The sequence below is a fragment of the Geodermatophilus sp. SMS 5-13 genome (genome assembly GCF_059428245.1).
This window is the reverse complement of sequence record NZ_CP165729.1, coordinates 5,039,234-5,093,169: the sequence shown is the minus strand read 5'-3', so window position 1 is coordinate 5,093,169 and position 53,936 is coordinate 5,039,234. Positions and strand designations below refer to the sequence as shown.

Genomic DNA, 53,936 nt, shown 5'->3' with positions numbered 1-53,936 from the left:
CGTACCTGCCGCGCACCGCGGGGACGCCCGACGCCGTCGGGCGGGAGCGCTACGCCGTCGCCGCGCGCCGCTGGACCGGCTCGGACCTCGGCCGCGGCGGCGGCCTGGAGGAGGCCTACGCCTGGGGCTGGTCCGAGCACCAGCGGATCCTGGCCGAGCAGCGGATCGAGGCCGACAAGGTCGTCTCCGGTGCGACGCCGATGGAGGCCATGCGCTGGCTCGACATCAACGGCGAGGCGGTCGAGGGCGTCGAGGCGGTCCGGGATCGGCTGCAGGCGATGATGGACGAGGCGATGGACGCCCTCGACGGCACGCACTTCGACCTGGCCGGGCCGGTCCGCCGGGTCGAGGCGATGATCGCGCCGCCCGGCAGCGCCGCCGCGCCGTACTACACCCGCCCGGCGCTGGACTTCTCCCGCCCGGGCCGGACCTGGCTGCCCACCCTGGGCCGCGAGCGCTTCCCCCTGTGGGACCTGATCTCGACCTGGTACCACGAGGGCGTTCCCGGCCACCACCTGCAGCTGGCGCAGTGGGTCTACGTCGCCAAGGACCTCACGAACTACCAGACCTCGATCGGCTCGGTGGGGGCCAACGTCGAGGGCTGGGCGCTCTACGCCGAGCGGCTCATGGACGAGCTCGGCTTCCTGACCGACTCCGGCGCCCGGCTCGGCTACCTCGACGCCCAGCAGATGCGCGCCGTCCGCGTCGTCGTCGACATCGGCATGCACCTGGAGCTGCCGATCCCGGACGACGCCGAGGGCGCGATCGCCGACGTCCGCGGCAAGCCCTGGACGCCCGAGCGGGCCCGTGCCTTCTTCGGTGAGAACAGCGGCCGGGACCCGCAGTTCCTCGACAGCGAGCTGGTGCGCTACCTGGGCATCCCCGGGCAGGCCATCAGCTACAAGCTCGGCGAGCGGGCGTGGCTGGCCGGCCGCGAGGCGGCGCGGCGCAACCGCGGCGCCGGCTTCGACCTCAAGGCCTGGCACATGGCGGCGCTGTCGCAGGGCTCGCTGGGCCTCGACGACCTCGAGTCGGAGCTCGCCCGCCTGTAGTCAGTCGGGCGGCGGGTTGACCGGGTCGCTGTCCGGCGTCACCGGGTCGCCCGGCTCGGCCGGCCAGGCGTCGACCCCGTCGGCGTCGAGCAGGGCGGTGACGGCGGCGACGCTCGCGCCGACGTAGCTGCTCATCAGGTCGATGTCGGTGACGACGCACCAGCTGCGGTCGGCCGGGAACCACAGGCTCGGCCCCTGCTCGGCGGGCTCGGGCGCGAAGTTGGCGGCGGCGAGCGCGACCGGGCCGCGGACCAGCCGGTGGCCGCGATCCCCGAGGACGAGGGTGCCGGCGTCCGGGGCGGCGTCGGACCAGGCGCCGAACCAGCAGTCGTCCGGGGTGGCGGTGTGCCGCGCCAGGACGGCGGCGACGCGGGCGGCGACCGCGGCCGCCAGGTGACCCTCGGCGGGTGAGTCGTTCCACAGCTCGGGCTGGTCGTCGTCGGCCATGTAGTCCCAGGCGCCGGTGATCGCCGGCCACTGCATCAGCCGGTGCGCCGTCCGGTCGTTGAGCGCGGCGACCGCGGCCCACGGGACCTCGACGTCGTCGTCCCCCTCGTAGCGGACCGCGGGGTGCAGGACGCGGGCGTAGGCCGCGAAGACCGGGGGGACGAGCGAGGCGACGGTGGGCGGGTCGGCCGGGGCGAGCGCGGCGGCGAGCCAGGCGCCGGCGGAGACGTCGGTCTCGACGGGGCGGCCGGCGAGCTGCACGCGTCCTCCCCCGGGAACGGACAACCCCCGGGCTGCTCCGCGGCGCCGGCCCCTGCGGGAGCAGGACGGCTGCGCGCGGGCCGACTGGACAAGTGTCGGCGGCCCGGGGGTCGGGTGACTGTCCGGTTCTCGCTCGCCGCCGTACGACGGACGGGCGATCATGCCGTCGTTCGAAGGTCTCTCCGAACGGGCGGCCCATCTGGACGGCGGCTAGCGGACAGCCACCTCACGAGTCCGATAAGCATGCAAAGTTCGGACCACCTCCTCTCTCGTGTACCTCGACGGTACGACGCCGTCGGAGCACCCGGCAACGTCATTGTTCAGCCGTCGGAGGAATCCGGTTCGAAGACGTCCGGAACGCCGTCGGCGTTCGCGTCCACCTGCTCGAGCGCCCACATCCGGCGGTACCGGCGGTTGCGCAGCCGGAGCAGCCCGGCGGCCAGCAGCGCGGCCGTCAGCGTGCCGACCAGCACGCCCACCTTGACGTGCTCGTCGCGGACCGATCCGGTGCCGAACGCCAGCTCGCCGATCAGCAGCGACACGGTGAACCCGATGCCGCCGAGCAGGGCGAGCCCGACGACGTCGGGCCAGCCGAGGTCCTCGTCCAGCCGCGCCCGGGTGAAGCGGGACACCAGCCACGTGCTGCCGCTGATCCCGATCGCCTTGCCCACCACGAGCGCGACGACGACGCCGAGCGCCACCCGGTCCTGCAGGGAGGCGACCAGGCCGGAGAACCCGCCGACCGTCACCCCGGCCGCGAAGAAGGCGAACACCGGGACGGCCACCCCCGCCGAGATCGGCCGGAAGCGGTGCTCCAGGTGCTCGGCGAGCCCCGGCCCCGCGTCCGGCCCGCCCGCCTGCTCGCTGCGCCGCACGGGCACGGTGAAGGCGAGCAGCACCCCGGCGACGGTCGCGTGCACCCCCGAGGCGTGCACCAGGCCCCAGGTGAGCACCGCGAGCGGCAGTAGCAGCCACCAGCTGCGCACCCGCTTCTGCACCAGGAAGCCGAAGACCGCCAGCGGCAGCAGCGCCAGCAACAGCCACGGCAGCTCCAGCTCCGAGGTGTAGAAGAGCGCGATGACCGTGATCGCCAGCAGGTCGTCGACGACGGCGAGGGTCAGCAGGAAGGTGCGCAGCCCGCTCGGCAGGTGCGTGCTGATCACCGCGAGGACGGCGAGGGCGAAGGCGATGTCCGTCGCGGTCGGGATCGCCCAGCCGCGCAGGCCGCCGCTCCCGAGGTTGAGCAGCACGTAGAGGACGGCGGGCACCGCCATGCCGCCCACCGCCGCGGCCACCGGCAGCGCCGCCCGGCGCGGGTCGCGCAGGTCGCCGGCCACGAACTCCCGCTTGAGCTCCAGCCCCGCGACGAAGAAGAAGACCGCCAGCAGCCCGTCGGCCGCCCAGGCGCCCAGCGTCAGGTCCAGGTGCAGCGCGGCCGGCCCGACGGTGGTGTCCCGCAGCGCCGCGTAGCCGGCGGCCCAGGGCGAGTTCGCCCAGGCCAGCGCGAGCGCGGCGCCGATCAGCAGCAGCACCCCGCCGACGGTCTCCTTGCGCAGGATCGCCGCGATCCGGCCGGCCTCGGGCCAGGTGCCGCGGCCGAACAGGCGGAGGGGGCGGGTCATCGGGCGGCTCCTGGGCTCGGCGGCGGCACGTGCCGACCAGACTTCCCGGCTCACCCGGCGGCGACCCTACCGGCCGAGCAGCTCCCGCACCCGGGCCGTGAGACCCGCGTCGTCCCGCCGGACGCCGTCGAGGGTGTGCACGGTCGCGACCCCGCGGACGCCGGAGACCAGCCAGACCGCGTCGGCGGCGTGCAGGTCCGCGACCGTGCCGTGGACCGACGCCGTCGGCCACCCGGCCTCGGCGGCGCGGGCGAACAGCCGGGCCATCGTCGTCCCGGCGAGGATCCCGGTCTCCAGCGGCGGCGTGCGCAGCCCGCCGTCGGTGGCCCAGACGACCGTCGAGGTCGGGCCCTCCAGCAGCCGCCCCTCCAGCGAGGTGAAGACGACGTCGTCCGCGCCCTGCGCGTGGGCGTGCCGCAGCGCGGCCATGTTCACCGCGTACGACAGCGTCTTCGCCCCGCCCAGCAGCCACGGCGCCTGCCGGCGGAAGTCGGCCGGCACGCCCAGGCCGAGGGTGAGGACGGCGATGCCCTCGGCGCGCTGCCGCAGCACCTCGGCGGTCACCGGCGACAGCACCGCGAGCACCGTCGGCGCGCAGCCCTCGCCGAGGCCGCGGGTCAGGTAGAGCCGGCAGGCGCCCTCGACGTCGGCCGGCCACCTCTCCACGACCGCGGCGACCAGCGCCCGCCAGGCCGCCTCCCCCGGGTCGGTCAGCTCGAGCAGTGCCGCCGAGCGGGCCAGCCGGGCGAGGTGCGCGTCGAGCCACGGGGTGGCGCCGGCGACGACGTCCACGGACTCGAAGACGCCGTCCCCGCGGGCCAGCCCCTGGTCGAAGGCGGTCACCACCGGCTCGTCGGCGGCGACCGTGCGCGCCTCGCCGTCCTGCCACATCGCCACGCGTCGACCGTCCGCCACGCCCCCAGCCTGCCGTACGCCTCGGCATAGGCTCGCCGGGTGGCGCACGACTCCCCGGCCGCCGGGCCCGACGCGCCGCTGGCGGAGCGGCTGCACGCCCGCGGCCTGCGGCTGACCTCGCCGCGCCGGCAGGTGCTGGCCGCGGTGGAGGCGCTGCAGCACGCCACGCCGGAGACGATCGCCACCCGGCTGCGCGAGCAGGCCGGCCCCGGCGGCACCGCGCCGGACACGTCGACCGTCTACCGCAACCTCGAGGTCCTCGAGCGGCTCGGGCTGGTGTGGCACACCCATCTCGGCAAGGGCGCGCCGGTGTACCACGCGGCCGCCGAGCACGCGCACCTGCACGTGGTGTGCCAGTCGTGCGGCACCGTCGCCTCGGCCGCTCCCGACCTGCTCGACGGCGCCGCGGAACGTCTCGCGGACGAACTGGGTTTCACGGTGGACGTGGGGCACGTCGCGCTGTCGGGCACCTGCCGCGACTGCCGCGAACGAGCCGGAACGGAGCACGCATGAACCCCCTGCTGGAACGCCCGGGCGCGGTCGCCGTCGAGGGCGGCACGATCGCCGCGCACTACGGGGACCCCCTGCGCGAGCAGCGGCTGATGGCCGAGGGCGCCGGCCTGGTCGACCGCAGCGACCGCGACGTGCTCGTCGTCCCGGGTGCCGACCGCCTGACCTGGCTGCACAGCCTGACCAGCCAGCACCTCGAGCGGCTCGCCGACGGCGCCGGCACCGAGGCGCTGGTGCTCTCGCCGAACGGGCACGTCGAGCACCACCTGGTGCTCGCCGAGCTGGGCGGGACGACGTGGGCCGACGTCGAGCCCGGCACCGGCGCCGCGCTGCTGGGCTTCCTGCAGCGGATGGTGTTCATGCTCCGCGTCGAGCCCGCGCTGGTCACCGACCGGTGGGCGGTGCTCTCGCTGGTCGGCCCGCGGTCGGCCGCCGTCCTGACCGCCGCCGGGCTGCCCGTGCCCGAGGGCGTCACGGCCCTGGACGGCGGCGGCCTCGTGCGCCGGATGCCCCCGATCGGGGACGGCGCGGCCGTGTACGACCTGCTGGTGCCGCGGGCCTCGGTCGGTGCGCTCGCCGACGCGCTGCTGGCCGCGGGCGCGGGCCTCGCGGGCGCCGACGCGTACGAGGCGCTGCGGGTCGAGGCCCGGCGTCCGCGGTTCGGCGTCGACACCGACCACCGCACCATCCCGAACGAGCTGCAGTGGCTCACCACGGCCGTGCACCTGGACAAGGGCTGCTACCGCGGCCAGGAGACCGTCGCCCGCGTGCACAACCTGGGCCGGCCGCCGCGGCGGCTGGTGCTGCTGCACCTCGACGGCGTGAGCGAGGAGCTGCCGCCGCCCGGCACGCCCGTGCAGGCGGGGCCGCGCGAGGTCGGCCGGGTGGGCACCGTCGTCCGGCACCACGAGCTCGGGGTCGTCGCGCTGGCGCTGGTGAAGCAGTCGGTGCAGCCGGACACCGCGCTCACCGTGGGCGCGGCGACCGCCGCGATCGATCCGGACGACGTCCCGGCGCAGGTCGACGACGAGCGCGCCGCGGCCCGCGAGCGCGTGCGGGCCGTCCGGTCTGCGAACATCGGCCGGTGACCTCGGGCACCCTCATCACCCTGGCGCCGACCGGCGCGGAGTCGGCGAAGGCCGACGTCCCGGCCCTGCCGGTGACCGTCGAGGAGGTCGTGGCCACCGCGCGCGACTGCCAGGCGGTCGGCGCCGCCGTGATCCACCTGCACGTCCGCGGCGAGGACACCCGCCCGACCCTCGACCTGGGCCGCTGCCGCGAGGTCGTGCAGGCGGTGCGCGAGGCCACCGACCTCGTCGTCCAGATCTCCACCGGCGGCGCGGTCACCGATCCGTTCGACGCGCGGCTGGCCGTGCTCGACGTCGAGCCGGACGCCGCGTCGCTGTCGCTGGGCACGGTGAACTTCGGCCGCGACGTGTTCAGCAACCCGTGGGACCTCATCGTCGAGCTGCACACGCAGATGCAGCAGCGCGGCGTCGTCCCGGAGTACGAGGTCTTCGACCTCGGCCACCTGGCCACGCTGCAGCGGCTGCTCGACCGCTACGGCCCGCCCGCCGGCGGGCACGTGCACGTCGACCTGGTCATGGGCGTCCCCGGCGGCATGCCCGGGACGACGCAGGCGCTCGCCGCGTGCCTGCCGCTGCTCCCTGCGGGATCGACCTTCGCGGCCACCGGCGTCGGGCGGACCTCGCTGCCGGTGATGCTCGCCGCCCTGTCGGCGGGAGGGCACCTGCGGGTCGGCATGGAGGACACGCTGACCTACGCTCCCGGCGAACCGGTGCGCGACAACGCACAGTTGGTGGCGCGCGCGGCCGGGCTCGCCCGCATCGCCCAGCGGCCGCCGCTGACGACCGACCAAGCCCGGACGCTGCTCGGCATCCCCACCGACAGAGACCTCGCAGTGGAGGCAACCCAGTGAGCCCCTCGAAGCCGAAGCCGTCCCCCGCCGGGGGCGCCGCCGTCGACGCGCTGCTCGACCCCGCCTTCGTCGACAACGCGGTGCGTCAGCCGATGGGCGAGGTCCGCCGGCTGCGCCGGCAGGCCGAGCAGGAGGAGGTCAACCTCTCCTACACCCGCCGCCTGCTGCAGGGCCGGCTGGACATCGTGCGCCGCGAGCTGCAGCGCCGCGCCGAGGACGACGGCCGCTCGCTGGTCGACCTGCTGCCCGAGATCCTCGCCGAGAAGGGCCGCGGTCCCGCGCACGGCCTCGGCCGGCACCAGACCGTGCAGCCCTCGGCCCCCGAGGAGTACGAGTCCTGGGTCAACGCGCTCACCGACGTCGACCTCTCCGCGATCAGCGAGCTGCCGGATGCCGACCTGGAGCGGGCCGCCCGCGCGCTCGCCGAGGCCGAGAGCGGCCTGTCGGAGCGCCGCCGCGGCGTGCAGCAGGTGATGGACGCGCTCGCCGCCGAGCTCGGCCGCCGCTACCGCGACGGCGAGGCCGACGTCGCGGCCCTGCTCGCCGACGAGGGGCGTCACTGAACGCCGTCACCCGTCCCGGTACCGCTCCAGAGGCCGATGCCGCCTGGCCGGACAACCCGGTGCTGGTGGAGGTGTGGCGCTCGGGCTTCCTCGAGTCGGTGCACCGCGGAGCGATGGTCGTGCTCGACCCCGCCGGGGCGGTGCTGGCCGCGGCCGGGGCGGTCGACCGGGCGATCCTGCCGCGCTCGTCGAACAAGCCCGTGCAGGCGACCGCGCTGCTGGCCTCCGGGTGGACGCCGCGGTCGGCGGAGGAGCTGGCCATCGGCGCCGGCTCGCACTCCGGGGAGGACGGCCACCGGGAGCTGGTCGCCGGGATGCTGGCCGCCGTCGGGCTCGGCGCGGACGCCCTGGGCTGCCCGCCGGCGCTGCCCTCGCACGAGCCGACCCGCGCCGCCTGGCTGGCGGCGGGCCGGGCGCCCGAACGGCTGGCGATGAACTGCTCCGGCAAGCACGCGGCGATGCTGTCGGCGTGCGTGGCGGCCGGCTGGCCGACCGACGGCTACCTCGAGCGCGACCACCCGCTGCAGCTGGCCGTCGAGGCGCGGCTGGCCGAGACGGCGGAGGAGCCGGTCGCCGCCGTCGTCGTCGACGGCTGCGGCGCGCCGCAGCACGCGCTGACCCTGACCGGGCTGGCCCGTGGCGTCCTGTCGCTGGTGGAGGCGGCGCCGGGCAGCCGGGAGCGGTCGGTGGCCGACGCGATGCGGGCCCACCCCTGGTACGTCGCCGGCACCGGCCGCGAGGACACCGACCTGATGGGCGCCGTCCCCGGGGTGCTGGTCAAAGCGGGTGCCGACGGCGTGCACGTCGCCGCGCTGCCGGGCCGCGGCGCGGTCGCGCTCAAGCTCGACGACGGCGGCGACCGCGGCCGCACGCCGGCGCTCGCGGCCGGCCTGCGCCGGCTCGGGGTGCGCGACGACCGGCTCGCGCCATGGTTGCTGACGCCGGTCAGCGGGGGCGACGGCGTGGTCGGCGAGGTGCGCGCGGCGCCGTCGGTAAACCCCTGAGCTGCGCTTTCAGCTGTGAATAGAGTCACTCCACCCTGCTAGCAGCACCGCTTGCAACTGCTAGCACCCTGCGCCTAGTGTGACTGGTGTGCAGAAGCCCACGGAGTTCGTGCGGGAGCAGGTGTCGACGGTCCGCGAGAAGGTGGACCGGGTCGCCGGTTCCGTCGCGGAGACCGTCGCCGCGGCGCCGTCCGCGTCGCAGGTGGGTGAGTTCATCCGCGAACAGCGCAATGCCGCCCGGGTGTCGTTGCGCGAACTGGCCCGCACCGCAGGGGTCAGCAACCCATACCTGTCCCAGGTGGAGCGGGGCCTTCGCAAGCCGTCGGCGGAGATCCTCGCGGCGATCGCCAAGGGACTGAAGATCTCGGCCGAGTCGCTCTACGAGCAGGCCGGGATCCTCGATCGGCGGCCCGGCAACCCGGACACCGTGGCGGCCATCCGCTCGGACACCGCGCTGTCGGAGCGGCACAAGGCGGTGCTGCTGGAGCTCTACGAGACCTACGTCCGCGAGCACGCGGCCGGCACCCCTGACGCGTCCCGCCCCGCACACGTTTCCCCCCGAAGCTCGAAGGAGTCGGCATGACCACCACCCAGACCGTGAAGCAGTACGGCGAGACCGCCGTCAAGCTCTACAAGACCCAGCTGCTGGCCACCATCGGCGCCGGTGACCTGGCCGTCGAGCGGGCCAAGACCGTCGTCGGCACGCTCCGCTCGCGCGCCGAGGCGCTGCCGGGCGAGGCCAAGGTCCAGGCCGACCTCGGCGTCAAGGAGGCCCGCACCCGGGCCACCGAGGCCGCCGGCCAGGCCCGCGCCGCCGCGCAGCAGGTGCGCACCTCGATCCGCCCCGAGGCGGTGCGCGGCACCGTCGCCGGTCTCGTGGAGAGCGCCCGGACCCAGGCCGTCGCCACCGTCGAGGCGCTCGTCGAGCGCGGTGCCCACGTCGTCGACGAGCTGCGTCAGCAGCCCGGCTTCCGCCGGGTCGTGCGCCGCGCCGAGCAGGCCGTCGACACCGTCGAGGACACGCTCGAGGACGTCCTCGAGGAGGGCGCCGAGACCGTCGTCGAGACCTCGAACAAGGTGACCTCGGTCGCGCAGAAGACCGCCGCGAAGGCCGCCAAGGTGGCCGACAAGGCCGAGCAGGCGACCGCCGAGGCCGCCGAGTCCACCAAGGAGAAGGTCGAGGCCGTCGCCGAGGAGCCGGCCAAGCCGGCCAAGCGGGCGCCGAGCAAGACCACGGCCGCGCGCAAGAGCTCGCCGGCCAAGGCCTCGGCGCGGGTCACCCGCGCCCGGACCGCCAAGCCGGCCGACCCGACCGCCGTCCCGGCCAAGAAGGCCTGACGCCGGATCGTCCCCTGGTCCAGGGCCCCGGAGCTGCGCACAGCGCTCCGGGGCCCTGTGCCGTCCGGGGGCGTTTCCCGCCCGTCGCAGCCCCGGGAACCGGGGCCGCGGCGGGTACGCTCGTCGCCGTGGGTTTCGACGGGCTGTTCATGACGGGCCTGCACTACGCCGTCTTCGTGCTGGCGGCGTGGGCGTTCGTCGACGCCCTCGTCCGCCCCGCGGCGGGCTACGTCGCGGCCGGCAAGCTGACCAAGCCGGCCTGGGTGGGGATCACCGGCCTGTCGGCGCTGGTCGAGTTCGGCATGACGCCGTTGGCCACCTTCCCGGTGCCGCTGGCCGGCTTCCTGTGGCTCCCCGCCGTCGTCGCGGCCATCGTCTACCTGGTCGACGTCCGGCCCGCGCTGCGCGGCCTGCGCCGCGGCAACAGCAGCTGGTGACCGGCGGGCCGCTGGACCCGCCCGCTCTCGACCCCGCCCGCGAGGCGCGGATCCGCGCCAGTTTCGGCGCCCAGGCCATGCTCGCCACGCTCGGCGCGAGCATCGCCGACCTCGCCCCGGGCCGCGTGGTGCTGGAGATGCCCAGCGATCCGCGCTTCGGCCAGCAGCACGGCTTCACCCACGCCGGCGCGATCACCACGCTGGTCGACACCGCCTGCGGCTACGCCGCCTTCTCGCTGATGGCGGTGGACCGCGAGGTGCTCACCGTCGACTTCTCCGCCAACTTCCTGGCCCCGGCGGTGGGGGAGGGGTTCCGGGCGACCGGCACCGTCCTGCGGGCCGGCCGGACGCTGGTGATCACCCGTGGTGAGGTGCACGCGCTGGCCGACGGTCGCGAACCCCGGCTGATCTCGGCGATGCAGGCCACGATGATGGCTGTGACCCCGCCGTCCGCGGAGCCCGGGGCCTAGGGGAAAGGACCCCGTCCTGCCCACCCTTCGCAGGCTCAGGGTGGGGCCCTGGACGGGGCCGTTCCCTCACGCTCTGGTGTCGGGCGGGATGACGATCCACAGCACGATGTAGGCGATGAACTGCGGGCCCGGCAGGATGCAGGAGAGCACGAACGCCAGGCGCAGCGCGCCGGTGGACATGCCGTAGCGGCGGGCGATGCCGGAGCAGACGCCGCCGAGCACCTTGTTCCGGGTGTCGCGGGTCAGCCGGCGGGAGACGGGCGGGGTCATGCCCGCAGACCCTACGGTCCGTCCATGCAGCTGCGTGCCGTCCTGGGCGACATCACCGAGGCCGACGTCGACGTCGTCGTGAACGCGGCCAACCCGGGCCTGCTCGGTGGCGGTGGCGTCGACGGGGCGATCCACCGCCGCGGCGGCCCGGAGATCCTCGCCGAGTGCCGGGTGATCAAGGCCGGCCTGCCCGACGGCCGCCTTCCCCGCGGCGAGGCCGTGCCCACCACCGCCGGGCGGCTGCCCGCGCGGTGGGTCGTGCACACGGCCGGGCCGGTCTGGTCGGCGTCCGAGGACCGGTCCGCGGTGCTCCGCGCCTGCTACGCCTCGAGCGTGCGGGCGGCCGACGAGCTGGGCGCCCGGACGGTCGCCTTCCCGGCGATCTCGGCCGGGATCTACGGCTGGCCGGTGGACGACGCCGCACGGCAGGCCGTGGCCGGTGTCCGGTCGGTCGCGGTCGAGCACGTCGTCGAAGTGCGCTTCGTCCTGTTCTCGCCCGAGGTGCTGGCCGCGTTCGAGGCGGCGCTCAGCGGCTGAACACCTCCGGCGGCGGCTCGGGGGAGGGCTGCGCCTCGGCGTCGGGGATCGGGCGGGCGTCGCCGGCGAAGGCGTCGAGGGCGTCGCCCTCGACGACGCGCGACGGCATCGGATCGCCGGCGCAGCGCCGCACCAGCGCGGCGATCGGCAGCGGCGCGTCGGACGCGACGGCCACGAGGTTGCCGAACCGGCGGCCGCGCAGGGTGCCGGGCTCGGCGAGCAGGCAGACGTGCGCGAAGACGCTGCGCAGGGTCGCGGCCTGGGCGCGGGCGAAGGCCAGCGGCGGCCCGTCGGCGACGTTGGCGGTGAGGACGCCGCCGGGCCGCAGCACGCGGTGCGCCTCCCGGGCGTACTCCACCGAGGTGAGGTGCGCGGGCGTGCGGGCGCCGGCGAAGACGTCGCTGACGACGACGTCGGCGCTCGCGGGGTGCATCGCGGCCAGCGCCGCGCGCGCGTCGGCGCCGCGGACCCGTACGCGGGCGTTGCGCGGCAGCGGCAGGTGCGCGCGGACCAGGTCGGTGAGCGGCTCGTCCAGCTCGGCCACCCGCTGCCGCGACCCGGGCCGGGTCACCGCGACGTAGCGGGCGAGGGTGAGCGCGCCGCCGCCCAGGTGCACGACGTCCAGCGGGCGGCCCTCCTCGGCGGCGAGGTCGAGGACGTGGCCCATCCGGCGGACGTACTCGAACTCCAGGTGGGTGGGGTCCGCGAGGTCCACGTGCGACTGCGGCGTGCCGTTGACCAGCAGCATCCAGGACCCGTCGCGGTCGGCGTCCCCGAGCAGCTCGGCGGTGCCGCCGAGCACCGGGGTGGGCCCCGGCGGGAGCGGGCCGTCCTTCCTGCGTCGCGCCATGCGGTCAGCGGCCGCGCAGCAGCGCCTCGGCGGCCGCATCGCCCTCGACGCGGACCTCGGCGGGGCGGCCCCACAGGTGCAGCAGCAACTCGGTGCCGGCGCCCGAGAGCCGCGCGTCCGCGCCCCCGGAGTGCTCCGCCGCGAGCTCGACGACGCCGCGGGTCACCCGGACCTCCCACTGCCGGCCGGTGTCGGTGCTACTCACGGCGACGACCGCCTCGGCCGAGACCAGCGGCTCGGTGTGCGCCCACCGCGGGACGACGATCCCCAGCAGCTCGTCGACGCCGTCCTCGGCGAGCTCCGGGTCGAGCGGGGCGTGCGGAACGCCGGCGGCGGCCTCCAGGTCCATCCGGTGGACGGCGAGCTCGTGCGCCTGCCGCCGCGCCCAGGACGCGGCGACCTTGGGTGCCGCCGGGCTCATGTGCCAGGCGGGCGACTCCGGCGGCACCGTCCGCAGCGCCCGCACCAGCTCGGTGTGGCCGTCCGCGTACCAGTCGAGCAGGTCGCCGTCCGGCGGCTCGACCCCGCGCGGCGGGCCGTCGGTGGTGCCGGCCCGGACGATCGCGGTGGCCCAGCGGTGCACGGTGCCGAGGTGGCCGACCAGGTCGCGGGCGGACCAGTCCGGCACCCAGGGGACGCGGGTGTCGAGCCCGCCGTCGGCGGTGCGGGCCGTCAACTCCGCCGCGAGGGCGCCGAACCGCTCGCCCTCTCGGGCGACGGCCTCGACGCACCGCTGGCGGAGGTGTTCGCCGGCGAGGGAGGTCACCGCCCCATCGTGCCGGAGCGGGTGGCCGGTCTACGCGGGTGGTTCGCCCCCGACGTGGGCGAACGTCTTGTTGACGATCTTCCAGGTGCCGTCGATGCGGCAGAGCGAGAAGAAGTCGACGAAGGAGACCGTGCCCCAGTAGCCCTCCTCCGCCGCGGTGGCCGTCGCGACGTCGCCGAGCTGGGTGATCGCGAGGATCCGGCTCCGGTAGTTCCCGGTGTCCGCGGGGGCCTCGGCAGCGAGGTCGAAGAGGGTCTGGATCGGGACGTCGTAGCGGGTGCCGGCGAGGTCGCCGAACATCCGGGCGTCCGCGTGGAAGGCCTGCTGCAGCTTGCCGACGTCCCCCGTGGCCTCCCCGTCGAGGCAGAGCTGGATCACCTCGCGGATCGCGTCGTAGTCGTCGACCAGGGACTCGCGGGCGGTCCCGATGTCCGGATAGGTCGTCATGGCGCCTGCCTCCGCCTCAAGGAACGAGGGCGCCATGCTGGTCCCGGCTCGAGGGCCTGACCAGGGCGCTCCGGCCTGCCCGCGGCGAGGCGGGATCAGGGTGCGACGGCCGACCAGCGCACGGTCACCTCGCCCTGCTTCCACCGGCGGCTCGAGCCGACGAACGGCCAGCCCTGCTCGGCCATCGCCTCGACGGCCGCCGTCCAGCGTTGGCGAGGGCCGAACGTCGAGAGCCCGGCCGCGGCGGCCCAGGCCGCGTCGAAGGCGCGCAGGAAGGCGTGCACCGGCCGGCCCGGCACGTTGTGGTGGATCAGGGCCTTGGGCAGCCGCTCGGCGAGGTCGGACGGCTTGTCCAGGTCGGCGACGCGGGCGGAGAGGGTCAGCGTCAGCGGCCCGTCGGCGTCGAGGGCCACCCACGCCCCGCGCCGTCCCCACTCGTCGCAGGTGCCCTCCACGATGAGCCCGCCGGGGCCGAGCGCGGCGCGCATCGTCTCCCACGCGCGAGCCGCGGACTCCTCGTCGTACTGGCGCAGCACGTTGAACGCGCGCACCAGCACCGGCGCCAGCCCGGCGAGCTCGAAGCCGCCCGCGCGGAAGTCCACGCGCGGCGGGTCGCGGTCGGCGGCGACGGCGGCCACCCGCTCCGGGTCGATCTCGAGGCCGACGACCTCGAGGCCGGTCACCGCGGGGGCGAGCCGGTCGACGAGCTCCAGGGTCGTGACGGCGGAGGAGCCGTAGCCGAGGTCGACGACCAGCGGCCGGGCGGCGTCCCGCAGCCGGGGCACCTGGGTGGCCAGCAGCCAGCGATCGACGCGGCGAAGACGGTTGGCGTTGGTGGTGCCGCGGGTCGGCAGGCCCAGCGCGCGGGCCCGGCCCGCGGCCAGCCGCGGCGCCTTCTTCCGGGGCGGCAGGGTGGCCCGCTGCTTGTGGTCCCCGCCCGAGCCGCTCACCGGTGCCGAGGGTAGTCGCGGTTAGCGTGGGGACGTGCAGGTCCGACACGACGCCCGGCTCGCCGACCTCACCACCCTCGCGGTGGGCGGCCCGATCGAGCGGCTCGTCGAGGTCACCGACGCCGCCGAGCTCGTCGCCGCCGTCCGGGAGGCCGACGAGGCGGGTACGCCGCTGCTGGTCCTCGGCGGCGGCTCGAACGTGGTGGCCCCGGACGAGGGCTGGCCAGGCGACGTCGTCCTGGTGCGCAGCCGCGGCGTCGAGCGCACCGGCGACTCGCTCGTGGTGCAGGCCGGCGAGGACTGGGACGCCCTCGTCGCGCACACCGTCGAGCAGCGGCTGGCCGGCGTGGAGGCGCTCTCCGGCATCCCCGGCTCCACAGGCGCGACGCCGGTGCAGAACGTCGGCGCCTACGGCCAGGAGGTCGCGCAGACGATCACCGCGGTGCGCGTGTGGGACCGAGCGGAGAAGAACGAGCGCACCCTGACGCCCGCGGAGTGCGGGTTCGCCTACCGCGACAGCCGGCTCAAGCGCGATCCCGGGCGGTTCGTCGTCCTGGACGTCACCTTCGCGCTGCACGCGGGCGAGCTGTCGGCGCCGGTCGGCTACGCCGAGCTGGCCCGGACGCTGGGTGTCCCGCTGGGGGAGCGGGCCCCGCTGGCCGACGTCCGCGCGGCGGTGCTGGCGCTGCGGCGCGGCAAGGGGATGGTGCTCGATCCCGCCGATCCGGACAGCCGCAGCGCCGGGTCGTTCTTCACCAACCCGATCGTGCCCGCCGAGCGGGCCGTCGAGGGCGCCCCGAGCTGGCCGGCCGGCGACGGGCTGGTCAAGCTCAGCGCCGCCTGGCTCGTCCAGTCCGCCGGCTTCGGCCGCGGCACGCGGGACGGGCACGTCGGGACGTCGTCCCGCCACAGCCTCGCGCTCACCACCGAGGACGGCGCCACCGCCGCCGAGCTGCTCGCCTTCGCCGACCGCATCGTCGCCGTCGTGCAGGAGCGGTTCGGCGTCCGTCTGGAGCGCGAACCCACCGCCGTCCGGGTCCTCTAGCCCGAAAAGGTCCCGGGACTTGAGCCCGACGAAGTCCCCTACTGCTCGCGGGCGACCTTGTGCTGGGCGGCCTGCGCGATCGGCCGCACGACCATGAGGTCGATGTTCACGTGGTGCGGGCGGGTGACCGTCCACGCGATGCAGTCGGCGACGTCCTCGGCGACCAGCGGCTCGCGGACCCCGCGGTAGACGGCGTCGGCCTTCTCCTGCGATCCCAGCCGGTTGCGGGAGAACTCGTCGGTGCGCACCATCCCGGGGGCGATCTCGATCACCCGCACCGGCTCGCCGACGAGCTCGAGCCGCAGCGTCTCGGCGAGCGTGTGGATGCCGTGCTTGGCGGCCGTGTAGGAGGCGCCGCCCTCGTAGCTGGTCAGGCCGGCAGTGGAGCCGACGAACACCACGTCGCCGGCGCCCGAGGCCCGCAGCGCCGGCAGCAGCGCCTTGGTCATCCGCACCGTGCCGAGCACGTTGACGTCGTAGGTCCGCTGCCAGGAGTCCAGGTCCGCCTCGGCCACCGGTGCGGCGTCCCAGGCGCCGCCGGCGTTGTTGACCAGGACGTCGACCCGGTCCAGCGCCGCGCAGAACGCCTCGACCGAGGCGGGATCGGTCACGTCCAGCGGCGCCGCCCGCCCGCCGATCCGCTCCGCCAGCTCGGTCAGCCGGTCGATCCGCCGCGCCCCGAGGACGACGTCGAAGCCCTCGGCCGCGAGGCGCTCGGCGGTGGCGGCGCCGATCCCGCTGGAGGCACCCGTGACGACGGCGACGCGGCCGGTGCCGGGGAGCTGGTCGGAGGCACTTGGTTGAGGGATTGAGGGACCGGGCATGTGGTCATCCTGACGTTGTTGCAGGATGGAGAGTCGGCAGGGGTGCGTTGAGCCCCCTGTGCAGCCAGCATTCGGACACAGCTCGGGCGGGAGGTCTCGCGTGCCCGCTCGCCGCTTCCGCCGGTCGGGGACGCCCCGGCGGGTGGCCACCCTCTCGGTGCACACCAGCCCCCTCGACCAGCCGGGCGCCGGCGACGCCGGGGGCATGAACGTCTACATCGTCGAGGTGTCCCGCCGGCTGGCCGCCCGCGGCATCGAGGTCGACGTGTTCACCCGCGCCACCTCCAGCGAGCTGCCGCCGGTCGTGGAGATGAGCCCCGGCGTGACCGTCCGCCACGTCAGCGCCGGCCCGTTCGAGGGCCTCGGCAAGGAGGAGCTGCCCGGCCAGCTCTGCGCGTTCACCGCCGCGGTGCTGCGCGAGGAGGCCCAGCACGAGCCCGGCTTCTACGACGTCGTCCACTCGCACTACTGGCTCTCCGGCCAGGTCGGCTGGCTGGCCCGCGACCGGTGGAGCGTGCCGCTCATCCACACCGCGCACACGCTGGCCAAGGTGAAGAACGCCGCGCTCGCCGCCGGTGACCACCCCGAGCCCCGCGTCCGCGTCGTCGGCGAGGAGCAGGTGGTCGCCGAGGCCGACCGGCTGGTCGCCAACACCGAGGAGGAGGCGCGCCAGCTGGTCCGGTTCTACGACGCCGACCCGCAGCGCACGCTGGTCGTCCCGCCCGGCGTCGACCTCGACCGCTTCTCGCCCGGTGACCGGGCCGCTGCCCGGCGGAGCCTCGGCATCCGCGAGGACGCCGTCGTCCTGCTGTTCGTCGGGCGGATCCAGCCGCTGAAGGCCCCCGACCTGCTGCTGCACGCCGCGGCCCGGATGCTCGCCGACGACCCCGGCCTGCGCGACCGGCTCGAGGTGCACGTGGTGGGCGCCCCGAGCGGCTCCGGCCTCGAGGCGCCACGGCAACTCGAGCAGCTGGCCGCGACCCTGGGCATCGACGACCTGGTCCGCTTCTCCCCGCCCCAGCCCCCGCCCCGGCTGGCCGAGCACTACCGCGCCGCCGACGTCGCCGTCGTCCCCAGCCACAACGAGTCCTTCGGGCTGGTCGCGCTGGAGGCCCAGGCCTGCGGCACCCCCGTGGTCGCGGCCGCGGTCGGCGGCCTCCCGACGGCGGTGCGCGACGGCATCTCCGGCGTCCTCGTCGAGGGGCGCGACCCCGCCGACTACGCCGCCGCGATCCGCAGCGTGCTGGCCCGCCGCCCGTTCCTCGCCGCCGGCGCCCGCCGGCACGCCGCCCGCTTCTCCTGGGACCGCACCGCCGAGTCCCTGATCGAGGCCTACACCGCCGCCGCGGGCGAGATGGCCGTCCGAACCGGTGCCGCGGCTCCGGCCCGCACCCTGGCGCCGATCCGGGCGCTGCCCGGCGCCCAGGTCGCGCGATGACGGCGGTCGTCGACCGGCTCGACGAGGTGATCGGCCGGACGCTGCGCGACAGCGAGCTGGCGCACGAGCACCCGGCCCCGGGCCGCTGGCTGGTCGACCTGCCGGGCACCAAGAAGCTCAAGACCGTGTGCGGGCTGATCGTCGGCGAGCACGCGCTGCGGGTCGAGGCGTTCGTCTGCCGCCAGCCCGACGAGAACCGCGAGCAGCTGTGGACCTTCCTGCTGCAGCACAACGCCCGCATGTACGGCGTCGCGTTCTCCATCGACGGCGTCGGCGACATCTACCTGACCGGCCGGCTGCCGCACGCCGCGGTCACGCCCGAGGAGATCGACCGGATCCTCGGCGCGGTGCTCACTTACGCCGACGACTCGTTCAACACCATGCTGGAGATCGGGTTCGGGACCTCGATCCGGCGGGAGTGGGCGTGGCGGGTCAAGCGCGGGGAGTCGCTGCGCAACCTCGAGGCGTTCGCCGCCTTCGCCGACCCGGACGCGGCCCGGACGAACGACGCGCGGACGAACGACGCGCGGACGGACGACGCGCGGACGGACGACGCCGCGACGTGACGGCGACGGACCGGGCACCCGCGGCCGGGGCCGCCGCCGCCGAGGAGCGGCCCGGCTACGCCCGGCGGTGGTGGGTCCTCGCGACCATGACGGTCTGCCTGCTCGTCGTGATCACGGGCAACACCACGCTCAACGTCGCCCTGCCGACGCTGCAGCGCGAGCTCGGCGCGACCCAGGGTGAGCTGCAGTGGGCCGTGGACGCCTACATCGTCGTGTTCGCCGGGCTGCTGTTCTCCTGGGGCGTCGTCGGTGACCGCATCGGCCGCCGGCGGGTGCTGCTCATCGGGCTGACCATCTTCGCCCTCGGCTCGGTGCTCGCCGCGTTGAGCGGCAGCCCGCTGGAGCTGATCGCCTGGCGGGCGGTGATGGGTGTCGGCGGCGCCGCGGTGCAGCCCACCACGCTGGCCGTGATCACCAACGTGTTCCCGCCCGAGGAGCGCGGCCGGGCGATCGGCATCTGGGCGGCCACGGCCGGCATCGCGGTCGCCGGCGGCCCGCTGGCCAGCGGCCTGGTCCTCGAGCACTTCTGGTGGGGCGCGATCTTCCTGATCGGCGTCCCGGTCTGCCTGCTCGGCGTCGCCGGCACGCTGGCGTTCGTCCCCGAGTCCCGCGACCCCTCGCCCGGGCGGCTGGACGTGGGCGGTGTGCTGCTGTCGATCGGCGCGCTCGCCGGGCTGGTCTACGGGATCATCCGCGGCGGCGCCGGCGAGGGCTGGGGCACCCCGGGCGTGCTCGTGCCGCTGGTCGGCGGCGTGCTGCTGCTCGGCCTGTTCGTCTGGCTGCAGCGCCGCTCCAGCCACCCCGCCCTCGACGTCTCGCTGTTCCGCAACCCGGCCTTCTCCGCGGCCGCCGGCGCGCTCGGGCTGAACTTCTTCGCGCTGATGGGCGCGACGTTCTACCTCGTCTACTACCTCCAGGGCGCGCGCGGCTACGCCCCGCTGCAGAGCGGCGCGATGCTGATCCCGGTGGCGGTCGGCATGGCCATCATGGCGCCGCAGAGCTCCCGGCTGGCCCGGCACTGGGGCCCCAAGGCGGTCTGCGCCGGCGGCTTCGTCTTCATCGGCGCATCGTTCCTCGGCATCCAGCTGCTCGACCTGGACTCGCCGGTCTGGCTGCTGGTCGTCGTCCTGTCGGTGCAGGGGCTGGGCATGGGCGCGGTCATGGCGCCGGCGACCGAGTCGATCATGTCCGTCGTCCCCCGGGAGAAGGCCGGCGCCGGGGCGGCGGTGAACAACTCCGTCCGCCAGGTCGGCGGCGCGCTGGGCGTGGCCATCCTCGGCTCGCTGCTCACCGCGGCCTACCGGGCCGATCTCGGCGACCGCGTCACCGGCCTGCCCGCGGGCGTCCGGGACGAGGCCGGGGAGTCGATCGTCGCCACCCTCGCGGCCGTCCGGGGGGTCGCCGCGGGGCAGGACGCCGAGGCCGCCCGCGCTGCCGCGGCGGTCGTCGACCCGGCCCGTGAGGCGTTCGTGTCGGCCATGCACGTCACCGCCGTCGGCACCGCGACCGCCGCGTTCGTCGCCGTCGTCGTCGTCCTCGTCTGGCTGCCGGGACGACGCCGGGCGACCTGAGCCGTCACGCGTCGCCGGGCCACCAGAAGGTCGTCGCCGTCCGGGCGCCGTCGTCGGGGAACCGCGCCATCGCGGCGGCGACCTCCGCGTCGCGCGACGCGGGCAGGCACAGCCGCCGCCGGGTGAACGCCAGCACCTCATCGGGGGCGCCGTCCCGGAACGGGTCCGGCCGCTCCCAGGTGGCCGACTCGGCCGCGATCCCCAGCTCGCCGAGCACCGCGGCGAACAGCGCCGACGTCGGCCCGTCGGGCCGGTCCTGGCCGTGGAAGTGCCGCCACAGCGGCGCCAGCGAGGTCCACGGGTGGACGTCGGTCAGCTCCACCACCACCCGCCGGCGGGCGTGCCGCGTCAGGGCGGTCACGAACGCGACGACGTCCGGGACGTTGTAGACGACGTTCGCGGCGACGGCGACGTCCGCGGCCGGCACCCCGTCAGCGACATCGGGCCACCGGCCGCACCACGTGCGCACCGGGGTGCCGCCGGCCGCTTCCCGGTAGCGGGCCAGCATGGCCTCGGACTCGTCCACGGCCAGCAGCTCGGCAGCCCCCGCCGGGATGCTCGCCGCCCCGCCGCCGGAGCCGACGTCCAGCACGCTGCCCGGCAGCCCGCCGCGGACGGCGTCCAGCGTGCTCTCCGACCTCCGGCCGGTGCCGAACAGCCCGGGCGGGAACCCGTAGGGCGATTCGGGCGCGGCGGCGAGGATGGACGGGTCGATCGCCCAGGCCGCCAGCTCGTCGGCCCAGCGGTGTGCGGCACTCACGGGGGAGATCCTGCCCGGACCGGTGCTGTTCACCCCGTCCAGCCGCTAGCGTGGACGCCGATGGACGGCACCACGGCGCAACAGCGCTTCGTCCGGGCGCTCATGGGCGTCGTCGCCGCCTCCGCGCTCGTGTACCCGATGCTGTTCTGCGCGGTGCAGCTCGTCTTCGCCCAGCTGTTCACCGTCGACGTGCTCGCGGTGGTCGTCTGGCTCTCCGTCGCCGTGATCTGCAGCGTCGGGCTGGTGGCCGCGCTGCGCTGGGGCGCCGCCCGGCGGATCCGCAGCTACTGGCTGCTGCTGGGCCTGGCCCCGCCGGCGGTCTACGAGCTCTGGCTGTTCTGGCCCGCGATCACTACCTGAGCCTTCCGCCGCCGGATCCGGCAGGATGGCCGCCGTGACTGCGACCTCATCCGGGCCCGGGACGCTGGTGCTGCTGCGCCACGGCGAGAGCGAGTGGAACAAGGCCAACCTGTTCACCGGGTGGGTCGACGTCCCGCTGTCGGACAAGGGCCGCGAGGAGGCGGCCCGTGGCGGTGAGCTGCTGGCCGAGACCGGCCTGCTGCCCGACGTGTGCCACACCTCCGTGCTGAAGCGGGCGATCTCCACCGCGGAGCTGGGGCTGGCCGCGGCCGACCGGCAGTGGATCCCCGTGAAGCGCTCCTGGCGGCTCAACGAGCGGCACTACGGCGCGCTGCAGGGCAAGGACAAGGCCGCCACCCTCGCGGAGTTCGGCGAGGAGCAGTTCATGCTGTGGCGCCGCTCCTACGACACCCCGCCGCCGCCGATCGACCCGGCCAGCGAGTACTCCCAGGACGACGACCCGCGGTACGCCTTCCTGCCGCCCGAGGCCCGGCCGAAGACCGAGTGCCTCAAGGACGTCGTCGTCCGGATGCTGCCGTACTGGTACGACGCGATCGTCCCCGACCTGCGCCTCGGCCAGACCGTGCTGATCGCGGCGCACGGCAACAGCCTGCGCGCGCTGGTCAAGCACCTCGACGGCATGGGGGACGAGGAGGTCGTCGGGCTGAACATCCCTACCGGCGTCCCGCTGCGCTACGACCTGGACGCCGACCTGCGCCCGGTCAAGCCCGGCGGCGAGTACCTCGACCCGGAGGCCGCGGCCGCCGCCATCGAGGCGGTCAAGAACCAAGGGAAGAAGTAGGAGGCGCTTCTGTGGTATTGCGTCCGGTCCTGCGGTGTTGCATCACCGCAGGAGCGACTACAACACCGCGGGAGCGCGACTCAGCTGTGATTGGCGTGCATCTCGCGCTCGCCGGTCACGAGGAAGACGACGCGGCGGGCGACGCTGACCGCGTGGTCGGCGAAGCGCTCGTAGTAGCGGCCGAGCAGCGTGATGTCGATGGCCGACTCCATGCCGTGCGGCCAGTCCTTGGACAGCAGCTCGCGGAACAGCTGCCGGTGCAACTGGTCCATGAGGTCGTCGTCGGCCTCGAGGTCCTTGGCCGCGTCGACGTCGAGCTTCGCGATGACCGTCGCGGTCTGGGCGACCAGCCGCTCGGCGACGTGGCCGGCCTCGAGGAAGATCGGCCGGACCTCCGCCGGGACCGCGTGGTCGGGGAACCGCATCCGGGCCAGCTTGGCCACGTGGACGGCGAGGTCGCCCATGCGCTCGAGGTCGCCGACGATCCGCATGGCGGCGGTGATCGTGCGCAGGTCGGTGGCGACCGGCTGCTGCTGGGCGAGCAGGGTGAAGCAGCGCTGCTCGATGCTCTCCCGCGCCGCGTCGACGTGCTCGTCGCCGGCGATGACGAGGTCGGCCAGCGCGACGTCGGCGTCGAGCAGGGAGGTGGTCGCCTTGCTCATGGCCGACCCGACCGAGTTGGCCATGTCGACCAGACAGTTGTTGATGTCGGCGAGTTCCTCGTGATAGTGCTGGCGCACGGGTTGCTGCCCCTCTCCCGGCCGATCGGCCAGTGACTTCAGTCGCACGTATCCCGGAGCCTAGGTGTCCCTGGAGTGCCCCTGCGGGCGCGCAGGTGAACGCGCACCCACGCAACGGTGAACACTGCCCCGTCGCGGGTGACGTCCCGGGTGAGGCGCACCTCCCCGCGCTCGTGCCCGACCTAGCATCGAATCGTGAGTCCGCTGGTCGCACTGGTCCTCGGCCTCGCCGTCGGAGCCGGTGTGGCCGTGGCCGTGCTGCTCCCGCGGCTGGCCGCCGCCCGCGCCGAGAAGTCCGCCGAGGCGCCCCCCGCGCAGGCGGAGGCCGCGCTGACCCGTCGGCTGGTCGACCTGATGGACCCGGCCGTCGTCCTGCTGGACGCTGACGACGTCGTCGTCGTGGCCAACCCGGCGGCCCGGGGGCTCGGCATCGTCCGCGACACCCGGCTGCTGGTCCCCGAGCTCTTGCAGCTGGCGCTCGAGGTGCGCACCGGTGGCAGTCGCCGCCGCGACGTCCGGCTGCCCGGCGGGCTCGTCGGGCGCGGGCCCCGGCAGGTGGGCGTGCACGGCGTCCGGCTCGACAGCGGCGCGGCACCGCCGCCCGGCCCGGTGGCGCTGATCCTGGTGGACGTCACCGAGGTCCGCCGTGGCGAAGCGGTGCGCCGGGACTTCGTCGCCAACGTCGGGCACGAGCTGAAGACCCCGGTCGGGGCGCTGTCGCTCCTGGCGGAGGCGTTGGAGGACGCCGCCGACGACCCCGAGACCGTGCGCCGCTTCGCCGTCCGGGCCAAGCGCGAGGCCGACCGGCTGGGCCGGCTGGTGCGCGAGCTGATCGACCTGTCCCGGCTGCAGGGGGCCGAGCCGCTGCCGGATCTCGAGCCGGTCGGCGTCGACACGGTGATCGCCGAGGCGGTGGACCGGACGCGGACCGCCGCCAACGCCAAGCGGATCACCATCGCCAGCGGCGGAGAGCGCGGCCTCGTCGTCCGCGGGGTCGAGGCGCAACTGGCGACCGCGGTGACCAACCTGCTCGCCAACGCCGTCGCCTACAGCCCCGAGGAGACCCGGATCGCCGTCGCGGCGCGGGCGCGCTCGGGGTTCGCCGAGATCGCGGTCACCGACAGCGGGATCGGCATCCCCCGCGCCGACCGCAGCCGGATCTTCGAGCGCTTCTACCGGGTGGACCAGTCCCGGGCCAGCCGTACCGGCGGCACCGGGCTCGGCCTGGCCATCGTCAAGCACGTCGCCAACAACCACGGCGGGTCCGTGAGCGTCTGGAGCGAGGAGGGCGTCGGCTCGACGTTCACGCTCCGGATCCCCCTGGCGACCGACCAGCCACCGGCGGACGACGCCGTCGCCGCCGACGCAACGAGAGGACGCACATGACGCGGGTACTGGTGGTCGAGGACGAGGAGTCGTTCTCCGACGCGCTGTCGTACATGCTCAAGCGCGAGGGGTTCGAGACCGCCATCGCGGCGACCGGGCCGGACGCCCTCGTCGAGTTCGACCGCGGTGGGGCGGACGTCGTCCTGCTCGACCTCATGCTGCCGGGGCTGTCGGGCACCGAGGTGTGCCGCCAGCTGCGCAGCCGCAGCAGTGTGCCCATCATCATGCTCACGGCCAAGGACGCCGAGATCGACAAGGTCGTCGGCCTGGAGCTCGGCGCCGACGACTACGTGACCAAGCCGTACTCGGCGCGCGAGCTGGTCGCCCGCATCCGCGCGGTGCTGCGCCGGCGCGGTGACGTGGATGCACCGGCCGAGGCGGTGCTCGAGGCCGGCCGGGTGCGCATGGACGTCGAGCGGCACGTGGTCGCCGTCGACGGCGAGCACGTCGCGCTGCCGCTCAAGGAGTTCGACCTGCTCGAGCTCCTGATGCGCAACGCGGGCCGGGTGCTGACCCGTGTGCAGCTCATCGACCGGGTCTGGGGCTCGGACTACGTGGGGGACACCAAGACCCTCGACGTCCACGTCAAGCGGCTGCGCGCGAAGATCGAGCCGGACCCGGCCAACCCGCGGTATCTGCTGACGGTCCGCGGGCTGGGCTACAAGCTCGAGGCCTGAAGGACCCCGTCCTCCCCACCCTTCGCACGCTCAGGGCGGGGCCCGGGACGGGGCCGCAGGGTCGGCCTACCGGCCTCCGACCACGGCCAGGTGCCGGGGTGCGTTGCGTTGAGCCGCTGCTGTCTCACCGAGGGAGGACCCTCCGGACCCCCGCTCGGCGAGACCCGAGGGGTTCACGCACCTCTTCCCGTTTCTTCCTGCAGCTCGTCGATCTTTCGGGAGGCGTCGGCCTTGGTGAGGTCGTCGGGGACCTCCTCGCCGGCCTCCCGGGCGAGGGTCTGCAGGTAGCTCTGCTGGGCGCCGGTGGCCGGTTCGTCGCCGGTCACCCAGTCGGCCGGGTCCTTCTCGGCCGTGCGGTCGGTGTTCGCCTGCGATTCGCTCATGTGTTCGAGCCTAGGCGCCGACGAGCTCCCGTGCCTCCCGACGCGGCTCCTCCCAGCGGCGCCCGGTCCGGTACACGTGCGTGTGGCCGTGGGGGCACTCGACGGTCATGGCGATGTGGGTGGGGTGGTTCGTCACCGCGATGATGTGCCGCTCGGCGACCAGCTCGTCGGTTCCGGTGACGGGGCAACGGATGAGGAACATGAGAAGAGCGTGCTCCCCGTCGCACCCAAGCACGAGTGGCAGGACTGACCGCTAGCGCATATTTTCTGCCACACTGTCGGCATGTCCGGTCGCGCCCGCCCCCTGGTGGTCAGCGTCGTCGTCGGCGACGGTCTCGTCGGCAGTTTCGGGCTGGGGGTGGCAGCCGAGGTCTTCGGCTACGACCGCCGGCAGATGGGGCTGCCCCGCTTCGACTTCGCGCTGGTCACCGAGGCGCCGGGAGTGGTCCGCACCGACACCGGCATCCCGATCACCGTCGAGCACGGGCTGGACCGGCTGGAGCGGTCGGACATCATCACGATCACCGCGTGGGAGGCGTTCGACCGCGTGCCCTCCCCGCAGCTGCTCGACGCGCTGCGGACGGCGCACGAGCGGGGCGCCGTCATCGTCAGTCAGTGCACCGGCGCCTTCGTGCTCGCCGAGGCGGGGCTGCTCGACGGCCTGCGCGCCACGACGCACTGGAAGTGGGCCGCCGAGCTCGCCGAGCGCTTTCCCGCCGTGCAGGTGGACCCGTCGGTGCTCTACGTCGACAACGGCCAGCTGATCACCGGCGCGGGCACCGCCGCCGGCGTGGACGCCCTGCTGCACCTGGTCCGCCGCGAGTGGGGCGCCGCCGCGGCCAACGCGCTGGCCCGCGAGATGGTCGTGCCGCCGCACCGCGACGGCGGTCAGGCCCAGTTCATCGACGAGCCGGTCGCGGCGTGCGAGGACGACCTGCTCGGCGCCGTCCTCGAGTGGGCGGGCAACCACCTGGCCGAGAACATCGACGTCGACACCATGGCCCGCCGTGCGCTGATGAGCCCGCGCAGCTTCGCCCGCCGGTTCCGGGCCACCACCGGGACGACGCCGCACGCGTGGCTGCTGGGCCGCCGGCTCGCCGCGGCCGAGGCGCTGCTGGAGAACAGCGACGCCCCCGTCGAGGAGATCGCCCGGCTGGTGGGCTTCGGCACCGCCGCCGGTCTGCGGGAGCAGTTCACTCGCCGCCGCGGGGTCTCGCCGCGCGCCTACCGGCAGACCTTCCGCGCCGCGTCAGCCGCCGGGACGGCGCCGGTGCAGCTGGACGAGCACCGGCTCGGGGCTGGCCGGGTGCGGCGCGACGAGGCCGGCGTCCAGGCGCGCCTCGGCCAGCCGGCGTAGCTCGGCGTACGCCGCGCCGCCGATCAGGGCGGTCAGCTCGGCCGCGTAGGTCAGCACCAGCGGCTCGGCCGACACGTGCGCGGCGGGGGAGCCGGTGCACCACCAGTGCAGGTCGTGCCCGCCGGGGCCCCAGCCGCGCCGGTCGAACTCGCCGATCGTCGTCATCAGCACCTTGGTGCCGTCGGGGCGCTCCACGTGCTCCTGCTCGCGGCGCACCGGCAGCTGCCAGCACACGTCCGGCTTCGTGGTCAGCGGGTGCAGGCCGGTGCGCAGTGCCATCCGGTGCAGCGCGCAGCCGGTGCCGCCCGGGTGGCCCGGCCGGTTGAGGAAGACGCACGCGCCGTCCACCACCCGGGTGCGCAGCGAGCGGACGCCGTCGCCGGAGTCGTCGGCGTCGTCCTGCTCGGTCCAGTTGCCCCGGCCCACCGGCGCGAGCTGCCAGTCGTCGTCGGTGAGGTCGGCGACGGCGGCGGTGACCCGCAACAGGTCGTCCTCCTCGGTGAAGAAGGCGCCGTGGCTGCAGCAGCCGTCGTCCGGGCGGCCCTCCACGACACCTGCGCAGCCGCGGCCGAAGATGCACGTCCAGGCCGAGGTCAGCCAGGTGAGGTCGGCGCGGACCAGGTGCTCGGGATCGGCCGGGTCGGGGAAGGTCACCCACTCGCGCGCGAAGTCGAGCGGCACTTCGGGCGGCGGCTCGTCGTGCACGCCGCCAGCCTAGGCACTGCCATCCTGGCCCCATGGTGGCGCCCGATCCCGAGGTCGATGCCTACGTGGAGCAGGCCGCGGAGAACCGCCGGGAGGGGCTCCGGCTGCTGCGCGACCTCTGCCGGGAGCACCTGCACGGGTTCACCGAGGTCGTGCGCTACCGGATGCCGGGCTACGTCCGCGAGGAGGGCGCCGAGGGCGAGATCGGTTTCGCGGCGCAGAAGCGGTACCTGTCGTTCTACGTGACGCGCACCGACGTGATGGCCGCGCACCGCGACCGCCTGGCCGGCCTGGACGTCGGCAAGGGCTGCATCCGGTACCGGCGCACCGACCAGATCGACACGGACGTCGTGCGGTCCATCCTCGAGATGACCGCGGCGACGCGAGGTCCCGTCTGCTGAGCCGCCCGATGCGTGTCCGTGACCGGTGGCGGGCAGACTGTGACCATGCGGCTCGGAGTTCTGGACGTCGGGTCGAACACGGTGCACCTGCTCGTGGTCGACGCCCACCCCGGGGCACACCCGACGCCGATGCACGACGACCGCTCCCTGCTGCGCCTGGCCGAGGAGATCGGCAAGGACGACAAGCTGTCCAAGGCGGGGGAGAAGGCGCTCGTGCGCGCCGTCCAGCGGGCGTGCGAGCAGGCCGAGAAGCAGGGCTGTGAGGACTTCATGGCCCTGGTCACCTCGGCGATCCGGGAGGCCGAGAACGGCCTGGAGGTCCTCGACCGGGTGCGCCGGCAGACCGGGGTGGACCTGCAGGTGCTCTCCGGTGAGGACGAGGCCCGGCTCACGTTCCTCGCCGTCCGCCGCTGGTTCGGCTGGAGCGCGGGGCGGCTGCTGGTGCTCGACATCGGCGGCGGCTCGCTCGAGCTGGCCGCGGGGATGGACGAGGACCCCGAGATCGCCCTCTCCCTGCCCATCGGCGCGGGGCGCATGACCCGGCGGTTCCTGCCCGAGGCGCGCACCGGCGGGCGCCCGGACCTCAAGGCGCTGCGGGAGCTCGACGACCACGCCGCCGGGCTGCTGGAGCCGGTGGCCCGCAAGCTGCGCGCGGTGGGCCCGCCGGATCTCGTCGCGGCGACCAGCAAGACCTTCCGCACGCTGGCCCGGCTCACCGGCGCCGCTCCCTACTCGGCCGGGCTGCAGGTCGACCGCCGGCTGAGCCTGTCCGGGCTGGGTCAGCTGGTCGGCTTCGTCTCCCGGATCGAGTCCGGCGCGCTGGCCGAGCTCCCCGGCGTCTCGCCCGACCGGGCGCACCAGATCCCGGCCGGCGCGGTCATCGCCCAGGCCGCCCTGCGGGCCCTCGACGTGCCGATGGTGCGGATCTGCCCGTGGGCGCTGCGGGAAGGTGTCATCCTTCGTCGGCTCGACTCGTTGGAAGGGGCGTGATGGCCGCACCACGGCAGGACCCCGAGACCGGGGGCCGTTCGCTGGCCGAGATCCTGCGGGAGGCCGGCATCGAGTCCCCGACGCGGGGACGCCGGCGCCGCGACGATGCCGACGACACCGGCATCCGGCAGCGCCGTGCCGAGGCGGAGGGCGAGGCCGACACCGGCGGCATCGGCGGCCGGAACTACGGCCGGCGCGCCAGCGACCTGCACGTCGCGGCGCGGGCAGCGGACCCGGCGACGGCGGCCATCCCCGGCGTCCGCCCGTCCGGCAAGCCCGACGTCCCCGGCGCCGCGGACCGGACCGGCGTCGTCCGCGAACGCCGTCCCGACGAGCGCCGGACGCCGGAGCGCCGGGCGGGCGACCAGCGCGCCGGCGGCGACCGCAGGCAGGGCGACCGGCGCCGCGGCGACTCGACCGGGCGGGTGGCCGAGCGGCGGGTGGACGAGGACCGGTCGACGGGCCGGGTGGCCGAGCGGCGGGTGGACGAGGACCGGTCGACGGGCCGGGTGGCCGAGCGGCGGGTGGACGAGGACCGGTCGACGGGCCGGGTGGCCGAGCGCCGGGTGGACGAGGACCGGTCGACCGGCCGGGTCGGCGACCGGCGGCAGGCCGACCGGCGCCTGACCGACCGGCGCACGGAGGACCGCCGCCCGAAGGACCGGCGGCTCGAGAACCGCCGGGCTGCCACCGAGCGCCCCGCGGCCGCCCCGCCCGCGGAGGAGCGGCGTCCCGGCGGCGTGCCCGCGCCGGCGACGCCGCAGGACGACAACCCGTCCACCGGGCCACTCCCGATCGTCGCCGACGACCTCGACGCCTCGGACCTCGACAGCACGCCCAAGGAGAGCGCGCTCGCCTGGCTGCGCTTCGTCGGCGAACTCGTCATCGCCCTGGCCGCCGGCGTCGGGATCTTCTTCCTGTTCACCGTGATCTGGGAGATGGTCCCGCACCTGGCCGTCGTGGTGGCCCCGCTGGCGGTCACCGGGCTGGTTGCCGGCGTCGGCGCCTACCGCCACAAGATGGCGCGGGACCCGGTGGGGCCGAAGCTGCTCGCTCTCCTGGTGTTCGCCGGCACGCTGCTGACCGTCGCCCCGGCCGCCGGCCTCATCGCCACCGGTTAGGCGTCGACGCTCTCGTCGGCGGGCTGCGGCGCGAACTCCTCCACGATCGCGGCGCAGAACGCGTCGAGGTCGTCGGGCTTGCGGCTGGTGATCAGGTTGCCGTCGACCACGAGCTCCTCGTCGACCCACTCGGCGCCGGCGTTGCGCAGATCGGTCTGCAGCGACGGCCACGAGGTCATCCGCCGTCCCTTGACGACGTCGGCCTCGGCGAGCACCCACGGGGCGTGGCAGATCGCCGCCACGGGCTTGCCGGCGTCGAAGAAGGACTTCACGAACGCCACCGCGTCGGCGTCGGCCCGGATGAAGTCGCCGTTGATGACGCCGCCCGGCAGGACGAGTGCCGCGTAGTCGTCGGGGTCGGCATCGCCGAGCATGGCGTCGACCTTCTTGGTGTCGCCCTTGTCGATGTGGTCGTAGGCGGTGATCGAGCCGGCCTCCAGCGAGACCAGCTCCGGCTCGGCGCCGGCGTCCTCCAGCGCCTGCCACGGCCGGTCGAGCTCGACCTGCTCGACGCCGTCGGTCGCGAGGACGGCGACCTTCATGCCTTCAAGTTCTCCAGCCATGCGGGCGCCGCTACCCCGGCCCCCGGACGGGCACACACGCTCTGAGCACTACGGTCTCGATCGTGCGTGTGCTGAGCAGACCCGAGGTGCACCGCCTGCTGGGCCGCTCCCTCCCGGCCCGCTTCGTGGCCGGCCCGGCGGTCGACGACGCCCTCCGGGTGGCCGGCGAGCTGGTCGCCTCGGGCCGCCGGGTGGCGCTCGAGCACACCCCCGCCGACCCCGGGGACGACGAGGCCGAGCTCACCGCGCTGATCGGCCGCGTGCGCGCCGCCGGGCTGGCGCCGGACTGCAACCTGACCCTCGCCGTCGGCCGGCTGGGCGCCGCGCGGGCCCGTGCGCTCGCCGCGACGGCCACCGCGGCCGGGCTCCGCGTCGCCCTGGACGGCCCGGCCGCCGACGTCGACCCGCTGGGCGCCGAGGTGCCCGGCGCCGCCGTCGTGGTAGCGGCCCGCGAACCGGGGGCGGAGGAGCGCTGCCGGGCGCTCGCCGGCGGCCGGGTACGCCTGACCGACGGGCGCGGCGCCGCCGCCGACCTGGCCTTCGTGCGCTGCCTCAACGTCCTGATGACCGGCACCGGCCACCCCGGCGTGGCCACCACCGACCCCCGCCTGATCGCCATCGCCGGAGAGCGAGCGGCGTGGAACGAACGCACCGCCGACACCTGGGAGCACGTCATGCCGTGTGGAGTACGCACCGACGAGCAACGGCGGCTGGTGGCCGCCGGTTACCGGGTGCGGGTGACGGTGCCGTCCGGCCCGGGCGCCCTCGGCGCCGTGGCGCGCCGCCTGGCGGGCCGGGCATGAGCGGCGGGCTGGCCATCATCGGCGGCGGGAAGATCGGTGAGGCCCTGCTGTCGGGGCTGATCCGGCGCGGCGGCGCCGAGGGGATCGTCGTGTGCGAGCGCAGCCCGGAGCGGGCTGCCGAGCTCGAGGAGCGCTACGGCGTGCCCGCGGTCGACCTGGCCGAGGCCGCCGGCCGCGCCCGCGCGCTGCTGGTCGCCGTCAAGCCGCAGGACATCGGCACGCTGCTGGGCCTGCTGTCGGGGCACGTGGACCCGGCTCGGCACCTCGTCGTCTCCGTGGCCGCCGGCGTGCCGACGGCGAAGATCGAGGCCGTGCTGCCCGCCGGCACGCCCGTCGTCCGGGTCATGCCGAACACCCCGGCGCTGGTCGACGAGGGCATGAGCGTGCTCTCGGCGGGCTCGCACGCGGAGGAGACGCACCTCGACGAGGCCGAGGCGCTGCTGGCGGCGGTGGGGAAGGTCCGCCGCGTGCCGGAGGCCCAGCAGGACGCGGTGACCGCGCTGTCCGGCAGCGGGCCGGCCTACTTCTTCTTCCTCGTCGAGGCGATGATCGACGCCGGGATCCTGCTGGGCCTGCCCCGCGCCATGGCCGCCGACCTCATCGTCCAGACCGCGCTGGGCGCCGCGGTGATGCTGCGCGACTCCGGCGAGCACCCGGTCCAGCTGCGCGAGGCCGTCACCAGCCCCGGGGGGACGACGATCGCCGCGATCCGGGAGCTGGAGCGCCACGGCGTCCGGGCCGCCCTGATCGCCGCGATCGAGGCCGCGCACGCCCGCTCGGTGGAGCTGGGGCGGGAGAGCGGCGAGGGGACGGCGAGCCGGTAGCAGCGGTCGCCTGGGGCAGAACCTGATCAACAGGGAGTCACACGGACCTCTCAGGTCGCTGCGACACGCCTGACACCATGTCGACAGACCGACATAGGTAGAAATCTGCCGAGGACCGAGCGTTCTCCCTGTCCGTTTCTTGTCTCGCTTCTGTCACGGTTGTCCCCCTACTCTCTGTGTCAGCGCGTGCGTGCCGCGTAGTCGGTGGGGAAGCCGGCTCGACGACACGCGCTAGGTCCGGAGACGAAGAACATGACCATGCCCCAGCGCCACCACGCTGCTTCCGCCGCTCAGTTCGCCGCCCGCCAGGGCGTGCCGGGTCCGCGTCCGATCGGCCGCCCGATGGCCGCCGCCGTCGCCCGTCCGGTGCCCGCCGCCCACCCGGCGGCCATGCCCGTCGGCCGTCCCGTCGTCCCGGCCCCGCGCGCGGCCGTGACCTTCCTGACCGTCGCCGAGGTCGCCGCCATGATGCGGGTCTCGAAGATGACCGTGTACCGCCTCGTGCACGCCGGCGAGCTCTCCGCCGTCCGCGTCGGCCGGTCCTTCCGCGTGCCGGAGCGCGCCGTCCAGGACTACCTGCGCGACGCCTACACCGACATCGCCTGAGCTGTGTCACTGTCGCCCTCCGGGCGACAACTGCGGCCAGGAGCCGTCCCCGGCTGGCGTTGAGCCGCCGCGTCGGGCCTGGGCGGACCCCTCCGGGCCCCCTCGGTCCCGACGAACCCGTGCACCACTCCCTTCGTCGGACTCCGGTGTCTCCCGCGGCAGCGTCGCCGCGGGACGGCCGGTAAGCTCGGGCGGCCAGCGACGGCCCGACCGCAGCGGAGCTGTCGCGCCAGAGCTGAATCACCTCGCGCGGTGCCCGGCGCGGCCATCCGGCCGTCCGCCCGGAGTGCCGTGCGGCGAAACGACGTCGGGAGCACAGCCATGGGTTCGGTCATCAAGAAGCGCCGCAAGCGGATGGCGAAGAAGAAGCACCGCAAGCTGCTGAAGAAGACCCGCGTCCAGCGACGCAACAAGAAGTGAGCTGACGCTCGTGCCGCCCGGGGTCGTCCTCGTCACCGGCGTGAGCCGGTGGCTGGGGGGTGCCCTCGCGGCCGAGCTCGCTGCCGACCCGTCGATCGAACGGGTCATCGGGGTGGACACCGTCCCGCCCTCGCCCGAGATGCTCCGCCGGCTCGGCCGCACCGAGTTCGTGCGCGCCGACATCCGCAATCCGCTGATCGGCAAGGTCATCGCGAACGGGTCGGTGGACACCGTCGTGCACATGAACATCAGCTCCACGCCCGCCGGTGCCGGTGGGCGGGGGCCGATGAAGGAGCTCAACGTCATCGGGACGATGCAGCTCCTGGCCGCCTGCCAGCGGGCGGCGTCCGTGCGGCGGTTCGTGCTGAAGTCGACCAGCGCCGTCTACGGGGCCTCGTCCCGCGATCCCGCCGTCTTCACCGAGAAGATGCAGGCCCGGCGCGTGCCGTCGGGCGGTTTCGCGCGCGACAGCGTCGACATCGAGGGCTACGTCCGGTCCTTCGCCCGGCGCCGTCCGGACGTCGACGTCGCGATGCTGCGGTTCACCAACTTCATCGGACCGCGGATCGACTCGCTGCTCACCGGCTTCTTCCGCATGCCGCTGGTGCCGACGGCACTGGGCTACGACGCCCGCGTGCAGCTGCTGCACGAGGACGACGCGCTCGCCGTCCTGACCCGGGCCACGACCGGCGACTTCACCGGCACGGTGAACGTGGGCGGCGAGGGCACCCTGCTGCTCTCGCAGTGCATCCGGCGGCTCGGGCGCGTCCAGGTGCCGATCCCGTCGCCCGCTCTCGGTTCGGTCGGCCGGCTCTCCCGCCGGTTCGGCTTCGTCGACTACTCCCCGGAGCAGATGCGCTTCCTCAACTTCGGCCGGGTGGTCGACACGACGGTGCTGCGCACCGAGTTCGGCTACACGCCCCGCTACACGACGGCGGCCGCGCTGGACGACTACGCCACCACGGTGCGCCCGGTGATCCCGCCCGACCTGGTGGGCGCGGCGAGCGACCGGGTGCGCGGTGTGGTCGAGCGGGTCGGCGACGGCGCCGCGGCGGTGGGGGACCGGCTGCGCCCGGCCCCGCCGGCGCCCGGCCTCCGGGCGGTGCGCGATGCCTGAGGCGCGCGTGATCCCGCTGCGCCCGGACGACGACGAGCCGCACACCCCGCCGCCGTCGTCGGCGCCGAGCTGGGAGGAGCAGATCGCCGGCGGCGTGGAGTTCCTCCGCCGGCGCATGACCGGTGACTACGAGACCGATGAATTCGGCTTCGACCCGGACCTGGCCGACCATGTCCTGCTCCCGCTGCTCCGGCCGCTGTTCAACAAGTGGTTCCGCGTCGAGACCCACGGCCTCGAGCACGTGCCCGCCACCGGCGGCGCGCTCGTGGTGGCCAACCACTCGGGCACCCTGCCGGTCGACGCGCTGATGACCACGGTCGCGCTGCACGACGAGCACCCGGCCCAGCGGCGGCTGCGGCTGCTCGGCGCCGACCTGGTCTTCGAGATGCCGTTCGTCGGCACGGTGTCGCGCAAGATGGGCACGACGCTGGCCTGCAACGAGGACGCCGAGCGGCTGCTCACCGAGGGCGAGCTGGTCGGCGTCTTCCCCGAGGGCTTCAAGGGCATCGGCAAGCCGTTCCGGGAGCGGTACACGCTGCAACGGTTCGGCCGCGGGGGTTTCGTCACAGCGGCGCTGCGGACGGGTGTGCCGATCGTCCCGTGCGCGATCGTCGGGGCCGAGGAGATCTACCCGATGATCGGCAACGCCAAGACCGCCGCCCGGCTGCTCGGTCTGCCGTACTTCCCGGTCACGCCGACGTTCCCGCTGCTCGGCCCGCTCGGGCTGGTGCCGCTGCCGTCGAAGTGGCTGATCGCGTTCGGCGAGCCGATCGAGACGGCGTCCTACGGCCCCGCCGCCGCGGAGGACCCGATGCTGGTCTTCAACCTCACCGACCAGGTGCGCGAGACCATCCAGCACTCGATCTACCAGCTGCTCCTCCAGCGCAAATCAGTCTGGCGCTGACGAGGGGCCGGAGGCCTCGGCGAGGAAGCGCCGGACGCGCTCGACGCAGCAGGGGGACGGTACGTGGCCGCGGTGTCGCGGGATAGCGCGACCATGTCACCGGTTCACCTCCAGGGCAGCCGGCTGCGCTTGGGCGGGATGACCGGGATCGGCGGGGTGTTCTTCCGCCGGATCGCGACCGCGGCGCCCACCACGCCGCCCGACAGCATCGCGGCGGCGACGGTGGGGACGCCGATCTTGGCCGCCTTGCGCCCGGTGCGGAAGTCGCGGATCGTCCAGGCCCGTGACCGGGCCACCGCCCGCAGCTCGGTGTCGGGGTTCACGGCCACCGCCGTGCCGCAGAGCGTGAGCATCGGCAGGTCGTTGGCCGAGTCGCTGTAGGCGGTGCAGCGGGAGAGATCCAGCCCCTCCCGCTCGGCGAGCGCGCGGACCGCCTCCGCCTTCGCCTCCCCGTGCATCAGCTCGCCCACGAGCCGGCCGGTGTACTTGCCGTCGACCACCTCGGCGACCGTGCCCAGCGCGCCGGTGAGCCCGAGCCGGTGGGCGATGATGCGGGCCAGCTCGACGGGGGTCGCGGTGACCAGCCACACCCGCTGCCCGGCGTCGAGGTGCTGCTGGGCCAGCTGGCGGGTGCCGCCCCAGATCCGGTCGGCCATCAGCTCGTCGTAGATCTCCTCGCCGTGCTGCACGATCTCGGCGACCGGCCGGCCCGCGACGAACGCCAGCGCGTTCTCGCGGATCGTGTGCATGTCGTCGGCGCTCTCGTTGCCGGCGATGCGGAACTTCGCCTGCTGCCACACGAACTGCGCCAGGTCGCGGGTGGTGAAGTACTTGCGCGCCGCCAGGCCGCGGGCGAACCAGAACAGCGACGCGCCCATCATCATCGTGTTGTCGACGTCGAAGAACGCGGCCGCGGTCGGGTCCGGCGGCACGGCCTCCGGGACGGCGACCTCCGCGGCGGCGGCCGACGCCTCGCCGGCGACGTGCGCCCGCGTCTCGTGATCCGGCAGCGGGGTCGGCACCTGCGCCGACCGGCCGCGGAACGGCAGACGCGGCACGGACACCTCCCTGACTCTGCAACTTCCCCCCGGAAGGGCACGCCCGCTCGACCCTAACCGGCCGTCCGAGCGCCCGCCCCCGAGGTCAGCAGAGGATCCGCGGAAGGCAGATCGGCAGCGGCGTGTCGATGAGCGGCGGTGGGCTGCTCGTGCCCGGGCTCGACCCGGCGCCGGGGTTCCCCGCGCCGGGCAGTGGCAGGGACGGCAGCGGCAGGCCCGGGTCGGGCAGCGTCGGGACGGACGGCACGGTCGCCTGCGGCACCGACGGCGCGCCGGTGCTCCCGCCTTCGCCTCCGGAGCCGCCGTCCGAGCTGCCACCGGAGCCGGCGGAGCTGTTCGCGGCGGTGCCGCCGCTCGGCGCCGCCGGTGCGCCCGGCGCCGGCTGCTCGGCGGAGGGCTCCGCGGCCTCCGACGGCACCTGGCCCGGGACGGTGCCCGGCCCGCCGCCGGCGGCCGACGGCGGCGTCGCCCCCTCCCCGCACGCGGCCGGCACCGGGCCGAGCGGATCGGTGCCCGCCAGCGGCGGGCCCGACGGGCAGCTCAGCGCGGCCTGCAGCTCCGTCGCGCGGCTGGCGACCGAGCCGAGCAGGTCGAGCGAGGCGGTCAGGGCGTCCCCCGCGCCGGGCGGCACCTGCGGCGCGAGCGCGGCGAGGCCGGCGGACTGCCCGTCCGTCCAGGTCAGCAGGTCCTGCAGCGGCGCCGGGCTGCCGCTCTCCGCCGCGCGGGTGGTCAGCCAGGCCGCGCCCTCGGTGGTCTGCGCGTCCATCGTCCGCAGCGTCTCGGCGACCAGGGCCGGTGAGGCGTCGGCGGGCAGCGCGTCGAGCTCCCGCAGCCGGGTCGAGGCGAAGTCGAGCAACGTCTGGCCGCGCGTCGCGTCGCCCGCCAGTGCCAGCTGGGTCTGCTCGGTGCCGCGCTTGAGGCCGTAGAGCGGATCGCCGGGCTGCGCGCTGGTGGACACGGCGACCAGGCCGGCCAGCGCGGTCACCGCCACGGCGGCCCCGGCGAGGCCCGCGGTCAGCCGGCCGCGCCACCGGGCGGCGGCGGACTCGAGCGACCGGGACGGCGAGAACCGGCTGCGCGTCTCCGGCTCGGGGGTGCGGACGGCGGCCATCGCCACCAGCCGCGCGCGGGTCATCGCCCGGAACTCGGGGTCCGGCTCCCCGTCCAGGGCCCGGCCCAGGTCGCCGAGCCGGTCGACCAGGGCCTCCTCGCGCTCGCCCACGGCGGCACGGCGGCCCGAGGCCGCTGACCCGCTTCTGTGAGCGCTCACAAGAGTCCTCCCGTCCGAATGGCGCCGTCCAGGGTGCCCAACGACGGGACGGTGTGGAGGGTTACGCGCCCGCGGCGGAGTTCTGTCACAGCAGCCCCTCCGGCAACAGCGCGGCCAGCCGGCGCACGGCCCGGTGCTGCAGCGCCTTGATGGCGCCGTCCTTCTTCCCCATGATCGCCGCGGTCTCGGAGACCGAGAGCCCGTGCAGGAAGCGCAGCACGATGCACTCCTGCTGCTCGCTGTTGAGCTGCCGCACGCAGGCGAGCAGCTGCTCGTTGGTCAGGTGCGCCAGGACGGCGTCCTCGGGGCCGTCGGTGGCGCGGTCGGCGTCGCGCATGTCCGCCGTCGTGACCTCCAGCCGGAACCGGCTGCTCTTCACGTGGTCGCGGATGATGTTGCGGGCGATCGTGATCAGCCACGCGCCGACGTCGCGGCCCTGGAAGGACAGTGAGTCGATCCGCCGCAGGGCGCGCACGAAGGTCTCGCTGGTGACGTCCTCGGCCAGCGCCCGGTCGCCGACCCGGTGGTAGACGTACCGGTGGATCATCGTCACGTAGTGGTCGTAGAGCCGGCCGAACGCCTCCGCGTCGCCGTCCTGGGCCGCGCGCACCAGCGCCCAGACGTCGGTCTGCTCCTCGGCCGCCTCCTCCGCGGGCGGCGGCGCGGGCTCGACCGGCGGCGCCGCGGGCACAGGCTGCTCCCCGTCGTCCGTCCGCGGGAACGGCGTCGGCCGCGGCCGCGGGATGGGCGACGGCCGCGGGTGCGGGGACGGTGGTGCGACCGCGTCCGCTCTCGGCCGGGGGGACGGCATGCGGGCGATCGACCTCCTCGTCGGCCCGCCGAGCCGACTCCGGCTCCTCCCGTCGGGCCGGACCGGGACGGCGCGGCGCGCATGCTGCGGGGCAAGCCCCATGGTGACAACATCGCTGCAGTCCGTCCACGCCACCCCGGTGGGAACGCTCCTCCGTCCCCCGCCCGGGTGGCCGCGCCACCGCAGCACCGACGAGGGGGATGCCCGTGTCCGACGGCCTGTCGCTGTCCGCGCTGGTCCGCGCGGCGGCCCGGCAGCGGCCCGAGGCGCCGGCGGTCGTCGCCGGTGACCGGCGGCTGAGCTGGGGAGAGCTCGACGCCGAGATCGACCGGACGGCGGCCGGCTATGCCGCCCGCGGCCTGACGCCGGGGGAGCGGGTGGCGGTGCAGCTGCCCAACGGCGCGCCGTGGCTGTGCGCGGCGATCGGCGCGCTGCGGGCCGGGCTCGTCGTCGTCCCGGTCAACACCGCCTACACCGATCCGGAGCTCGAGCACGTGCTGGGCGACTCCGGGGCGGCCCTGCTCGTCGTCCGGGGCGAGCGGACCCCGGTCGGCGGGGTGCCCGTGCTCGACGGCCCCCCGGCCGCCGACGGCGCGCCGCCCGAGGTCGCCGAGGATCCGCGGGCGCCGTCCTTCCTCGCCTACACGAGCGGGACCACCGGGCGCCCCCGCGGCGCGATGCTCCCCGCTGCGGCGCTGCGCGCCAACCAGGAGCAGCTCCTGGCCCTGACGCCGCCCCCCGTGCGGCCCGACGACCGGGTGCTGCTGGTCCTGCCGCTGTTCCACGTCTACGGCCTCAACACCGGCTTCGGGCTGGTCGCGGCGACCGGCGCCTGCGCGGTGCTGCAGGAGAGCTTCGACCCCCGCGCGTCGCTGGAGCTGATGGAGCGCGAGCAGGTCACCACGGTGCCGGGCGCCCCGCCCCTGTACCAGGCGTGGCTGGCCGTCGCCGGCGCCGACGGCAGCGACGCCGGCCTGCGCCGGGCCTTCGCCGCGGTCCGGCTGGCGACCTCGGGCGCTGCCCCGCTGCCGGCGGAGGTGTGGACGGCGATGCGCGAGCGGGCCGCGGTCACCGTCTGGGAGGGCTACGGGCTCACCGAGGCCAGCCCGGTCGTCGCGAGCACCCTGGCCTCGGGCCGCGCCAAGCCGAACTGCATCGGCGGGCCGCTGCCGGGCATCGAGCTGGAGCTGCGCGACACCGCGGAATCGGCCGGCGACGCCGAACCGGGTGAGGACGACGAGGGCCCGGGGGAGATCGTCGTCCGCGGGGCGAACCTCTTCGCCGGCTTCTGGCCCGACGGCGCCGACGGTCCGGACGCCGACGGCTGGCTGGCCACGGGGGATCTGGCCTACCGCGACGACGACGGCGACCTGCACCTGGTGGACCGGCGCAGCGACCTCGTGCTGGTCAGCGGCTTCAACGTCTACCCGGCCGAGGTGGAGCGCGTCCTCGAGACCCATCCCGCGGTCGCCGAGAGCGCGGTCATCGGCGTGCCGGACCCGCGCACCGGCGCGGCGGTCCGCGCGGTCGTCGTCCTCGCGCCGGGGCAGCAGGTGACCGCCGACGAGCTGATCCGGCACGCCGCCGCCTCGCTGGCGCGCTACAAGGTGCCGACGTCGGTCTACTTCCTCCCCGCGCTGCCGCACTCGCTGACGGGGAAGGTCAGCCGCGCCCGGCTGCGCGAGCTCGGCCTGAGCGGTGCAGAGACAGAGGAGGGGGTCGAGCGATGACGCCACGGCTGCAGCTGCTCACCCGCGAGGGCTGCCACCTCTGCGAGGAGGCGGCCACCACCCTGGCGCAGCTCGCCGCGGAGGCCGGGCTCGAGGCCCCGGCGTCGATCGACGTCGACGCCGACCCCGAGCTGCAGGCCGAGTACGGCGACCGCGTCCCGGTGGTGCTGCTCGACGGCCGCGAGCACAGCTACTTCACCGTGGACGTGCCGCGGCTGCGAAGGGACCTCCGGCTCAGCCCCTGAACGGCCTGTGGCAGGGTGGTCCTCACCACAGTGCCCCCCGTCCGTGGCCGGTCAGCGGGCTGTGGCCCGCTCGCGACTTTGTTCCCGCGTTCACAAGCGGTTACCGTGGCGGACGCCGGGCGGCATCCCGCCCGGGTTCCCCGAATGTCGCACGCGGCAGCAGCGCCGCCGCCCGCGACCGCTGTGGAGTGGCAGGCCCGTGACGAACCCCCGGCCCCGGACGATCCCGGAGGCCACCGTCGCCCGGCTCGCCGTGTACCTCCGGGTTCTCACCGGGCTGGCCGACGGCGGGCGGAGCACCGTCTCCTCCGGCGAGCTCGCGTCCGCCGCGGGCGTCAACCCCGCGGGCCTCCGCAAGGACCTCTCCCACCTCGGCCCGTGCGGCGTGCGCGGCGTCGGCTACGAGGTGCGCACCCTCCGCGACCGCATCGCCCGCGTGCTGGGCGTGGAGCGGTCCCGGGCCTGCGTGCTGGTCGGCATCGGCAACCTCGGCGCGGCGCTGGCCGACTACGCCGGCTTCGGCAGCCGCGGCTTCGAGTTCGTCGGCCTGTTCGACGCCGCGCGGTCCCGCGTCGGCCAGCAGGTCGGCGGCCATCTCGTGCGCCCGGTCGAGGAGCTCGAGGACGTCGTCGCCGCGACCGAGGCCTCCATCGGGGTCATCACGACACCGGCCGAGGTGGCGCAGTCGGTCTGCGACCGGCTCGCCGCGGCCGGCGTGAGGAGCATCTTGAACTTCGCGCCCGTCACGCTCACCGCCCCGCCCGGGGTCGACGTCCGCCAGGTCGACCTCTCCGTCGAGCTGCAGGTCCTGGCCTTCCTCGGTCAGCAGCGGGTGCTCCCGGCCGTGGGAGGCATGGCATGAGCCTGCTCGCCGTGGGAGTGAGCCACCAGACCGCCCCCGTCGCACTGCTCGAGCGGTTCGCGATGGGCACCGACGACACCGCGAAGGCGCTGCACGAGCTGGTCGAGAGCGACCACGTGAGCGAGGCCCTGGTGCTGGCCACCTGCAACCGGGTCGAGGTCTTCGCCGAGGTCGAGAAGTTCCACGGCGGCGTCGCCGACGTCAGCCGGATCCTCGCCCGCCAGGCCGGCGGGACGGTGGAGGAGCTCTCCCCGTACGTCACGGTCCACTACGAGGACCAGGCCGTCGCCCACCTGTTCACCGTCGCCGCGGGCCTGGACTCGATGGTCGTCGGCGAGACGCAGGTGCTCGGGCAGCTGCGCGCGGCGTACGCGCTGGCGCAGGACGAGGGCACGGTCGGCCGGGCCCTGCACCCGATCGCCCAGCGGGCGCTGCGCGTCGGCAAGCGCGTGCACGCCGAGACCGGCATCGACCGCGCCGGCGCCTCGCTGGTCTCCGCGGCGCTCGACCGGGCCGAGGCCCGGCTGGGCAGCCTGACCGACCGGTCGGTCCTCGTCGTCGGCGCCGGCTCGATGGGCGCGCTCGCCGCGACCACGCTGGACCGCCGCGGCGCCGCGGTGACCGTCAGCAGCCGCACGCCCGCGCACGCCGCCCGGCTGGCCGAGAGCGTCGAGGGCCGCGCCGCCGACCTCGCCCGCCTGCCGCAGGAGCTGGCCGCCGCCGACGTGCTCGTCACCTGCACCGGCGCCAGCGGCATCGTCGTGAGCACCGACGTCGTGGCCACCGCGATGCGGTCCCGGGACGTCGCCGACCGGCAGCTGGTCGTCGTCGACCTCGCCCTGCCGCGGGACGTCGAGCCCGGCGTCGCCGCGCTGCCCGGCGTGCACGTCGTGGACCTGGCGCTGCTGCAGGGCGAGCGGCAGGCCGGCGGGCCGATCGCCGGCTCCGTGGCCGCCGACGACGTGGCCGCCGCCCGCGACCTCATCGACACCGAGCTGTCGCTGCTGCGCGCCGAGCGGCAGGCGGCCGCCGTCGCGCCGGCGATCTCCGCGCTGCGCAGCCAGGCCGCCGAGGTGGTCGACGCCGAGCTGCTGCGGCTGGCCGGCCGGGTGCCCGACCTCGACGCCCGCGCCCGCGCCGAGGTCGCCCGCACCGTGCGCCGCGTCGTCGACAAGCTGCTGCACGAGCCCACCGTCCGGGTCAAGGAGCTGGCCAGCGTCCCGGGCGGCACCGACTACGCCGACGCGCTGCGCGCGCTGTTCGGCCTGGGCATCGACGCCGAGGTCGAGGCCGAGCACGCCACGCTCGCCGAGGCCGTGACCGTCGACCCCGAGGACCTGCGCCCCGGCGGGGTCTCATGACGGCCACCACCACGACCACCCTGCGGCTCGGCACCCGGCGCAGCGCGCTGGCCCTCACCCAGTCGCAGTGGGTCGCCGACGCGATCACCGCGGCCACAGGCACTCCGGTCGAGCTCGTGCACATCGTCACCGAGGGCGACCGGTCCTCGGCCGCGATCGCCCAGCTCGGCGGCACCGGCGTCTTCGTCACGGCGATCCGCCAGGCGCTGCTCGAGGGCGCCGTCGACCTCGCCGTGCACAGCTACAAGGACCTGCCGACCAAGCCGGAGCCGGGGCTGACCCTGGCCGCCGTCCCGCTGCGGGAGGACCCGCGCGACGCGCTGGTCGCCCGCGACGGGCTGACCCTCGGCGAGCTGCCCCCGGGCGCGAAGGTCGGCACCGGCGCCCCGCGCAGGGTCGCCCAGCTGCGCGCGCTCGGCCTCGGGCTGGACGTCGTCCCGATCCGGGGCAACGTCGACACCCGGATGGGCCGGGTGGCTCCGGGGGACCTCGACGCCGTCGTCCTCGCCCGGGCCGGGCTGGCCCGCCTGGGCCGGCTGGACGCGGTGACCGAGACGCTCGACCCGCTGCAGGTGCTCCCGGCTCCCGCGCAGGGCGCGCTGGCCGTGGAGTGCCGTGCCGACGACGAGCGCACCCGCGAGCTGCTCGCCCCGCTCGACGACGCGGGCACCCGCGCCTGCGTGGTCGCCGAGCGCAGCACGCTGGCCGCGCTGGAGGCCGGCTGCAGCGCGCCGGTCGCCGCCTACGCCGTGGTGGCTGAGAGCGGGTCATCCGAGGGCGAGACCGGCCCCGAACTGTTCCTCCGCGCCTCGGTGACGGCCCTGGACGGCAGCGACGCCGTCCGGGACTCGATCACCGGCCCGCTCGGTGACGCCGCGGCCCTCGGCCGCGCGCTCGCCGCCGAGCTGCTCGACCGCGGTGCCGCCGAGCTGATGGCGGCCCCCGCACCCACCCCCTGACCCCGCACACGCCCTGTCCGCAGGGCCAGAACCAGGAGCACCTGATGACCCGCAAGACCGCCGGCGCGCCGGCCGGCAAGGTCGTCTTCGTCGGCGCCGGCCCCGGCGACCCCGGGATGCTGACCGCCCGCGCGAACGAGGCGCTGGCAGCGGCCGGCGTCGTCCTCGTCGACCCGGAGGTGTCGGTCGCCGTCCAGGACGTCGTCCGCGAGACCTCCCCGGCCGCCGAGCTGACCCCCGCCGCCGGAGAGCCGGCCGAGGTGGCCAAGGCCGCCGTGGCCGCGGCCAAGAACGGCGCCGTCGTCGTCCGGCTGGTCGCCGGCGACCCGTTCACCTCCGAGGCCGTCGTCAAGGAGGTGCTCGCCGTCGGCCGCACCTCCGTCGCCTTCGACGTGGTGCCCGGCGTGGCCACCGCCACGGCGGTGCCGGCCTTCGCCGGCGTCGCCCTGGGCGGGACGGCGCTGACCGCGGACCTCTGCGGCGACGTCGACCTCGGCGCGCTGGCCGGCGCGGCCGGTGCCACCGGCGGCACGATCGTGCTGCAGGGCACCGCCGAGCAGCTGCCCGAGGCGGCCGCCCGGCTGGTCGAGGGAGGCCTGTCCGGCAGCACCTCCGTGGTCGTGACCACCGGCGGCTCGGGCACCGGCCAGAAGAGCGTCGTCGCCAAGCTGTCGGCGGTCGCCGAGAAGAACGCCGGGATCGAGTCGTTCACCGGCGCCGTCGTCGCCACGATCGGCGCGGCCGTCGACAAGCGCGGCAAGCTCTCCTGGTGGGAGAGCCGGCCGCTGTTCGGCTGGCGGGTGCTGGTGCCGCGCACCAAGGACCAGGCCGGCGAGATGAGCGAGCGGCTGCGGGCCTACGGCGCGGTGCCGGTCGAGGTGCCGACCATCGCGGTCGAGCCGCCGCGCAGCCCCGCGCAGATGGACCGCGCGATCAAGGGCCTGGTCACCGGCCGCTACGGCTGGATCGTCTTCACCTCGGTGAACGCGGTGAAGGCCGTGCGCGAGAAGTTCGCCGAGCTGGGGCTGGACGCCCGCGCGTTCGCCGGCGTCAAGGTCGCCTGCGTGGGCGAGTCGACCGCCGACGCCGTCCGCGCGTTCGGCATCGTGCCGGAGCTGGTGCCCAGCGGGCAGCAGTCCAGCGAGGGCCTGCTGGCCGACTTCCCGCCCTACGACGACGTGTTCGACCCGATCAACCGGGTGCTGCTGCCGCGCGCCGACATCGCCACCGAGACCCTGGCCGCCGGCCTGGTCGAGCGTGGCTGGGAGGTCGACGACGTGACCGCCTACCGGACCGTCCGCGCGGCGCCGCCGCCCGCGCCGGTGCGCGAGGCGATCAAGGGCGGCGGCTTCGACGCGGTGTGCTTCACCTCGTCGAGCACGGTGCGCAACCTGGTCGGCATCGCCGGGAAGCCGCACGCCAAGACCGTCGTCGCGGTGATCGGCCCGGCGACCTCGGCCACCGCGCAGGAGTTCGGCCTGCGGGTCGACGTCCAGCCGGAGACCGCCGCCGTGGCGCCGCTGGTCGACGCGCTGGCGGAGTTCGCCGCCGCGCGCCGGGCCGAGGAGGAAGGCGGCTCGAAGTGAGCTCGCCCGGATTCGCGCGCGGGCGTCGCCTCCGGTCGACGCCCGCGCTGCGGCGGCTGACCGCGCAGACCCGGCTGGCGCCGGCCGACTTCGTGCTGCCGGTGTTCGTCAAGCAGGGCATCGACGCCCCGGTGCCGATCTCCTCGATGCCCGGCGTCGTCCAGCACACCCTGGACTCGCTGCGCAAGGCGGCCCACGAGGCGGCGGAGGCCGGCATCGGCGGGCTGATCCTGTTCGGCATCCCGTCGGAGAAGGACCCGGTCGGCTCGCAGGCCGACGCCGCCGACGGCATCGTCAACGTCGCGCTCCAGCAGCTGAAGAGCGACCTGGGTGACGAGCTGGTGCTCATGGCCGACCTGTGCCTGTGCGAGTACACCTCGCACGGGCACTGCGGGGTGGTCACTCCGGCGGGTGTGGTCGACAACGACCCGACGCTGGACCGCTACGCGGCGGTCGCGATCGCGCAGGCCCGGGCCGGCGCCCACGTCATCGCCCCCAGCGGGATGATGGACGGCCAGGTCGCGGCGATCCGCCGGGCCCTGGACGGTGCCGCCTTCACCGAGACGCCGATCCTGGCCTACGCGGCCAAGTACGCCTCGGGCTTCTACGGGCCGTTCCGCGAGGCCGCGGAGGGGGCGCCGCAGTTCGGCGACCGGTCGACGTACCAGATGGACCCGCCCAACGCCGACGAGGCGCTGCGCGAGGTGCGGCAGGACCTCGCCGAGGGCGCGGACGCGGTCATGGTCAAGCCGGCGCTGCCCTACCTGGACATCGTCGCGCGCGTCGCCGACGCGGTCGATGTCCCGGTCAGCGCGTACCAGGTCAGCGGCGAGTACGCGATGCTCGAGGCGGCCGCCGCCAACGGCTGGGTGGACCGGCAGCGGGCGATCCTGGAGACGCTCACCGCGATCCGCCGCGCCGGCGCCGGCACCGTGCTGACCTACTGGGCGGTGGAGGCCGCCCGCTGGTTGCGGTGACCCCGTACGTCGAGCCCGGTGGGTCGTGGCGGCCGTTCTGGCTGGTCGCGGCGTTCCTCGCCGTGCTGATCGTCGCCGACGCCGTCCTGCCGGGCCCCGACGTGCCGCCGGCCGTCTGGGTGCTCGCGGTCGTCGCGGTCCTGGGCGTCGTCGCGGGCGGCGTGCTCTCGGCCCGCCGGGTGTGGACCGTGCGGGTCGATGCCGACGGCCCGGACGCCGCCCTCGCGGTCGGCCGCGAGCGGGTGCCGCTCGCCGACGTCGACGCCGGCCACCTGCGCGCCGTCCGGGACGGCGAGGCCGGGGTGGACGCCGGCGCGGCGGTGCTCGGCGGCGGCTGGTCGCTGCCGAAGGGCCGGACCGGGCTGCCGCTCCGGCTGGCCGGGGGACGGACCGTGCTGGTCCCGACCCGGGACCCGGCCGCGCTGACCACCGCCCTCCTCACCGCCGTCGCGGAGACCCCCGACGGTTCCTCAGGTTCGCAAGGGACACTCAGCACGTGACCTCGTTGGACACCCCCCGCTACGCCTACGAGGCCCCGGTCTCGGCCGACCTGTTCGCCCGTGGCCAGGAGGTCACCCCCGGCGGGGTGAACAGCCCGGTCCGGGCGTTCCGCGCCGTCGGGGGCACCCCGCGGTTCATGGTCTCGGCCGCGGGGAGCTACCTCACCGACGCCGACGGCCGCCGCTACGTGGACCTGGTCAGCTCGTGGGGGCCGATGCTCCTCGGCCACGCGCACCCGGCCGTCGTCGAGGCGGTGAACGCCGCCGCGCGGCGCGGGCTGTCCTTCGGCGCCCCCACCGAGGGCGAGCTGGAGCTGGCCGAGGAGATCCGGCGGCGGATGCCCCCGGCGCAGCGGGTCCGGCTGGTCAACTCCGGCACCGAGGCGGTCCTCTCCGCGATCCGGCTGGCCCGGGGCGCCACCGGCCGGCCCCTGGTCGTGAAGTTCGCCGGGCATTACCACGGCCACGTCGACGCGCTGCTCGCCTCGGCCGGGTCCGGCGTCGCGACCCTGGGTCTGCCGGACACCCCGGGCGTCACCACCGGCGCGGCCGCCGACACCGTCGTCCTGCCCTACAACGACGTGGCCGCGGTCGAGCGCGTGTTCGCCGAGCGGGGGGCGGACATCGCGTGCGTCATCGCCGAGGCGGCCGCGGGCAACATGGGCGTCGTCCCGCCGCTGGGGGGGTTCAACGCCGAGCTGCGGCGGATCACCGCCGCGCACGGGGCGCTGCTGGTCCTCGACGAGGTCATGACCGGTTTCCGGGTCTCCCGCTCCGGCTGGTACGGCCTGGACCCGGTCGAGGCCGACCTGTTCACCTTCGGCAAGGTCATGGGCGGCGGACTGCCGGCCGCGGCGTTCGGCGGGCGGGCCGACCTGATGGACCAGCTGGCGCCGGTCGGGCCGGTCTACCAGGCGGGCACGCTGTCGGGGAACCCGGTGGCGGTCGCTGCCGGCCTGACCACGCTGCGGCACTGCACCGACGAGGTCTACGCGCGCTGCGACGAGGTCGCCGCCGTCCTGCGCGGTGCGGCCAGCGCGGCGCTGTTCGCCGCCGGCGTCCCGCACCGGGTGCAGCAGGCCGGCAACATGTTCTCGATCTTCTTCGTGCCCGACGAGCGGCAGGTGCGCGACTACGACGACGCCCGCAGCCAGGACGTCGCCCGCTACACCGCGTTCTTCCACGAGATGCTCGCGCGCGGGGTCTACCTGCCGCCGTCGGCGTTCGAGGCGTGGTTCGTCAACGCCACGCTCCAGGGGGATGCGCTCGACCGGGTGCTCGACGCGCTGCCCGCCGCAGCGCGCGCCGCCGCCGCGGCGTCCGGCGACGGCCCGGCGGCCGCCCCCGACGCCCCGGAGGCCACCCCGTGACGCAGGAGACGACCGTCGTCCACCTCATGCGGCACGGCGAGGTCTTCAACCCGCAGAAGATCCTCTACGGCCGGCTGCCGGGCTTCCGGCTCTCCGACGCCGGCGAGGCGATGGCCGAGAAGGCCGCGCAGTGGTTCCTCGACAAGGACGTCACCCACCTGGTCGCCAGCCCGCTCGAGCGCGCGCAGCAGACCGCGGCGCCGATCGCCGAGGAGCTGGACCTGCCGATCGCGACCGACGGGCGGCTGATCGAGGCGGGCAACGCCTTCGAGGGCACCCACTTCGGCGTCGGGGACGGCGCCCTGCGGCGGCCGGCCAACTGGTGGAAGCTGCGCAACCCGTTCCGCCCGTCGTGGGGCGAGCCCTACGTCGAGATCGCCGCGCGGATGCTGGCCGCCGCCGAGGCCGCCCGGGACGCCGCCCGCGGGCACGCCGCGGTCTGCGTCAGCCACCAGTTGCCGATCTGGACGCTGCGGCTGCACCTCGAGGGACGGCGCTACGTGCACGACCCGCGGCACCGGCAGTGCGGGCTGGCCAGCGTCACCTCGCTGACCTACGTCGGGGACCGCTTCGTCGGCCTGGACTACGCGGAGCCCGCGGGCGCGACCGATCCGGACGCGGTTCCCGGGGCATGAAACGGCTCCTGATCGTGCTGGCCGGGGCGGCCCTGGTGGCCACCGGCTGCTCGACCGGCTCCGACGCCGTCGACGTCAACAACGGCGGCGAGTTCCGGTTCGTCGCGGGCACCCCAGCCGGGGAGGTCATCCCCGCAGCCGACCGTGCCAGCGCGCCGGAGTTCTCCGGGGAGCTGCTCGACGGCAGCGAGTTCTCCTCGTCCGAGCTCGCCGGCGCGGTCGCGGTCATCAACTTCTGGGGCTCGTGGTGCCCGCCCTGCCGGGTGGAGTCGCCGCAGTTCCAGAAGGTGTCCACCGAGGTCCAGGCCGACGGCGTGCAGTTCCTCGGCATCAACGTCAAGGACGAGCGGCAGCTGGCCGAGGCCTTCCTGAAGAGCAAGGGGATCGCCTTCCCGTCGCTCTACGACCCGCGCGGCGAGGTGGCGCTGGCCTTCCGGGACTACCCGGCCAACGCGATCCCGTCCACCATCGTGCTCGACCGCGAGGGGCGGGTGGCCGCGGTCTACACCGCCGCGGTGCAACCGGACGACCTGCGCTCGGTCCTCGCCCGCGTCGTCGAGGAGGGCTGAGGTGGGGGAGACCTTCAGCGGCCTGGTCACCGACGGCCCCCTGCTCGTCGCCGCCGCGGTCGCGGCGCTCGTCGGGTTGGTCAGCTTCGCCTCGCCCTGCGTCCTGCCGCTCGTCCCCGGTTACCTCTCCTACGTCACCGGCCTGGTCGGCACGGGGTCGCGGACGACGGCGCCGGCTCCCGCGGGCGGTGCCGGGACGACGGCGACCGCGGTGCGCACCGGCACCGACGAGCGCTCCCCGCGCGGGCGCATGGTCGTCGGCGCGCTGCTGTTCGTGCTCGGCTTCACGCTGGTGTTCGTGGCGTTCGGCGCCGCGTTCGGCGGGCTCGGCCGGCTGCTGCTGGGGTGGTCCGACGTCCTCAACCGGATCTTCGGCGTCGTCACCATCGTCATGGGGCTGGCCTTCCTCGGCTGGCTGCCGTTCCTGCAGCGCACGGCGCGGCTCTCCGCCCGGCCGGTCGCGGGGCTGGCGGGGGCGCCGCTGCTGGGCGTCGTGTTCGGCCTCGGCTGGACGCCGTGCCTCGGGCCGACGCTGGCCGCGGTCAACTCGCTGGCCTACGCCGAGGCGACCGCCGGCCGCGGCGCGGTCCTCGGCGTCGCGTACTGCCTGGGGCTCGGTATCCCGTTCGTGCTGGTCGCGCTCGGGGCGCGCTGGGCGCTCGGCGCGACGTCGTTGCTGCGCCGGCACGCCCGCACGGTGACCCGGGTCGGCGGCGTCGTCCTGGTCGTCGTGGGGCTGCTGCTGGTGACCGGCCTGTGGACCGAGCTCATGCAGTGGCTGCGCGCCTGGATCGCGGCCAGCGGGTTCGGGGAGTCGTCGCTGTGACCGTTCTCGACCCGCCGCGGACCGCGCCGGTCCCGCCGTCCCCGCCGCCGGTGCACCGCCGGCTCACCGGCGCCCTGCTGCGCTGGTGGCGCCGGCTGACCGCGATGCGGACGGCGATCATCCTGCTGTTCCTGCTCGCGGTGGCCGCGATCCCAGGCTCGCTGCTGCCGCAGCGCTCGCTGTCGCAGAACGCCGTCTCGCAGTACTTCACGGACCACCCGACGCTCGCGCCGCTGCTGGACAAGCTGTTCCTGTTCGACGTCTTCAGCTCCCCGTGGTTCGCCGCGGTGTACCTGCTGCTGTTCGTCTCGCTGATCGGCTGCGTGCTGCCCCGGGCGGTCGAGCACGCCCGCTCGCTGCGCGCCGTGCCGCCGCCGGCGCCGCGGCACCTGCTGCGGCTGCCCGACTCGGCGAGCGTGCCGACGCCCCTTCCGAGCACCGGGGCGCTCGACGTCGTGGAGGAGGAACTGCGGGTCCGCCGGTTCCGTGTCGTGCGGCGGGACGGCGCGCACGGCCCGGAGCTGTCGGCCGAGAAGGGCCTGCTCAAGGAGACCGGGAACCTGCTGTTCCACCTCTCGCTCGTGGCGATGCTGCTCGGCCTGGCCGGCGGCAAGCTGTGGGGCTACGAGGGAAGCATCCTGGTCACCGAGGGCCAGGGCTTCTGCAACTCCTTCCAGCAGTACGACACCTACTCGGCGGGACCGCTGGTCGAGGGCAGCGACCTCACTCCGCTCTGCGTGGACCTGAAGAACTTCGAGGCCCGGTACGAGGAGGACCTCACCGCAGCCTCGTTCACCGCGGACATCTCCTACGGCGCCCCGGGCGAGGACGGCCGTGAGACGACGATCGGCGTCAACCACCCCCTGCGGGTGGACGGCGACCGCGTCTACGTGACCGGCCACGGGTTCAGCCCGACCTTCACCGTCACGCTGCCCGACGGGACGGCGTTCACCGACCTCTCCGTGCCGTTCCTGCCGTCGGAGACGGCGACGATGTCCAGCCAGGGCGCGCTGAAGCTGCCCGACCTGCCGGGGCAGGACGACCAGCTGGCGCTCGAGGGCTTCTTCGCGCCCACCGGCGTCGTCCAGGGCGGGATCCTCACCTCGATCGACCCGCGGCCGCTGGCGCCGCAGGTGGCCATCGTGGCCTACCGCGGCTACCTCGGCCTGGACTCGGGGCTGCCGCAGTCGGTGTACTCGCTCGACGCCACGCAGATCGACCGCGGCCGGCTGCAGCAGGTCGGCGAGGCGAACCTCGCGCCGGGGGAGTCGCTGACCCTCGATGACGGGACGACGATCACCTTCACCGGGGTGAAGGAGTTCGCGGCCCTGCAGCTCTCGCACGATCCCGGGCAGGTCTGGGTGCTCGTCGCGGCCGTCGCGATGCTCGCCGGGCTGCTCGGCATGCTGCTGGTCCGCCGCGAGCGCTTCTTCGCCCGGGTGGCCGCCGCCCCCGACGGCGGCGGTACCGTGCTGTCGCTGGCCTCGCTGACCCGGGGTGGCGGCGACTCGGGCCCGCGGTTCGCCGCGCTGACCGACGATCTGCGGGCGGCACTCGACGCCCGTGCACCAGCACCCGGACCGGAGGCATCCCGAGCGTGAGACCTGACCCGACGCTGGCCGCCCTGTCGGACACGTTCTTCACGATCACCGTGGCGCTGTACTCCCTCGCCGTCGTGGCGTTCTGCGCGCAGCTGGCGTTCGGACGGCGTCCGGCGCGATCGCGTGAGCTGGTGGGTGCGGGCGCGCCGGCGGGGTCCACGCCGGGCGGAACGGCGCCGGCCGCCGACGCCGCGGCCGAGCAGCCCGTCGGCCGGCGCTGGGGCGCCCTCGCCATGGTGCTCACCGGGCTCGGCGTCCTCACCCATGCCGCGATCCTGGTGACCCGCGGGCTGGCCGCCGAGCGGCTGCCCTGGGGCAACATGTACGAGTTCGCCACCGCGGTGGTGCTCGTCGCCGTCGTCGCCTACGTCGTGCTCGCGGTGCGGGCTCCGGCGCTGCGGCACATCGGGGTCTTCGTCACCGGCCCGGCCGTGCTGGCGATGGTGCTGATCGGGCTGTTCCTCTACGCGGAGACCGCGCCGCTCGTGGCCGCGCTGCGGTCCTACTGGCTGGCCATCCACGTGACGACGGCGATCCTCGGCTTCGGGATCTTCTTCGTCAGCGGCATCGCCAGCGTGCTGTACCTGCTGCGCTCACGGCAGGAGGCCAAGGTCGCGGCGGGAGAGGTGCCGGCCGGTCCGGGGCTGCGGATCGTCGAGCGGCTGCCGTCGGCCGCCGCACTCGACCGGGTCGCGCACCGCACCGCGGTCTTCGGGTTCCCGGTCTGGACGTTCGCCGTCATCGCGGGCGCGATCTGGGCGGAGAGCGCGTGGGGCCGGTTCTGGGGCTGGGACCCCAAGGAGACGTGGGCCTTCATCGCGTGGGTGGTCTACGCCGGGTACCTGCACGCCCGCACCACCGCGGGCTGGCGGGGCCGGGCGGCCGCGTGGGTCAACGTCGTCGGCCTGGCCGTGATGATCTTCAACCTGCTCTACGTGAACATGGTGTCGACCGGCCTGCACAGCTACGCCGGGCTGGACTGACCCCGCCCCGGGGAGGCGCGTCGGGCCGGGGATCGTGACGAAAGCCCGGACTGCGTGCTTCCATGCCCCCATGGGTAGGCACACCGCCGCGGACGGCACGTCCGTGCACCCCCTCGTCGCCGAGGGGCTGGCCCGCCGGAGTCCCGGGACGGCGTCGCACTCCACCGCCGAGGCCGAGCCACGGCGGGAGAGCGAGGTCGGATGGCCCGCGCCCCCGCACAGGGGCCGCAGCCTCGGCTGGCCCGGCGATCTGTCGGCCGACGGCGAGGCGGCACCCGAGGAGCCCGCCCCACCGGCCCGGCGCGGCTGGCGCCGGCTGTTCGGGACGAAGTCCGCGGCCTGATCAGACGGTCGGGCCTTCGCCCCTGCTGCGCCGGCGGTCGAGCTCGCGGAGGAAGTCCGGATCGTCGTCCGGTGCGAGGGGACGGCGCGGGCGCTGGGGAGGACGCATGCGGGGCGTCCGCGGCGCGGACACGCTGCCGCCGTTGCCTGCTGCGGACGCGGCACGCATGAGCAGCACCACAACGCCGACCGCGACCAGAAGAACCACCAGGAACACCGGCACCGGTACACCCCCCTCGTCGGCTCCCAGAGTACGTCCGCGTGAATACTCGGCGTCGGGCAGCAACCACCGCTGTTCCGCACCCGCAGGACGGAGACCGCCATCGACGCCGTGGACCGGCAGCTGATCGACCTGCTGCGCGCCAACGGCCGGGCCAGCTACGCAGAGCTCGCCCGTCAGGTCGGTCTGTCGTCCCCGGCCGTGCACGAGCGCGTCGGCAAGCTGGAGGCCGCCGGGGTCATCACCGGCTACCGGGCGCTCGTCGACCCCGCGGCCGTCGGCCTCGACGTCACCGCGCTGGTCGGTGTCATCGAGAGCGACTCGGTCGACGACACGGGCCTGGAGGAGGCGCTGCGCGCCCTGGACCAGGTCGAGGACTGCTGGCGGGTCGCCGGCAGCGAGGGCTACGTGCTCAAGGTGCGGGTTCCCGACATCCCGGCACTGGAGGCCACGATCAGCGCGTTGAACCGGATCCGGGGCGTCGCCCGCACCCGGACCACGGTGGTGTTGTCGACGAAGTGGGAGGGACGGCATGGCTGAGAGCGCGCCGACGACCCCGGCCGGCCCCGACGGCGGCCCTGCGACCCCGCCGCGGGTCGCGCCGTGGTTGCTGATCTACACGGTCGGCCGGCTGCTCATCGCCGTCGCCCTCGTGGCGCTGCTCTGGTTCGCCGGGCTGGGCAGCTACGCCGGCCTGCTCTTCGGTGTGCTCCTGTCCATGCCGGTGAGCTACCTGGCCCTGCGGCCGGTGCGTGAGCGGCTCACCGAGGCGATCGCCGCGCGCAGCGTCGCCCGGCGCGCGGCCAAGGAGGACCTGCGCGCCCGGCTGAGCGGCAGCGAGAGCGAGGAGCCGGGCTGACCGGCTGAGCCCAGCCGGTCGCCTGCCGCAGCCCAGGTGGATGTCGGCCAGCTGGACGAGGGCGTCGGCCTGCTGCTGGGGCCGGGTGCGCGCGTCGCCGGCGGGCCGGTGGGCCTGTAGCAGCGACTCGATCGCGGCCTGCAGCTTCTCGATGCCGACCGGGTCGAGGTGGAAGCGGCCGGTGCCCGAGCCGTCGGCGTGCTTGGCGAAGGTCAGGAACCGTTCCTCGGTGGGATCGGGTTCGGGGCCGTCGGCGTCGAGGCGGGCGAGCACCTGGTGCACCAGCTTCACCAGGTCCTCGTGCGGCTGGGTGGCGGCGAGGCGGGCCAGCACCGCGGCGACCTCGGTCAGGTCGATGCCCTGGGCGGCGGCCAGCGCGACCGGCCGCGGCCCGGTGATCTTGCCGACGGCATCGACCTGATCGGCGGTCA

At 75.2% G+C, this 53,936-nt stretch carries 65 protein-coding genes and 1 pseudogene (2 of these 66 running past the window's edge); 46 read left to right on the top strand and 20 right to left on the bottom strand.

Features of this window, described 5'->3' with window-relative positions; genetic code table 11:
* Positions 1–1,052: the 3' portion of a DUF885 domain-containing protein gene (locus AB3388_RS24700; protein WP_495407963.1), read on the top strand. 655 nt of this gene lie to the left of the window's left edge; the window shows 1,052 of its 1,707 coding nt (coding positions 656–1,707); the start codon falls outside the window, past its left edge; the stop codon is at positions 1,050–1,052.
* Here the strand turns inward: AB3388_RS24700 and AB3388_RS24695 are convergent, their stop codons facing one another.
* From AB3388_RS24695 to AB3388_RS24685, 3 genes are all read right to left on the bottom strand, one after another.
* Positions 1,053–1,760 carry a hypothetical protein gene (locus AB3388_RS24695; protein WP_495407962.1) on the bottom strand — a complete coding sequence of 236 codons (708 nt, stop codon included), beginning with the start codon at positions 1,758–1,760 and terminating at the stop codon, positions 1,053–1,055.
* Positions 1,761–2,080: 320 nt separating this feature from the next.
* Positions 2,081–3,382, bottom strand: coding sequence for a Na+/H+ antiporter NhaA (gene nhaA, locus AB3388_RS24690; RefSeq protein ID WP_495407961.1), 1,302 nt, complete (start codon positions 3,380–3,382; stop codon positions 2,081–2,083).
* Between the two features lie 66 nt (positions 3,383–3,448).
* Positions 3,449–4,273, bottom strand: a complete 825-nt coding sequence (locus tag AB3388_RS24685; protein ID WP_495411481.1) for an aminotransferase class IV — start codon at positions 4,271–4,273, stop codon at positions 3,449–3,451.
* Positions 4,274–4,336: 63 nt separating this feature from the next.
* On the opposite strand from AB3388_RS24685, the gene AB3388_RS24680 reads away from it, so the two are divergent.
* The 9 genes from AB3388_RS24680 (at position 4,337) to AB3388_RS24640 (ending at position 10,558) form a co-directional block, all read left to right on the top strand.
* A complete protein-coding gene (locus AB3388_RS24680; RefSeq protein ID WP_495407960.1) occupies positions 4,337–4,810 on the top strand; it encodes a Fur family transcriptional regulator in 474 nt (157 codons plus the stop codon).
* Positions 4,807–5,895, top strand: a complete 1,089-nt coding sequence (gene ygfZ / locus AB3388_RS24675) for a CAF17-like 4Fe-4S cluster assembly/insertion protein YgfZ (protein ID WP_495407959.1) — start codon at positions 4,807–4,809, stop codon at positions 5,893–5,895. Before AB3388_RS24680 ends, ygfZ begins: the two co-directional genes overlap by 4 nt.
* Positions 5,892–6,746: a beta-keto acid cleavage family enzyme gene (locus AB3388_RS24670; protein ID WP_495407958.1), complete on the top strand. Its 855-nt coding sequence runs from the start codon at positions 5,892–5,894 to the stop codon at positions 6,744–6,746. Before ygfZ ends, AB3388_RS24670 begins: the two co-directional genes overlap by 4 nt.
* Entirely contained in the window at positions 6,743–7,309 is a 567-nt protein-coding gene (locus AB3388_RS24665) for an RsiG family protein (protein ID WP_495407957.1), read from the top strand. The genes AB3388_RS24670 and AB3388_RS24665 overlap by 4 nt, the downstream gene beginning before the upstream one ends.
* Positions 7,310–7,368: 59 nt before the next feature.
* Positions 7,369–8,313 carry an asparaginase gene (locus tag AB3388_RS24660; RefSeq protein WP_495407956.1) on the top strand — a complete coding sequence of 315 codons (945 nt, stop codon included), beginning with the start codon at positions 7,369–7,371 and terminating at the stop codon, positions 8,311–8,313.
* Positions 8,314–8,401: 88 nt separating this feature from the next.
* The gene (locus tag AB3388_RS24655; protein ID WP_495407955.1) at positions 8,402–8,896 is read left to right on the top strand and encodes a helix-turn-helix domain-containing protein; all 495 of its coding nucleotides are present in this window, start codon (positions 8,402–8,404) and stop codon (positions 8,894–8,896) included.
* On the top strand, positions 8,893–9,651 hold the full coding sequence (locus AB3388_RS24650) for a hypothetical protein (RefSeq protein ID WP_495407954.1): 759 nt from the start codon (positions 8,893–8,895) through the stop codon (positions 9,649–9,651). Before AB3388_RS24655 ends, AB3388_RS24650 begins: the two co-directional genes overlap by 4 nt.
* 128 nt (positions 9,652–9,779) lie before the next feature.
* A complete protein-coding gene (locus AB3388_RS24645; protein WP_495407953.1) occupies positions 9,780–10,088 on the top strand; it encodes a DUF2516 family protein in 309 nt (102 codons plus the stop codon).
* Positions 10,085–10,558, top strand: coding sequence for a PaaI family thioesterase (locus AB3388_RS24640; protein WP_495407952.1), 474 nt, complete (start codon positions 10,085–10,087; stop codon positions 10,556–10,558). Before AB3388_RS24645 ends, AB3388_RS24640 begins: the two co-directional genes overlap by 4 nt.
* A gap of 66 nt (positions 10,559–10,624) precedes the next feature.
* Here the strand turns inward: AB3388_RS24640 and AB3388_RS24635 are convergent, their stop codons facing one another.
* Complete coding sequence (locus tag AB3388_RS24635; protein WP_495407951.1) at positions 10,625–10,828, bottom strand: PspC domain-containing protein; 204 nt, start codon at positions 10,826–10,828, stop codon at positions 10,625–10,627.
* 24 nt (positions 10,829–10,852) lie between these two features.
* Here AB3388_RS24635 and AB3388_RS24630 point away from each other — a divergent pair, with 24 nt between their 5' ends.
* A complete protein-coding gene (locus AB3388_RS24630) occupies positions 10,853–11,365 on the top strand; it encodes an O-acetyl-ADP-ribose deacetylase (RefSeq protein WP_495407950.1) in 513 nt (170 codons plus the stop codon).
* Here AB3388_RS24630 and AB3388_RS24625 read toward each other — a convergent pair.
* The 4 genes from AB3388_RS24625 to AB3388_RS24610 form a co-directional block, all read right to left on the bottom strand.
* Positions 11,355–12,215 carry a spermidine synthase gene (locus tag AB3388_RS24625; protein ID WP_495407949.1) on the bottom strand — a complete coding sequence of 287 codons (861 nt, stop codon included), beginning with the start codon at positions 12,213–12,215 and terminating at the stop codon, positions 11,355–11,357. The two genes, AB3388_RS24630 and AB3388_RS24625, sit on opposite strands and share 11 nt — an antisense overlap.
* 4 nt (positions 12,216–12,219) lie before the next feature.
* Entirely contained in the window at positions 12,220–12,981 is a 762-nt protein-coding gene (locus AB3388_RS24620; protein ID WP_495407948.1) for a maleylpyruvate isomerase family mycothiol-dependent enzyme, read from the bottom strand.
* Positions 12,982–13,011: 30 nt separating this feature from the next.
* A complete protein-coding gene (locus AB3388_RS24615; protein ID WP_495407947.1) occupies positions 13,012–13,428 on the bottom strand; it encodes a nuclear transport factor 2 family protein in 417 nt (138 codons plus the stop codon).
* 95 nt (positions 13,429–13,523) lie between these two features.
* Positions 13,524–14,378, bottom strand: a complete 855-nt coding sequence (locus AB3388_RS24610) for a class I SAM-dependent methyltransferase (RefSeq protein WP_495407946.1) — start codon at positions 14,376–14,378, stop codon at positions 13,524–13,526.
* A gap of 34 nt (positions 14,379–14,412) precedes the next feature.
* Here AB3388_RS24610 and AB3388_RS24605 point away from each other — a divergent pair, with 34 nt between their 5' ends.
* A complete protein-coding gene (locus AB3388_RS24605; protein WP_495407945.1) occupies positions 14,413–15,423 on the top strand; it encodes a UDP-N-acetylmuramate dehydrogenase in 1,011 nt (336 codons plus the stop codon).
* Between the two features lie 38 nt (positions 15,424–15,461).
* Here AB3388_RS24605 and AB3388_RS24600 read toward each other — a convergent pair whose 3' ends face one another.
* The gene (locus AB3388_RS24600; RefSeq protein ID WP_495407944.1) at positions 15,462–16,247 is read right to left on the bottom strand and encodes an SDR family oxidoreductase; all 786 of its coding nucleotides are present in this window, start codon (positions 16,245–16,247) and stop codon (positions 15,462–15,464) included.
* A 100-nt stretch (positions 16,248–16,347) separates the two neighbouring features.
* On the opposite strand from AB3388_RS24600, the gene mshA reads away from it, so the two are divergent.
* The 3 genes from mshA to AB3388_RS24585 are packed head-to-tail and all read left to right on the top strand — an operon-like array spanning position 16,348 to position 19,822.
* The gene (gene mshA, locus AB3388_RS24595; protein ID WP_495407943.1) at positions 16,348–17,685 is read left to right on the top strand and encodes a D-inositol-3-phosphate glycosyltransferase; all 1,338 of its coding nucleotides are present in this window, start codon (positions 16,348–16,350) and stop codon (positions 17,683–17,685) included.
* The gene (locus AB3388_RS24590; protein WP_495407942.1) at positions 17,682–18,251 is read left to right on the top strand and encodes a type III secretion system chaperone family protein; all 570 of its coding nucleotides are present in this window, start codon (positions 17,682–17,684) and stop codon (positions 18,249–18,251) included. Before mshA ends, AB3388_RS24590 begins: the two co-directional genes overlap by 4 nt.
* Positions 18,248–19,822 (top strand): MFS transporter, encoded by a 1,575-nt coding sequence (locus AB3388_RS24585; protein ID WP_495407941.1) that lies wholly within the window; start codon positions 18,248–18,250, stop codon positions 19,820–19,822. Before AB3388_RS24590 ends, AB3388_RS24585 begins: the two co-directional genes overlap by 4 nt.
* Positions 19,823–19,826: 4 nt before the next feature.
* On the opposite strand, the gene AB3388_RS24580 is transcribed toward AB3388_RS24585, so the two are convergent.
* A complete protein-coding gene (locus tag AB3388_RS24580; protein WP_495407940.1) occupies positions 19,827–20,582 on the bottom strand; it encodes a methyltransferase domain-containing protein in 756 nt (251 codons plus the stop codon).
* Positions 20,583–20,642: 60 nt separating this feature from the next.
* On the opposite strand from AB3388_RS24580, the gene AB3388_RS24575 reads away from it, so the two are divergent.
* Positions 20,643–20,942 carry a hypothetical protein gene (locus AB3388_RS24575; protein WP_495407939.1) on the top strand — a complete coding sequence of 100 codons (300 nt, stop codon included), beginning with the start codon at positions 20,643–20,645 and terminating at the stop codon, positions 20,940–20,942.
* Positions 20,943–20,976: 34 nt separating this feature from the next.
* Positions 20,977–21,744 (top strand): phosphoglyceromutase, encoded by a 768-nt coding sequence (locus tag AB3388_RS24570; protein ID WP_495407938.1) that lies wholly within the window; start codon positions 20,977–20,979, stop codon positions 21,742–21,744.
* Positions 21,745–21,824: 80 nt separating this feature from the next.
* Here the strand turns inward: AB3388_RS24570 and phoU are convergent, their stop codons facing one another.
* Complete coding sequence (gene phoU / locus AB3388_RS24565; RefSeq protein ID WP_495407937.1) at positions 21,825–22,484, bottom strand: phosphate signaling complex protein PhoU; 660 nt, start codon at positions 22,482–22,484, stop codon at positions 21,825–21,827.
* A gap of 195 nt (positions 22,485–22,679) precedes the next feature.
* Here phoU and AB3388_RS24560 point away from each other — a divergent pair, with 195 nt between their 5' ends.
* Positions 22,680–23,870: a sensor histidine kinase gene (locus tag AB3388_RS24560; protein WP_495407936.1), complete on the top strand. Its 1,191-nt coding sequence runs from the start codon at positions 22,680–22,682 to the stop codon at positions 23,868–23,870.
* A complete protein-coding gene (locus AB3388_RS24555) occupies positions 23,867–24,547 on the top strand; it encodes a winged helix-turn-helix domain-containing protein (RefSeq protein ID WP_495407935.1) in 681 nt (226 codons plus the stop codon). Before AB3388_RS24560 ends, AB3388_RS24555 begins: the two co-directional genes overlap by 4 nt.
* Positions 24,548–24,720: 173 nt before the next feature.
* On the opposite strand, the gene AB3388_RS24550 is transcribed toward AB3388_RS24555, so the two are convergent.
* Positions 24,721–24,930: a DUF3072 domain-containing protein gene (locus AB3388_RS24550; RefSeq protein ID WP_495407934.1), complete on the bottom strand. Its 210-nt coding sequence runs from the start codon at positions 24,928–24,930 to the stop codon at positions 24,721–24,723.
* Positions 24,931–24,940: 10 nt separating this feature from the next.
* A complete protein-coding gene (locus AB3388_RS24545; protein ID WP_495407933.1) occupies positions 24,941–25,132 on the bottom strand; it encodes a hypothetical protein in 192 nt (63 codons plus the stop codon).
* Between the two features lie 81 nt (positions 25,133–25,213).
* On the opposite strand from AB3388_RS24545, the gene AB3388_RS24540 reads away from it, so the two are divergent.
* Positions 25,214–26,287, top strand: a complete 1,074-nt coding sequence (locus tag AB3388_RS24540; protein ID WP_495407932.1) for a helix-turn-helix domain-containing protein — start codon at positions 25,214–25,216, stop codon at positions 26,285–26,287.
* Here the strand turns inward: AB3388_RS24540 and AB3388_RS24535 are convergent.
* Entirely contained in the window at positions 26,180–26,992 is an 813-nt protein-coding gene (locus AB3388_RS24535) for a DUF3109 family protein (RefSeq protein WP_495407931.1), read from the bottom strand. The genes AB3388_RS24540 and AB3388_RS24535 overlap by 108 nt on opposite strands.
* Before the next feature lie 32 nt (positions 26,993–27,024).
* Between AB3388_RS24535 and AB3388_RS24530 the strand changes: the two genes are divergently transcribed.
* Genes AB3388_RS24530 through AB3388_RS24520 form a run of 3 tightly spaced genes read left to right on the top strand, consistent with a single transcriptional unit; the run spans position 27,025 to position 29,504 of the window.
* Positions 27,025–27,393 (top strand): iron chaperone, encoded by a 369-nt coding sequence (locus tag AB3388_RS24530; RefSeq protein WP_495407930.1) that lies wholly within the window; start codon positions 27,025–27,027, stop codon positions 27,391–27,393.
* Positions 27,394–27,438: 45 nt separating this feature from the next.
* The gene (locus AB3388_RS24525) at positions 27,439–28,383 is read left to right on the top strand and encodes a Ppx/GppA phosphatase family protein (RefSeq protein WP_495407929.1); all 945 of its coding nucleotides are present in this window, start codon (positions 27,439–27,441) and stop codon (positions 28,381–28,383) included.
* The gene (locus AB3388_RS24520) at positions 28,383–29,504 is read left to right on the top strand and encodes a hypothetical protein (protein WP_495407928.1); all 1,122 of its coding nucleotides are present in this window, start codon (positions 28,383–28,385) and stop codon (positions 29,502–29,504) included. The genes AB3388_RS24525 and AB3388_RS24520 overlap by 1 nt, the downstream gene beginning before the upstream one ends.
* On the opposite strand, the gene AB3388_RS24515 is transcribed toward AB3388_RS24520, so the two are convergent.
* Positions 29,501–30,046: a type 1 glutamine amidotransferase domain-containing protein gene (locus tag AB3388_RS24515; protein WP_495407927.1), complete on the bottom strand. Its 546-nt coding sequence runs from the start codon at positions 30,044–30,046 to the stop codon at positions 29,501–29,503. The two genes, AB3388_RS24520 and AB3388_RS24515, sit on opposite strands and share 4 nt — an antisense overlap.
* 83 nt (positions 30,047–30,129) lie before the next feature.
* Between AB3388_RS24515 and AB3388_RS24510 the strand changes: the two genes are divergently transcribed.
* The 6 genes from AB3388_RS24510 to AB3388_RS24485 all read left to right on the top strand — a co-directional run bounded on the left by AB3388_RS24510 (position 30,130) and on the right by AB3388_RS24485 (position 34,741).
* The gene (locus AB3388_RS24510; RefSeq protein ID WP_495407926.1) at positions 30,130–30,870 is read left to right on the top strand and encodes a hypothetical protein; all 741 of its coding nucleotides are present in this window, start codon (positions 30,130–30,132) and stop codon (positions 30,868–30,870) included.
* On the top strand, positions 30,867–31,694 hold the full coding sequence (gene proC, locus AB3388_RS24505; protein ID WP_495407925.1) for a pyrroline-5-carboxylate reductase: 828 nt from the start codon (positions 30,867–30,869) through the stop codon (positions 31,692–31,694). The genes AB3388_RS24510 and proC overlap by 4 nt, the downstream gene beginning before the upstream one ends.
* A 252-nt stretch (positions 31,695–31,946) precedes the next feature.
* Entirely contained in the window at positions 31,947–32,300 is a 354-nt protein-coding gene (locus tag AB3388_RS24500; protein WP_495407924.1) for a helix-turn-helix domain-containing protein, read from the top strand.
* A gap of 321 nt (positions 32,301–32,621) precedes the next feature.
* On the top strand, positions 32,622–32,720 hold the full coding sequence (locus tag AB3388_RS24495) for a 30S ribosomal protein bS22 (RefSeq protein WP_012854759.1): 99 nt from the start codon (positions 32,622–32,624) through the stop codon (positions 32,718–32,720).
* A gap of 10 nt (positions 32,721–32,730) precedes the next feature.
* Positions 32,731–33,837, top strand: coding sequence for an NAD-dependent epimerase/dehydratase family protein (locus AB3388_RS24490; RefSeq protein ID WP_495407923.1), 1,107 nt, complete (start codon positions 32,731–32,733; stop codon positions 33,835–33,837).
* Positions 33,830–34,741: a lysophospholipid acyltransferase family protein gene (locus AB3388_RS24485; RefSeq protein ID WP_495407922.1), complete on the top strand. Its 912-nt coding sequence runs from the start codon at positions 33,830–33,832 to the stop codon at positions 34,739–34,741. Before AB3388_RS24490 ends, AB3388_RS24485 begins: the two co-directional genes overlap by 8 nt.
* A 104-nt stretch (positions 34,742–34,845) precedes the next feature.
* Here AB3388_RS24485 and AB3388_RS24480 read toward each other — a convergent pair whose 3' ends face one another.
* The 3 genes from AB3388_RS24480 to AB3388_RS24470 form a co-directional block, all read right to left on the bottom strand.
* The gene (locus AB3388_RS24480) at positions 34,846–35,805 is read right to left on the bottom strand and encodes an HAD family hydrolase (RefSeq protein ID WP_495407921.1); all 960 of its coding nucleotides are present in this window, start codon (positions 35,803–35,805) and stop codon (positions 34,846–34,848) included.
* A 79-nt stretch (positions 35,806–35,884) separates the two neighbouring features.
* On the bottom strand, positions 35,885–37,021 hold the full coding sequence (locus AB3388_RS24475) for a DUF5667 domain-containing protein (protein ID WP_495407920.1): 1,137 nt from the start codon (positions 37,019–37,021) through the stop codon (positions 35,885–35,887).
* A 133-nt stretch (positions 37,022–37,154) separates the two neighbouring features.
* Positions 37,155–37,760, bottom strand: a complete 606-nt coding sequence (locus tag AB3388_RS24470) for a sigma-70 family RNA polymerase sigma factor (protein ID WP_495407918.1) — start codon at positions 37,758–37,760, stop codon at positions 37,155–37,157.
* Positions 37,761–38,080: 320 nt separating this feature from the next.
* Here AB3388_RS24470 and AB3388_RS24465 point away from each other — a divergent pair, with 320 nt between their 5' ends.
* The 15 genes from AB3388_RS24465 (at position 38,081) to AB3388_RS24395 (ending at position 52,427) form a co-directional block, all read left to right on the top strand.
* Entirely contained in the window at positions 38,081–39,610 is a 1,530-nt protein-coding gene (locus AB3388_RS24465) for an AMP-binding protein (protein WP_495407917.1), read from the top strand.
* Positions 39,607–39,855: a glutaredoxin family protein gene (locus tag AB3388_RS24460; protein ID WP_495407916.1), complete on the top strand. Its 249-nt coding sequence runs from the start codon at positions 39,607–39,609 to the stop codon at positions 39,853–39,855. Before AB3388_RS24465 ends, AB3388_RS24460 begins: the two co-directional genes overlap by 4 nt.
* A 199-nt stretch (positions 39,856–40,054) precedes the next feature.
* On the top strand, positions 40,055–40,717 hold the full coding sequence (locus AB3388_RS24455; RefSeq protein WP_495407915.1) for a redox-sensing transcriptional repressor Rex: 663 nt from the start codon (positions 40,055–40,057) through the stop codon (positions 40,715–40,717).
* Positions 40,714–42,078: a glutamyl-tRNA reductase gene (locus AB3388_RS24450; RefSeq protein ID WP_495407914.1), complete on the top strand. Its 1,365-nt coding sequence runs from the start codon at positions 40,714–40,716 to the stop codon at positions 42,076–42,078. Before AB3388_RS24455 ends, AB3388_RS24450 begins: the two co-directional genes overlap by 4 nt.
* The gene (gene hemC / locus AB3388_RS24445; protein ID WP_495407913.1) at positions 42,075–43,037 is read left to right on the top strand and encodes a hydroxymethylbilane synthase; all 963 of its coding nucleotides are present in this window, start codon (positions 42,075–42,077) and stop codon (positions 43,035–43,037) included. The genes AB3388_RS24450 and hemC overlap by 4 nt, the downstream gene beginning before the upstream one ends.
* 44 nt (positions 43,038–43,081) lie before the next feature.
* The gene (locus AB3388_RS24440; RefSeq protein WP_495407912.1) at positions 43,082–44,623 is read left to right on the top strand and encodes a uroporphyrinogen-III synthase; all 1,542 of its coding nucleotides are present in this window, start codon (positions 43,082–43,084) and stop codon (positions 44,621–44,623) included.
* Complete coding sequence (gene hemB / locus AB3388_RS24435; protein WP_495407911.1) at positions 44,620–45,600, top strand: porphobilinogen synthase; 981 nt, start codon at positions 44,620–44,622, stop codon at positions 45,598–45,600. Before AB3388_RS24440 ends, hemB begins: the two co-directional genes overlap by 4 nt.
* Positions 45,597–46,100: a transport-regulating membrane protein Mce1N gene (gene mce1N / locus AB3388_RS24430; RefSeq protein WP_495407910.1), complete on the top strand. Its 504-nt coding sequence runs from the start codon at positions 45,597–45,599 to the stop codon at positions 46,098–46,100. Before hemB ends, mce1N begins: the two co-directional genes overlap by 4 nt.
* Positions 46,097–47,470, top strand: coding sequence for a glutamate-1-semialdehyde 2,1-aminomutase (hemL, locus tag AB3388_RS24425; RefSeq protein WP_495407909.1), 1,374 nt, complete (start codon positions 46,097–46,099; stop codon positions 47,468–47,470). The genes mce1N and hemL overlap by 4 nt, the downstream gene beginning before the upstream one ends.
* The gene (locus AB3388_RS24420; RefSeq protein ID WP_495407908.1) at positions 47,467–48,105 is read left to right on the top strand and encodes a histidine phosphatase family protein; all 639 of its coding nucleotides are present in this window, start codon (positions 47,467–47,469) and stop codon (positions 48,103–48,105) included. The genes hemL and AB3388_RS24420 overlap by 4 nt, the downstream gene beginning before the upstream one ends.
* A complete protein-coding gene (locus tag AB3388_RS24415; protein ID WP_495407907.1) occupies positions 48,102–48,674 on the top strand; it encodes a TlpA family protein disulfide reductase in 573 nt (190 codons plus the stop codon). Before AB3388_RS24420 ends, AB3388_RS24415 begins: the two co-directional genes overlap by 4 nt.
* A gap of 1 nt (position 48,675) precedes the next feature.
* Positions 48,676–49,500: a cytochrome c biogenesis CcdA family protein gene (locus AB3388_RS24410; RefSeq protein WP_495407906.1), complete on the top strand. Its 825-nt coding sequence runs from the start codon at positions 48,676–48,678 to the stop codon at positions 49,498–49,500.
* Positions 49,497–51,101, top strand: a complete 1,605-nt coding sequence (gene resB / locus AB3388_RS24405; protein ID WP_495407905.1) for a cytochrome c biogenesis protein ResB — start codon at positions 49,497–49,499, stop codon at positions 51,099–51,101. Before AB3388_RS24410 ends, resB begins: the two co-directional genes overlap by 4 nt.
* Positions 51,098–52,084 carry a c-type cytochrome biogenesis protein CcsB gene (gene ccsB / locus AB3388_RS24400; RefSeq protein WP_495407904.1) on the top strand — a complete coding sequence of 329 codons (987 nt, stop codon included), beginning with the start codon at positions 51,098–51,100 and terminating at the stop codon, positions 52,082–52,084. Before resB ends, ccsB begins: the two co-directional genes overlap by 4 nt.
* 70 nt (positions 52,085–52,154) lie before the next feature.
* The gene (locus tag AB3388_RS24395) at positions 52,155–52,427 is read left to right on the top strand and encodes a hypothetical protein (RefSeq protein WP_495407903.1); all 273 of its coding nucleotides are present in this window, start codon (positions 52,155–52,157) and stop codon (positions 52,425–52,427) included.
* On the opposite strand, the gene AB3388_RS24390 is transcribed toward AB3388_RS24395, so the two are convergent.
* The gene (locus AB3388_RS24390) at positions 52,428–52,649 is read right to left on the bottom strand and encodes a hypothetical protein (protein ID WP_495407902.1); all 222 of its coding nucleotides are present in this window, start codon (positions 52,647–52,649) and stop codon (positions 52,428–52,430) included.
* A 108-nt stretch (positions 52,650–52,757) separates the two neighbouring features.
* Between AB3388_RS24390 and AB3388_RS24385 the strand changes: the two genes are divergently transcribed.
* Together AB3388_RS24385 and AB3388_RS24380 are read left to right on the top strand one after the other, a co-directional pair.
* Positions 52,758–53,186, top strand: a complete 429-nt coding sequence (locus tag AB3388_RS24385) for an Lrp/AsnC family transcriptional regulator (protein WP_495407901.1) — start codon at positions 52,758–52,760, stop codon at positions 53,184–53,186.
* The gene (locus tag AB3388_RS24380) at positions 53,179–53,505 is read left to right on the top strand and encodes a DUF4229 domain-containing protein (RefSeq protein WP_495407900.1); all 327 of its coding nucleotides are present in this window, start codon (positions 53,179–53,181) and stop codon (positions 53,503–53,505) included. The genes AB3388_RS24385 and AB3388_RS24380 overlap by 8 nt, the downstream gene beginning before the upstream one ends.
* Before the next feature lie 78 nt (positions 53,506–53,583).
* Here the strand turns inward: AB3388_RS24380 and AB3388_RS24375 are convergent.
* Positions 53,584–53,936, bottom strand: a pseudogene (locus tag AB3388_RS24375) (DUF222 domain-containing protein) (its annotated part continues 172 nt past the right edge of the window); the annotation flags it as partial.

Excerpts from the sequence above, each read along its gene's own strand:
- nhaA (WP_495407961.1), bottom strand. The coding sequence starts at position 3,382 with ATGACCCGCCCCCTCCGCCTGTTCGGCCGCGGCACCTGGCCCGAGGCC.
- AB3388_RS24685 (WP_495411481.1), bottom strand. The coding sequence starts at position 4,273 with ATGTGGCAGGACGGCGAGGCGCGCACGGTCGCCGCCGACGAGCCGGTG.
- ygfZ (WP_495407959.1), top strand. The coding sequence starts at position 4,807 with ATGAACCCCCTGCTGGAACGCCCGGGCGCGGTCGCCGTCGAGGGCGGC.
- AB3388_RS24650 (WP_495407954.1), top strand. The coding sequence starts at position 8,893 with ATGACCACCACCCAGACCGTGAAGCAGTACGGCGAGACCGCCGTCAAG.
- AB3388_RS24635 (WP_495407951.1), bottom strand. The coding sequence starts at position 10,828 with ATGACCCCGCCCGTCTCCCGCCGGCTGACCCGCGACACCCGGAACAAG.
- AB3388_RS24630 (WP_495407950.1), top strand. The coding sequence starts at position 10,853 with ATGCAGCTGCGTGCCGTCCTGGGCGACATCACCGAGGCCGACGTCGAC.
- AB3388_RS24625 (WP_495407949.1), bottom strand. The coding sequence starts at position 12,215 with ATGGCGCGACGCAGGAAGGACGGCCCGCTCCCGCCGGGGCCCACCCCG.
- AB3388_RS24615 (WP_495407947.1), bottom strand. The coding sequence starts at position 13,428 with ATGACGACCTATCCGGACATCGGGACCGCCCGCGAGTCCCTGGTCGAC.
- AB3388_RS24600 (WP_495407944.1), bottom strand. The coding sequence starts at position 16,247 with ATGCCCGGTCCCTCAATCCCTCAACCAAGTGCCTCCGACCAGCTCCCC.
- AB3388_RS24590 (WP_495407942.1), top strand. The coding sequence starts at position 17,682 with ATGACGGCGGTCGTCGACCGGCTCGACGAGGTGATCGGCCGGACGCTG.
- AB3388_RS24575 (WP_495407939.1), top strand. The coding sequence starts at position 20,643 with ATGGACGGCACCACGGCGCAACAGCGCTTCGTCCGGGCGCTCATGGGC.
- AB3388_RS24555 (WP_495407935.1), top strand. The coding sequence starts at position 23,867 with ATGACGCGGGTACTGGTGGTCGAGGACGAGGAGTCGTTCTCCGACGCG.
- AB3388_RS24550 (WP_495407934.1), bottom strand. The coding sequence starts at position 24,930 with ATGAGCGAATCGCAGGCGAACACCGACCGCACGGCCGAGAAGGACCCG.
- AB3388_RS24545 (WP_495407933.1), bottom strand. The coding sequence starts at position 25,132 with ATGTTCCTCATCCGTTGCCCCGTCACCGGAACCGACGAGCTGGTCGCC.
- AB3388_RS24540 (WP_495407932.1), top strand. The coding sequence starts at position 25,214 with ATGTCCGGTCGCGCCCGCCCCCTGGTGGTCAGCGTCGTCGTCGGCGAC.
- AB3388_RS24530 (WP_495407930.1), top strand. The coding sequence starts at position 27,025 with ATGGTGGCGCCCGATCCCGAGGTCGATGCCTACGTGGAGCAGGCCGCG.
- AB3388_RS24525 (WP_495407929.1), top strand. The coding sequence starts at position 27,439 with ATGCGGCTCGGAGTTCTGGACGTCGGGTCGAACACGGTGCACCTGCTC.
- AB3388_RS24520 (WP_495407928.1), top strand. The coding sequence starts at position 28,383 with ATGGCCGCACCACGGCAGGACCCCGAGACCGGGGGCCGTTCGCTGGCC.
- AB3388_RS24515 (WP_495407927.1), bottom strand. The coding sequence starts at position 30,046 with ATGAAGGTCGCCGTCCTCGCGACCGACGGCGTCGAGCAGGTCGAGCTC.
- proC (WP_495407925.1), top strand. The coding sequence starts at position 30,867 with ATGAGCGGCGGGCTGGCCATCATCGGCGGCGGGAAGATCGGTGAGGCC.
- AB3388_RS24500 (WP_495407924.1), top strand. The coding sequence starts at position 31,947 with ATGACCATGCCCCAGCGCCACCACGCTGCTTCCGCCGCTCAGTTCGCC.
- AB3388_RS24495 (WP_012854759.1), top strand. The coding sequence starts at position 32,622 with ATGGGTTCGGTCATCAAGAAGCGCCGCAAGCGGATGGCGAAGAAGAAG.
- AB3388_RS24485 (WP_495407922.1), top strand. The coding sequence starts at position 33,830 with ATGCCTGAGGCGCGCGTGATCCCGCTGCGCCCGGACGACGACGAGCCG.
- AB3388_RS24465 (WP_495407917.1), top strand. The coding sequence starts at position 38,081 with ATGCCCGTGTCCGACGGCCTGTCGCTGTCCGCGCTGGTCCGCGCGGCG.
- AB3388_RS24460 (WP_495407916.1), top strand. The coding sequence starts at position 39,607 with ATGACGCCACGGCTGCAGCTGCTCACCCGCGAGGGCTGCCACCTCTGC.
- AB3388_RS24450 (WP_495407914.1), top strand. The coding sequence starts at position 40,714 with ATGAGCCTGCTCGCCGTGGGAGTGAGCCACCAGACCGCCCCCGTCGCA.
- hemC (WP_495407913.1), top strand. The coding sequence starts at position 42,075 with ATGACGGCCACCACCACGACCACCCTGCGGCTCGGCACCCGGCGCAGC.
- AB3388_RS24440 (WP_495407912.1), top strand. The coding sequence starts at position 43,082 with ATGACCCGCAAGACCGCCGGCGCGCCGGCCGGCAAGGTCGTCTTCGTC.
- AB3388_RS24415 (WP_495407907.1), top strand. The coding sequence starts at position 48,102 with ATGAAACGGCTCCTGATCGTGCTGGCCGGGGCGGCCCTGGTGGCCACC.
- AB3388_RS24395 (WP_495407903.1), top strand. The coding sequence starts at position 52,155 with ATGGGTAGGCACACCGCCGCGGACGGCACGTCCGTGCACCCCCTCGTC.
- AB3388_RS24380 (WP_495407900.1), top strand. The coding sequence starts at position 53,179 with ATGGCTGAGAGCGCGCCGACGACCCCGGCCGGCCCCGACGGCGGCCCT.